51 protein-coding genes and 1 riboswitch (2 of these 52 cut by a window edge) are annotated in these 57671 nt (G+C 41.6%); of the genes, 7 read left to right on the top strand and 44 right to left on the bottom strand.

What is annotated here, in order from left to right; all coding sequences use genetic code 11:
- The 18 genes from HMPREF9624_RS00655 to HMPREF9624_RS00570 all read right to left on the bottom strand — a co-directional run.
- Positions 1 to 650: the 5' portion of a metal ABC transporter permease gene (locus HMPREF9624_RS00655; protein WP_009536072.1), read on the bottom strand. It extends 175 nt beyond the left edge of the window; only the first 650 of its 825 coding nucleotides appear in the window; it begins with the start codon at positions 648 to 650; its stop codon lies off the left edge, out of view.
- Positions 643 to 1353, bottom strand: coding sequence for a metal ABC transporter ATP-binding protein (locus tag HMPREF9624_RS00650; protein WP_009536071.1), 711 nt, complete (start codon positions 1351 to 1353; stop codon positions 643 to 645). The genes HMPREF9624_RS00655 and HMPREF9624_RS00650 overlap by 8 nt, the downstream gene beginning before the upstream one ends.
- Positions 1354 to 2457, bottom strand: a complete 1104-nt coding sequence (locus HMPREF9624_RS00645; protein ID WP_009536070.1) for a metal ABC transporter substrate-binding protein — start codon at positions 2455 to 2457, stop codon at positions 1354 to 1356.
- A gap of 24 nt (positions 2458 to 2481) precedes the next feature.
- The gene (locus HMPREF9624_RS00640) at positions 2482 to 2922 is read right to left on the bottom strand and encodes a Fur family transcriptional regulator (protein WP_009536069.1); all 441 of its coding nucleotides are present in this window, start codon (positions 2920 to 2922) and stop codon (positions 2482 to 2484) included.
- A 198-nt stretch (positions 2923 to 3120) separates the two neighbouring features.
- On the bottom strand, positions 3121 to 3843 hold the full coding sequence (locus HMPREF9624_RS00635; RefSeq protein WP_009536068.1) for a TIGR00266 family protein: 723 nt from the start codon (positions 3841 to 3843) through the stop codon (positions 3121 to 3123).
- Between the two features lie 166 nt (positions 3844 to 4009).
- The gene (locus HMPREF9624_RS00630; protein ID WP_009536067.1) at positions 4010 to 5860 is read right to left on the bottom strand and encodes a histidine kinase; all 1851 of its coding nucleotides are present in this window, start codon (positions 5858 to 5860) and stop codon (positions 4010 to 4012) included.
- Positions 5841 to 6581: a response regulator transcription factor gene (locus HMPREF9624_RS00625; protein ID WP_009536066.1), complete on the bottom strand. Its 741-nt coding sequence runs from the start codon at positions 6579 to 6581 to the stop codon at positions 5841 to 5843. Before HMPREF9624_RS00625 ends, HMPREF9624_RS00630 begins: the two co-directional genes overlap by 20 nt.
- A 10-nt stretch (positions 6582 to 6591) precedes the next feature.
- A complete protein-coding gene (locus HMPREF9624_RS00620; RefSeq protein ID WP_408637217.1) occupies positions 6592 to 7131 on the bottom strand; it encodes a Csac_0668 family 2Fe-2S cluster-binding (seleno)protein in 540 nt (179 codons plus the stop codon).
- Between the two features lie 54 nt (positions 7132 to 7185).
- Positions 7186 to 7398 (bottom strand): helix-turn-helix domain-containing protein, encoded by a 213-nt coding sequence (locus HMPREF9624_RS00615; RefSeq protein WP_008902116.1) that lies wholly within the window; start codon positions 7396 to 7398, stop codon positions 7186 to 7188.
- A gap of 92 nt (positions 7399 to 7490) precedes the next feature.
- Positions 7491 to 8510, bottom strand: coding sequence for an ROK family protein (locus HMPREF9624_RS00610; protein ID WP_009536064.1), 1020 nt, complete (start codon positions 8508 to 8510; stop codon positions 7491 to 7493).
- 85 nt (positions 8511 to 8595) lie between these two features.
- The gene (locus HMPREF9624_RS00605; protein ID WP_009536063.1) at positions 8596 to 9618 is read right to left on the bottom strand and encodes an ABC transporter substrate-binding protein; all 1023 of its coding nucleotides are present in this window, start codon (positions 9616 to 9618) and stop codon (positions 8596 to 8598) included.
- Positions 9619 to 9656: 38 nt separating this feature from the next.
- On the bottom strand, positions 9657 to 10664 hold the full coding sequence (locus HMPREF9624_RS00600; RefSeq protein ID WP_009536062.1) for an ABC transporter permease: 1008 nt from the start codon (positions 10662 to 10664) through the stop codon (positions 9657 to 9659).
- 88 nt (positions 10665 to 10752) lie between these two features.
- Entirely contained in the window at positions 10753 to 12252 is a 1500-nt protein-coding gene (locus HMPREF9624_RS00595) for a sugar ABC transporter ATP-binding protein (RefSeq protein ID WP_009536061.1), read from the bottom strand.
- Between the two features lie 102 nt (positions 12253 to 12354).
- Positions 12355 to 13551 carry an ATP-binding protein gene (locus HMPREF9624_RS00590; protein WP_036594650.1) on the bottom strand — a complete coding sequence of 399 codons (1197 nt, stop codon included), beginning with the start codon at positions 13549 to 13551 and terminating at the stop codon, positions 12355 to 12357.
- 147 nt (positions 13552 to 13698) lie between these two features.
- Positions 13699 to 14124 (bottom strand): Rrf2 family transcriptional regulator, encoded by a 426-nt coding sequence (locus tag HMPREF9624_RS00585; protein WP_009536059.1) that lies wholly within the window; start codon positions 14122 to 14124, stop codon positions 13699 to 13701.
- Positions 14125 to 14378: 254 nt separating this feature from the next.
- Positions 14379 to 15167, bottom strand: coding sequence for a protein-ADP-ribose hydrolase (locus HMPREF9624_RS00580; RefSeq protein ID WP_009536058.1), 789 nt, complete (start codon positions 15165 to 15167; stop codon positions 14379 to 14381).
- Positions 15168 to 15276: 109 nt separating this feature from the next.
- Complete coding sequence (locus HMPREF9624_RS00575; protein ID WP_009536057.1) at positions 15277 to 16224, bottom strand: SIR2 family NAD-dependent protein deacylase; 948 nt, start codon at positions 16222 to 16224, stop codon at positions 15277 to 15279.
- Between the two features lie 34 nt (positions 16225 to 16258).
- The gene (locus HMPREF9624_RS00570; RefSeq protein ID WP_009536056.1) at positions 16259 to 16894 is read right to left on the bottom strand and encodes an NAD(P)-dependent oxidoreductase; all 636 of its coding nucleotides are present in this window, start codon (positions 16892 to 16894) and stop codon (positions 16259 to 16261) included.
- A 421-nt stretch (positions 16895 to 17315) separates the two neighbouring features.
- Between HMPREF9624_RS00570 and HMPREF9624_RS00565 the strand changes: the two genes are divergently transcribed.
- The gene (locus tag HMPREF9624_RS00565) at positions 17316 to 17948 is read left to right on the top strand and encodes a DJ-1/PfpI family protein (protein ID WP_009536055.1); all 633 of its coding nucleotides are present in this window, start codon (positions 17316 to 17318) and stop codon (positions 17946 to 17948) included.
- A gap of 60 nt (positions 17949 to 18008) precedes the next feature.
- Here HMPREF9624_RS00565 and HMPREF9624_RS00560 read toward each other — a convergent pair whose 3' ends face one another.
- The 12 genes from HMPREF9624_RS00560 to HMPREF9624_RS00505 all read right to left on the bottom strand — a co-directional run bounded on the left by HMPREF9624_RS00560 (position 18009) and on the right by HMPREF9624_RS00505 (position 34098).
- A complete protein-coding gene (locus tag HMPREF9624_RS00560) occupies positions 18009 to 18284 on the bottom strand; it encodes a hypothetical protein (RefSeq protein ID WP_009536054.1) in 276 nt (91 codons plus the stop codon).
- Positions 18285 to 18340: 56 nt separating this feature from the next.
- On the bottom strand, positions 18341 to 19561 hold the full coding sequence (locus HMPREF9624_RS00555) for an Mbeg1-like protein (protein ID WP_009536053.1): 1221 nt from the start codon (positions 19559 to 19561) through the stop codon (positions 18341 to 18343).
- A 284-nt stretch (positions 19562 to 19845) separates the two neighbouring features.
- Entirely contained in the window at positions 19846 to 21708 is a 1863-nt protein-coding gene (locus HMPREF9624_RS00550; RefSeq protein WP_009536052.1) for an AbiA family abortive infection protein, read from the bottom strand.
- A gap of 21 nt (positions 21709 to 21729) precedes the next feature.
- Positions 21730 to 25164 carry a type I restriction endonuclease subunit R gene (locus tag HMPREF9624_RS00545; RefSeq protein WP_009536051.1) on the bottom strand — a complete coding sequence of 1145 codons (3435 nt, stop codon included), beginning with the start codon at positions 25162 to 25164 and terminating at the stop codon, positions 21730 to 21732.
- A gap of 3 nt (positions 25165 to 25167) precedes the next feature.
- Positions 25168 to 26310: a restriction endonuclease subunit S gene (locus HMPREF9624_RS00540; RefSeq protein ID WP_009536050.1), complete on the bottom strand. Its 1143-nt coding sequence runs from the start codon at positions 26308 to 26310 to the stop codon at positions 25168 to 25170.
- The gene (locus HMPREF9624_RS00535; protein ID WP_009536049.1) at positions 26297 to 27904 is read right to left on the bottom strand and encodes a class I SAM-dependent DNA methyltransferase; all 1608 of its coding nucleotides are present in this window, start codon (positions 27902 to 27904) and stop codon (positions 26297 to 26299) included. Before HMPREF9624_RS00535 ends, HMPREF9624_RS00540 begins: the two co-directional genes overlap by 14 nt.
- A gap of 340 nt (positions 27905 to 28244) precedes the next feature.
- Positions 28245 to 29003: a LamB/YcsF family protein gene (locus tag HMPREF9624_RS00530; protein WP_009536048.1), complete on the bottom strand. Its 759-nt coding sequence runs from the start codon at positions 29001 to 29003 to the stop codon at positions 28245 to 28247.
- 6 nt (positions 29004 to 29009) lie between these two features.
- Positions 29010 to 30359, bottom strand: a complete 1350-nt coding sequence (accC, locus tag HMPREF9624_RS00525) for an acetyl-CoA carboxylase biotin carboxylase subunit (RefSeq protein WP_009536047.1) — start codon at positions 30357 to 30359, stop codon at positions 29010 to 29012.
- A 54-nt stretch (positions 30360 to 30413) separates the two neighbouring features.
- Complete coding sequence (accB, locus tag HMPREF9624_RS00520) at positions 30414 to 30869, bottom strand: acetyl-CoA carboxylase biotin carboxyl carrier protein (RefSeq protein ID WP_009536046.1); 456 nt, start codon at positions 30867 to 30869, stop codon at positions 30414 to 30416.
- A gap of 26 nt (positions 30870 to 30895) precedes the next feature.
- Positions 30896 to 31903, bottom strand: a complete 1008-nt coding sequence (locus HMPREF9624_RS00515; protein WP_009536045.1) for a 5-oxoprolinase subunit C family protein — start codon at positions 31901 to 31903, stop codon at positions 30896 to 30898.
- A gap of 1 nt (position 31904) precedes the next feature.
- A complete protein-coding gene (pxpB, locus tag HMPREF9624_RS00510) occupies positions 31905 to 32630 on the bottom strand; it encodes a 5-oxoprolinase subunit PxpB (RefSeq protein WP_009536044.1) in 726 nt (241 codons plus the stop codon).
- 274 nt (positions 32631 to 32904) lie between these two features.
- Complete coding sequence (locus tag HMPREF9624_RS00505; protein WP_009536043.1) at positions 32905 to 34098, bottom strand: NRAMP family divalent metal transporter; 1194 nt, start codon at positions 34096 to 34098, stop codon at positions 32905 to 32907.
- A gap of 193 nt (positions 34099 to 34291) precedes the next feature.
- Between HMPREF9624_RS00505 and HMPREF9624_RS00500 the strand changes: the two genes are divergently transcribed.
- Positions 34292 to 35083: a hypothetical protein gene (locus HMPREF9624_RS00500; protein ID WP_009536042.1), complete on the top strand. Its 792-nt coding sequence runs from the start codon at positions 34292 to 34294 to the stop codon at positions 35081 to 35083.
- A gap of 157 nt (positions 35084 to 35240) precedes the next feature.
- Here the strand turns inward: HMPREF9624_RS00500 and HMPREF9624_RS00495 are convergent, their stop codons facing one another.
- From HMPREF9624_RS00495 to HMPREF9624_RS00470, 6 genes are all read right to left on the bottom strand, one after another.
- Positions 35241 to 37184, bottom strand: coding sequence for an SseB family protein (locus HMPREF9624_RS00495; protein ID WP_009536041.1), 1944 nt, complete (start codon positions 37182 to 37184; stop codon positions 35241 to 35243).
- 85 nt (positions 37185 to 37269) lie between these two features.
- The gene (locus HMPREF9624_RS00490) at positions 37270 to 38130 is read right to left on the bottom strand and encodes a mechanosensitive ion channel family protein (RefSeq protein ID WP_009536040.1); all 861 of its coding nucleotides are present in this window, start codon (positions 38128 to 38130) and stop codon (positions 37270 to 37272) included.
- A gap of 193 nt (positions 38131 to 38323) precedes the next feature.
- A complete protein-coding gene (locus tag HMPREF9624_RS00485) occupies positions 38324 to 38806 on the bottom strand; it encodes a hypothetical protein (RefSeq protein WP_009536039.1) in 483 nt (160 codons plus the stop codon).
- A gap of 269 nt (positions 38807 to 39075) precedes the next feature.
- On the bottom strand, positions 39076 to 40104 hold the full coding sequence (locus HMPREF9624_RS00480; RefSeq protein ID WP_009536038.1) for a TIGR03943 family putative permease subunit: 1029 nt from the start codon (positions 40102 to 40104) through the stop codon (positions 39076 to 39078).
- 10 nt (positions 40105 to 40114) lie between these two features.
- Positions 40115 to 41353: a CobW family GTP-binding protein gene (locus tag HMPREF9624_RS00475; protein ID WP_009536037.1), complete on the bottom strand. Its 1239-nt coding sequence runs from the start codon at positions 41351 to 41353 to the stop codon at positions 40115 to 40117.
- Between the two features lie 130 nt (positions 41354 to 41483).
- Positions 41484 to 42239: an HAD family hydrolase gene (locus tag HMPREF9624_RS00470; RefSeq protein WP_009536036.1), complete on the bottom strand. Its 756-nt coding sequence runs from the start codon at positions 42237 to 42239 to the stop codon at positions 41484 to 41486.
- Between the two features lie 134 nt (positions 42240 to 42373).
- Here HMPREF9624_RS00470 and HMPREF9624_RS00465 point away from each other — a divergent pair, with 134 nt between their 5' ends.
- The gene (locus HMPREF9624_RS00465) at positions 42374 to 43096 is read left to right on the top strand and encodes a ribonuclease H1 domain-containing protein (protein ID WP_009536035.1); all 723 of its coding nucleotides are present in this window, start codon (positions 42374 to 42376) and stop codon (positions 43094 to 43096) included.
- 139 nt (positions 43097 to 43235) lie between these two features.
- Here the strand turns inward: HMPREF9624_RS00465 and asnA are convergent, their stop codons facing one another.
- From asnA to HMPREF9624_RS00450, 3 genes are all read right to left on the bottom strand, one after another.
- Positions 43236 to 44243 (bottom strand): aspartate--ammonia ligase, encoded by a 1008-nt coding sequence (gene asnA / locus HMPREF9624_RS00460; protein ID WP_009536034.1) that lies wholly within the window; start codon positions 44241 to 44243, stop codon positions 43236 to 43238.
- A gap of 204 nt (positions 44244 to 44447) precedes the next feature.
- Complete coding sequence (locus HMPREF9624_RS00455; RefSeq protein ID WP_009428432.1) at positions 44448 to 44753, bottom strand: hypothetical protein; 306 nt, start codon at positions 44751 to 44753, stop codon at positions 44448 to 44450.
- A 153-nt stretch (positions 44754 to 44906) separates the two neighbouring features.
- Positions 44907 to 46163 (bottom strand): SPFH domain-containing protein, encoded by a 1257-nt coding sequence (locus HMPREF9624_RS00450; protein WP_009536033.1) that lies wholly within the window; start codon positions 46161 to 46163, stop codon positions 44907 to 44909.
- A 284-nt stretch (positions 46164 to 46447) separates the two neighbouring features.
- Between HMPREF9624_RS00450 and HMPREF9624_RS00445 the strand changes: the two genes are divergently transcribed.
- The 3 genes from HMPREF9624_RS00445 (at position 46448) to metK (ending at position 49852) form a co-directional block, all read left to right on the top strand.
- Entirely contained in the window at positions 46448 to 47770 is a 1323-nt protein-coding gene (locus HMPREF9624_RS00445; protein WP_009536032.1) for a TrkH family potassium uptake protein, read from the top strand.
- Between the two features lie 70 nt (positions 47771 to 47840).
- On the top strand, positions 47841 to 48494 hold the full coding sequence (locus HMPREF9624_RS00440) for a potassium channel family protein (protein WP_009536031.1): 654 nt from the start codon (positions 47841 to 47843) through the stop codon (positions 48492 to 48494).
- A 91-nt stretch (positions 48495 to 48585) separates the two neighbouring features.
- A riboswitch (SAM riboswitch) is annotated at positions 48586 to 48691 on the top strand.
- A gap of 102 nt (positions 48692 to 48793) precedes the next feature.
- Complete coding sequence (gene metK, locus HMPREF9624_RS00435; RefSeq protein WP_009536030.1) at positions 48794 to 49852, top strand: methionine adenosyltransferase; 1059 nt, start codon at positions 48794 to 48796, stop codon at positions 49850 to 49852.
- Positions 49853 to 49992: 140 nt separating this feature from the next.
- Here the strand turns inward: metK and HMPREF9624_RS00430 are convergent, their stop codons facing one another.
- Complete coding sequence (locus tag HMPREF9624_RS00430) at positions 49993 to 50679, bottom strand: GNAT family N-acetyltransferase (protein WP_009536029.1); 687 nt, start codon at positions 50677 to 50679, stop codon at positions 49993 to 49995.
- A gap of 252 nt (positions 50680 to 50931) precedes the next feature.
- Between HMPREF9624_RS00430 and HMPREF9624_RS00425 the strand changes: the two genes are divergently transcribed.
- Entirely contained in the window at positions 50932 to 53055 is a 2124-nt protein-coding gene (locus HMPREF9624_RS00425) for a methyl-accepting chemotaxis protein (protein ID WP_009536028.1), read from the top strand.
- A gap of 129 nt (positions 53056 to 53184) precedes the next feature.
- On the opposite strand, the gene tpiA is transcribed toward HMPREF9624_RS00425, so the two are convergent.
- The 4 genes from tpiA to HMPREF9624_RS00405 all read right to left on the bottom strand — a co-directional run.
- Positions 53185 to 53934 carry a triose-phosphate isomerase gene (tpiA, locus tag HMPREF9624_RS00420; RefSeq protein WP_009536027.1) on the bottom strand — a complete coding sequence of 250 codons (750 nt, stop codon included), beginning with the start codon at positions 53932 to 53934 and terminating at the stop codon, positions 53185 to 53187.
- Between the two features lie 88 nt (positions 53935 to 54022).
- Positions 54023 to 55240, bottom strand: coding sequence for a phosphoglycerate kinase (locus HMPREF9624_RS00415; RefSeq protein WP_009536026.1), 1218 nt, complete (start codon positions 55238 to 55240; stop codon positions 54023 to 54025).
- A gap of 135 nt (positions 55241 to 55375) precedes the next feature.
- A complete protein-coding gene (gap, locus tag HMPREF9624_RS00410; RefSeq protein WP_009536025.1) occupies positions 55376 to 56401 on the bottom strand; it encodes a type I glyceraldehyde-3-phosphate dehydrogenase in 1026 nt (341 codons plus the stop codon).
- Positions 56402 to 56648: 247 nt separating this feature from the next.
- Positions 56649 to 57671 carry the 3' portion of a Na/Pi cotransporter family protein gene (locus HMPREF9624_RS00405; RefSeq protein ID WP_009536024.1) on the bottom strand. 663 nt of this gene lie beyond the right edge of the window, so the window shows 1023 of its 1686 coding nt (coding positions 664–1686); its start codon lies off the right edge, out of view; its stop codon occupies positions 56649 to 56651.

Genomic DNA, 57671 nt, shown 5'->3' with positions numbered 1-57671 from the left:
TTGCATACCCGCATCGCCGTAATGGAAGGGAATACGATCAAGCTGGAAATCAGCAAGGTTCCCATCATGCGCATTCCGAGCACAATGGTAATGGAGGTAAGAAGTGCCAAAACCATATTGTAAAAGCGTGTATTGGTACCGCTGGCCTTCGCAAAACTCTCATCAAAAGTAACCGCAAAAATCCGCGGATAAAACACAATATATAAGAATAAAACCACTATGGAAAGGACGACGGAAAGCCTAAGATCCGAAGGGCTGATGGCCAAAATGGATCCGAACATATAGTTGCACACATCCGTATTCATTCCGGAGGTTAGGGATATCGTCATAACACCGACAGCCAAAGCCCCGCTGCAGAGCAGTGCCGTAGCCGCGTCCCCCTTTATTTTGGAGCTCTCTTCCAGCTGCAGGAGGAAAAATGCCGCCACTACACAGACCGGAATGGATACCGACATCGGTGCGAAATTAAGGGCATAAGCTATGGCCAATGACGCAAAGCCCACATGGGAAAGACCGTCTCCAATCATGGAATACCGTTTTAAAACAAGGCTTGTTCCAAGAAGGGCGGAACACAAAGAAACCAGACCTCCGACCACAAGAGCACGAATCATAAAGTCGTACTGGAACATTTTCAGTAAAGAATTAAGCATTTTCTTCCTCCTTTACCAAAAGTTTCCCCCACTTCGAGGAAAGATAGTCCTCTGCACTTCCGAAAAAGCGCTGTGTACGGTCAAGGTGCAGAATGGTTTTTGCACGCTGCACCACTTCCTTCACATCATGAGAAACCATGATAATGGTCATCCCCTTTTCTTTATTTAACTTATCGAGCATTTCATAGAGCTCTTTCTGTGCGAGAGGATCCAGTCCGGCAACCGGCTCATCCACCACGAGGAGTTTTTCGCTGGCACAGAGGGCTCTTGCTAAAAGAACCCTCTGCCGTTGTCCGCCGGACAGGTCTCTGAAGCAAGACTTCTTAAGACCTGTCACCTTTAAGTACTCCATAGCGTCTTCCACGCTCTTCTTATCTTCCTTTCGAATAAAAAGGAAAAACGAAAGTTTATTTAATCTACCCGACTCTACTACCTCATAACAGCTGGCGGGAAAATCCTTTTGGCTTTCGGTTTGCTGGGGAAGGTAGCCGATTTCATTTGCCTTCAAACCGTCTCCGAAGACAATGCTCCCCTCACTCGCTTTCTTTAAGCCCAAAAGTCCCTTCAAAAGGGTACTTTTTCCTGCGCCGTTTTCCCCAACAATACAAAGGTAGTCGCCTTTTTCTACGGAGAAATGAATATCGGACAATACCGTCTTTCCCTCGTAGGAAAATCCAACATTGTTAAGGGATATATAGGACATCTAGTTTAACGCCTCCTTTAAAGCTTCCACATTCGGCTTCATCAGATCCACATAGGTCTTTCCTGCCTTAAAATCGCTGTCTGTCACATTGTGCACGGAATTAAGCAGCAGCTTCTTTGCCCCGGTATCTTTACTGATGGCATTGACCATATCCTCATTTCCCATTTCGATATGGAAAACAACCGGAATCTTATCTTCCTTAACCTTATCCGTTAAGAAAGCAATGGTTGCTGCAGACGGCTGGGTATCGGTTGAGCATCCCGGAAAAGCGGCAAAGTAGCTTAAGCCGTATTCCTTACAGAAATAAGCAAAGGGGAAACGATCCGCCACAATGATTTCTTTTCTCTTTCCGCTGTCCACTACTTCCTTAAAACTCTTATCCAGCTCCTCAAGTTCCTTGACATAGGAGTCACTGTTTGCCTTGAAGTTCTCTTTATGGCTCTCATCAAGTCCGGAAAGAGTCTCTTCCAGCTTTTCTACAATGGTAATGGCATTTTTCGGGGAAGTCCAAACATGCTCATCCATTTCCGGACCTTCCTCTTCATGCTCTTCAGCCTGATCCGCTTTTTCATGGTCATGGTCTGCTTCCTCATTCGCATGGTCTGCATCCGCATGGTCATGCTCATGCTCTTCTTCCTGCATGCCTTCTACCGTCTCTTCTTCGATGAGATTTACGGCATCCATCATCTTAAACACATGGAAATTTTTATTCTGCACGGATTCCAGAATTCCGTCTACCCATTCGTCGCTGTCTCCCCCGGTATAGATAAAGAGATCCGCATTCTGAATGGTGATAATGTCCTGCGGACTCGGTTCAAAACTGTGCGTTTCCGCACCCGGCTTAACCAGCATGGTAACATCCGCATCTTCTTTGGTAATGGCACGGGCAAAATCATAGGAGGGGAAATTTGTGGTCACAATCTGTAACTTTTTTCCTTCTGTGGGCTTATCCGTACTTTTTTCGGTTTCCATACTCTTTTCCGCATCGGTTGTTACAGCAGCGGCTGTTGTCTCCGCTTCTTTACCGCTCTTGTTTCCACAGGCAAACAGTACGGCAGTGGAAAGCAAGATTCCTCCCGCCAAAATGCATTTTTTCAGTCTCATCTTGAGGCTCCTTTCTTGAAAATACTATAGTTTGTTCTGCTCCTCTTTCTTGGCACAGTCTGCACATAATCCGTAGAAGACCGTTTTCTTGGAATCCCAGTGAAAACCGTGGTGCGTAAGGAGGTGTTGCATCATCCCCTCAAGGTCATGGCAGTGTAAGTGAATGAGTTTCCCGCAGACATTGCACTTGCAATGAAAACAGGAATGGGCTTCCTCCGCCTTTTCCCCTTCTCCGACATACTCAAAGCAAGCCGGACTGTTCTGGTCGATGATGTATTTGTTTACCACTCCTTTTTCGCACAGTCGCTCCAACTGTCGATAAACCGTGGTTGTGCCGATTGGTTTTCCCTCCTCCCGAAAATGAGAAACCAGATCCGACACCGTAAAGTGCATACCGGGACAAGTAGAAAGGTAGGATAAAAGCTCCTCTTTATGTTGGGTTTTATAAATGGTTTTTTCAGCCATACTTCCTCCGTCATTTTCACATTTTCTTTGCCTTAAAATGAAAACCGTTTTCATATTTTAACACTCTGCGCTCCTTTGTCAATAAGCACAGTCCTTATAATAATCTAAGAAATTCATAAAATGGATTTGTAAAAAAGAGAATCGGCTTTACCGATTCTCTTTTGCTATGCCGGGCGTTCTCTGACAGGAAAAATCAAGCTAGAACGAAAATCCGCCTTTTCCGCTATTTTTATTCATTCTGGCAAGAGGCAAAGCGGAAGCCAGACTGCTTAAGTTTCTAGTCTGAATATACACCTTTCCTTCTCCTACAAAACGGTTTACGAGACCCTCTCCGGTGGTAAAGCCAAAGGTTCCGGAAGCCACGGAAATATGATAGTCCAGATTTCTATCCCACGCTACCACATGGTCATTGTCAATGGTCATCGGACAATCCGGATGCACTTCCAGCTCTAAAAGGTCTCCGAAAGCATTGACAAAAACATCGCCCTGCCCTTCCGTTTCCATCACGAAAAGTCCTCCTGTACCGCCAAAAAAAGCTTTCCCGATATCCTGCATCTTCATGGCATATCCTACAGAATAATCTCCTGCCAAAAAGGCCCCCGTATTTAAGCGATACTGCTTTTCTCCAATCGGTAAGCAAACAATTTTCCCGGGAATGGCGGGAGCCACACCGATTCTTCCGCCGTTCATCACGCCTCTTGCTTCGGTAATAAACATACTTTCTCCGCTAGCAATACTTCTTCCCACGGCACTAAGTAGACCTCCAAGACCGCCTCCGTTTGAGCCGGAATTCATTTTCCCCTGTAATTCCACACCGCACATATAGGCCATGGAACCGCGTTCGATTTTCACCGCTTCCCCTGCATTTAAGTAGATTTCCAAGATGGGACAATCGTTATCTCCTATAATTTGATACTGCATAATTCCTCCAATCTTTACCCTCTTTACATTTTCAAAAATGGATAGCCGAAAAGGACTCCTGCAAGAAAGAGTGAAGCCCCAATCCCCGTATAAAATACCGCAATACTCCGGACTCAGCAAGCGAAGAGTATCAATGTGTTTCGTTTTGCCAAAGTAAAAGACTCCTTTACTGTGAGTTAGTAATTATCTTCAATATTCTCCCCTCCTTCCAGATCCCCAATCGCTCACAGGGCTTTTCAGCATCCGAAGGCTTAGAAGAGAAAAACAAAAAGGCATGGCCTTCTTTCTTCCATTTTTCTATATAGGCATAAAGCTCTGTCTCCTCCTCTTTCCCCAGATGGACTTCCCATAAAGCAAAGACTCTGGCGCCGGCAATCATTCCTTTCATGATTTCCACTAAGATTCTCTGTTTTTCTTCCAAATTTTCTACCTGCTCTTGATAAGGAATTTCTTTGGAAAGTTCCGGAAACAAGTCTTTATATCCTGTAATCAATTCTTTATTTCGAAGGAGAAAATGTGGATATTCCGGCTGATAGACAAAAAGATTAGAAAGCACATTCTGCCCCTCTATTAAAGAGCTACCATCACCTACCATCCAGACCTTCGGAACAGTTTTCATCATGCTCTCATAGGACTTTACACAACCGTAATACAACTCTTTCTCAGCGTTCAAGGCTACGACCAAGTCCTTGGGAATAGGTTTGTCCAAAGACAAAAGCATCAGGCTTTCTCCGGAAAAAAGCTGAAAGGATAGATTTTCTACAGAAAATTGAGTTCCCTCGGACAGATACAGCTCTAAAGCAAAGAGAAGTTCTTCTTTTTCCGGCTCTTTAGTACTGATTGTGTTAATAATCAAAGCATTTTCTTCCTCGGACAAAAGATTCAGACTTTCACTGATAAAACTTTCCTCTTCTTGCTTTACGGAAAGTTTTCGGGGAAGTACCATGCACACATCCGTTCCGGCATTTTCTAAGGACTGCAAATATAAACCGTATTCCCGTCCGTAGAGCAAATGGATTCTTTCCTGAATATTCAGGAGAGAAACTCCCATTCCGGCCTTCCCCATATCCCTTTTTCCCACTACACCTCCTTGAAATCCTCTACGGATATTCCGAAGATCTTCATTTATCTGTCTTAGCTTCTCCTCCTCTATGCCGATGCCATCATCAGAGACTTGAATATAAACATGCCGATTACTGCGGCTAATGGAAATCCCTACCTTTCCTCCGGTTTCTCTTCCCTCTAAACCATGCACAATACTATTTTCCACGATAGGTTGCAATAAGATTCTTGGTACTTTTAGCGATAACAAATCCTCTTGCACCTTCACTTCCAGTTCCAGTTTTTTAGAAAAACGAAATCGTTGAATTTGAAAATATACTTCCGTATTGTCCAGTTCCTCTTTTAAAGAAACAAAGTTCTCCTCCTGGGAAATGGTATAACGATAGAAATCACCCAAAAGCTCTGCCATGTTTGCTACTGACTCCAATCCGTTTAAAAGACTTTCCGAGCGAATATTTTCCAGAATATTATAGAGAAAATGAGGATTCATCTGGTTTTGCAGGTTTTGTATATAGGCCAGTTTTTCCCCTTCTTCTATAATTTTATTGGCACTGAGGATTTCTGAAATATAATGGTATTCTTCATGACTTTCCTCTGTCAGATAAACCGGAAGCTCCTGCAATTCCTGCACTTCGCTATAACCCTCCAGGACTCTTCGCAGTGTGGACTGATACCTTTTATAAGGTCTGAGAACGTCATAATAAAAATAAGCAAGTGTCAATATACAAAGACATAGAAGCCCCAGAAGAAGCAGTTTCATTCCCGTCTGAAAGAAGCTGCCTCCTGTTGCGAGCAGTAGGTAAATAATAAAAATAGATAACAAAAATAAAGCCAGCGTTAGAGCATACAGTCGAAGAAGGCGAGAGGATAAGGAACTCAGACCATTCTTCTCTGCTCTTACTAAGCCTTGTCCCGATTTCGATTTATGTTCTGTCTTACTCACTCCGATTTTCATGTAAGGAATTCCTATAGTCCTTGGGATTCATTCCCATTTTCTCAAAAAAACATTTGGAAAAATATTTTGTATCATAATAAAACAGTTGGGAGGCAATTTCCGTAATACTCAAATTGGTCTCTGCCAAAAGCAGCTTGGCTCTTTCCATTCGAAGCCCTGAAATATACTTATTGACACCAAGCGACAATTCCTTCTTAAACTGTGTGCTTAAATAAGAGGCGCTGACCTTACAATACTCTGCCACTTCCTCCAAACCGATATTCTCCTCAAAATGTCGGTCAATATACTTTTTAGACAAAGAAACCAAATGAGAGCAAGGCATATCTTTCATCATGGTTTCCAGACTTGGCCCAGTCAATTCTTCCTTAATCTTCCGAACGCTTTCCTGCAGTTCCTTTTTCTTAATCGGTTTTAACAGATAGTCCGACACCCCTGCCTGTATTCCCTCCTTGGCATAGGAAAAGTCTGAATAGGCGGAAATAATAATAACCTTGGTAGGAAGTTTCTTTCTGGCAATTTCTTTGGCTATATCCAGTCCTGAAAAAACGGGCATCTTAATATCCGTAATCAAAAGCTCCGGAAGTTCTTTCTCCACCCTTTCCAAAGCCTCTTTTCCCGTCTTTGCAAAGGGGAGACATTCCATGCCTTCCTCCTGAAAATCACCCAAAAACTGAATCAACTCGCAAATTCGTTCTTCATCATCCGCTATCAAGACTCTCATTCCTGTTTCCTTAACTTTCATCTTCTACGTCAAGCCTTTTCATACTATAAGTTTGCTCTTCTATATTACATTTATAGCCTTTTAATGCCTTATTGATGGTTTCTTGAATAAAAGGACTACAGCATTTTCCCAAAGGATTGTTAATTTCGCACTTTCCATTTTTCATTGCCCCTGTAAGTCTAATAATATCTTTAATATTCTTTGCACCATCATCTAAAACAGCGTTTATAATTTGTTGCTCTGTAACTTGGTTGCAATAGCATATATATTTGGGATTTGCATCCTTTTTAAACCATATAGGAACTTTTACATCTTCCTTATAAAAAACTCTTTCATTGTTTAAGTTATAATACACGACATCACAATCTTCATTCATACATAAATAGTAAGTTTCTTCATCTACAACCTTTCCCATAAGGTTTTCTGATACCATATGCTTTACAGTTATATTCTTAACCTTTTCTCCTATTTTGTGACATTTGGGGCAATTTGCTTTTTCTTCCACTGTACCAGTGGTTTTTTGTATTGAACCTCAGCAAGATTGATTTATCTTATTTTCTTGACTCACTTTATTTCCTCCTTTCTAAAAAATATTTTCTTCATTTTATTCCACCTCATTTCTATGAATTTCTATAACATCTTCAATTCTGCAATCCAATGCCAGGCAAATCTTTTCTAATGATTCTAAGTTCACATAAGAGTTTTTGCTCATTCTAGAAACTATGTTACTTGTTATGTTTGCAGCTCTTTTTAAGTCTTCTTTGTTCATTTCTCTTTCTACCAATAAGTGCCATAATGGTTTATAAGAAATTGCCATATTATTACCCCTTATCCGTTTTATTGTTAAGATATATTATATCATAAATAGGCTGATAAGTCACTTTAGCCTATTTTATACTTGTGCTTGCGTTAGTATTTATTGAGATAGTCCTTGTTTTTTTTCCTTGTCCCACTTGGAACTGCTCCAAATCCTTGGACTTCCATAGCAACAGAAAGAGCCGCATAATCTCCGATATTATCACTAAGTTTTGATTTTTCTATTTTACATAAGTTTACACTTTCTGTAAAACATTCTTCCCGAATTACTGCCTCTACTTTTTCTTTAAATAAAGCTTCGCATCTCTCATAAATACTGCCTATCACGATACATTCCGGATTTAGAATATCAATAAGTAAGGCAAGGCCTCTTCCCAAATAATAGGCAGAACGATCAAATACCGACCTGGCAAAGGGAGAACCGCCTTTTACTAAAGAAGCCAGGTTTTTTACGGTAAAGTCTGTGATGCCTTTGTCCTGTTCTTCCAAACTGCCCTCTTCTCTTTCTTTATACATCCTCCTTGCCATCTCTTTAATGCCATTTCCGGAGCAAAATCCTTCAAAAGAGCCTTCTTTCCCGTAACCGAAGGAACCACCCTTGGAAAGACGGATATGTCCTACTTCTCCTGCCATTCCGGAACTTCCCCGATATAAACTTCCATTCAAAATCAGTCCGGCCCCCATCCCTGTTCCAAAAGTCAAAAAAATCATGTTCTTTGTTCCCTGACCTGCTCCAAATCTCCACTCACAAAGGGCGCAGGCATTGGCATCATTTTCCAAAAAAGAAGGAACTTGAAATCTATCTTCTAAAATACGCTTTATAGGAATCTCATCATAGCCGGGAAGATTTGGTGGCGATAGAATCAGTCCTTTTTCTTCATCTAATGGCCCACCGCAGCTGGCTCCTGTGGATTGAAGTTGGATATTTTTTTCTAAAAGGAAGGCTTCTCCTATCTTGCAGAGGCATTCTATCGTTTCCAAAGGACTTCTGTTTCCCTGAAAAGTTGGAATTGCCTCCCTTTTCAAAATTTCTATGGGGCCTCCAGCATCTCTTCCCAAAATGACAGCAGATTTTGTTCCTCCTAAATCAAAGCCTAAATAATATTTCTCCATGCGTCCCTCTTTTTTCTTCAATTCATGCAAGAAAAGCGGCTTCAGATTATTCTAAAAGCCGCCTTCCTGTTTCTTTTGTTAAAGCTTACTTAAGGTTATCCTTATTTAAAACAGATACTCCGGTATCTACGGTCTCACCCTTTAAATCTTTTCCATTCAGAGATTCTACTAATGCATCCACACCCATCTTACCCATGACATCCGGGTTCTGTGCCATGGTGCAAAGAAGATATCCATCCTGAATTAAGCTCTTAATATTATCGGACTTATCAAAACCTACACCAACAATCTTATTGTCGCCGGAAGCCTTAATAGCATTTCCGATTCCTACAGTTGAACCTTCATTTCCTCCAAAAATCCCCACAACTCCTTTGGTAATATAGTTTTCCGCAATAGTCTGTGCCTTCGCAGCATCTCCGTCACAATACTGCGTTTCTTCAATGGTAAAATCCGATCCTTCAAAAGCCTCACGGAATCCGTTATCACGGTCTACTGTAGACTGAGTAGAAGCATTGGTACTGATTACACCGATATTTCCCTTGGTAATCCCTTGTGCTTCCAAAGCTTTTTTCATCTCTTCTCCGGCAGTCTTTCCACCTTGTTTGTTATTTGTTGCAAAACTAGCTTCAGCATCTACATTGGCAGGAGAATCCACATAAACAATTTTGATTCCCTGTGCTTGTGCTTCCTTTAAAGAAGCAGAAATCGCATCCGGTCCGTTTGCTGCAATCATAATTCCGTCTACGCCGCCTGCAACGGCATTGTTTACACACTCAATCTGCTTGGAGTCATCCTTGGTATCCGGAGACATAAACTTTACTTCCACGCCAACGAGCTTTGCTTCCGCCTGAGCGCCTTCATTTAAGGTAACCCAATGCTGGTCAAGAGAATCCATAGTAATAAGAGCCAGTTTATAAGGCTTATCAGCCTTTACTGTTGTCTCTCCACTGTTCTCCGCCTTTTCCTCCGTAGCCTTTTCCTCTCCTGCTGCTGTAGTTCCTTCCGTCACTGCCGCAGTAGTGTCCTTAGCATCCTGCTTATCCGAAGTACAGCCGAAGAGCATTGCAGCGGATAAAAGTGCAGCAAGCAAAATCAGTTTCTTTTTCATAATGTTTTCCTCTCTTTCTATATTATAGCAATCCTCACTTACTGCTTATTCTTCTTGGAAAACAAATTTCCGTTTCGAACCAAGACATCCATGAGTACTGCCAGTACCACAATTACACCGATTACAATTCGCTGAATACCTACCTGCGCTCCCACCATGTTCAAACCATTTTCCAAGGTCTGCCAAAGCAGTGCTCCCTGGAAGGTTCCCAGTAAGAGACCGGAGCCTCCAAGAGGAGATACTCCTCCGATTACACCTGCTGCAACACCGTACATTTCGTACATATTTCCGGCTTCCATATTTCCCATTCCGGCCTGTGCGCAGAGGATATATCCTACAATCACAGAGCAAAATGCGGAAATCAGGTAAGTTTTCTTGATTACGGAAACAATATCCACACCGGATAATCTGGAAGCTTCTTTATTGGAGCCAACAGCATAGATATGCCTTCCCAGTTTGGTTTTCCCTAAGATAAAACTGAAAATCAGGAAAATCAAAAAGGCAATCCAGAAGGTCGTGTAGATGCCCAGAATCTTTCCGTAGTAAAAGGCATCCTGAAAAAGTTTACCTTGATCCTTTCCTAAGATGCTGGCAATGTTATCCGTGTTTCGGTTTCCGTTGACCAGATAAGCAATGCCTCTTGCCACAAACATGGTTCCCAGGGTGGCAATAAAAGGAGGCATCTGGAACTTTCCTACCAATTCTCCGTTCACATATCCGATAATAAGGCCAATCAGGAGGCTGACCAACAGGGCTACCATAATAGGCACTCCTCTTGTCATCAAGCTTGCGGTCACCATGGCACTCATGCCCACCACGGAACCGATGGATAAGTCAATATTTCCGGTAATCATGACAAAGCTTTGTCCGATTCCGATGAGTAAATACTTTGCCATGGAACGAAGAAGATTTAAGTTGTTTTGTAAAGAAAAGACCTTGTCATTGATACATCCGAAAACAACGTAAATGATTACTAGCCCCACAAAGGCAGTAATTGCTCCTCTCATTCCTCTGATTCTCAGTATTTCTTTTACTTTGTTTTTCATTTTCACTCCCCGCAAAACAGATATTTTTCAAGCCTGATACTCCCGCTTTTCTTAGCTAAGCCCTTTTCTCCGTAACTGATTACCTCGCTTATACCTTTTCTTCATACCTTGTTGCAAACTTCAAAATATTTTCCTGATTTGCCTCTTCCCGACTTAATTCCCCTGTGATTCTCCCATCACAGAATATCAAGATTCGATCGGACATTCCCAGCACTTCTTCCATTTCCGAAGAAATAAAGAGAACACCTACTCCCTTCTTCTTCAGTTCATTCATAATTTGATAAATTTCCACTTTGGCTCCGATATCGATTCCTCTAGTGGGTTCATCAAAAAGGATTACCTTAGGATTTCTTACCAACCATTTGCCTAAAACCACCTTCTGTTGATTTCCTCCGGAAAGATTCTTGGAAATCATTTCCCGGTCCTTAGCTTTAACATTCAAGCTTTTTATGGTATCCTCACTAATTTTCAACTCTAATTCCTTAGATAGAACTCCTAAAGAATTTTTCATGCTGTCCAGATTAGGAAGGGATATATTCTCTCGTATGCTTAAATCCGTACAAAGTCCGTCTTTTCTTCTGTCTTCCGGAATCAAAGCCATACCGAGCTCTATGCTATCTTTAGGTGTATTTGTCTTGACTTCCTCTCCAAAAAGGTAGATTTTCCCGGAAGTCTTTTCATCCACCCCGAAAAGCGCTCTGGTCATCTCCGTTCTTCCCGCTCCCATCAGCCCCGCAATTCCAAGGATTTCTCCTTCATAAAGGCTAAAAGAAATATCTCTTACCTTTGGGCCGGCATTTAAATTCTCTACCCTAAGGATTTCTTTTCCCTTTTCGCAAAGAATTCGAGGAAATTTGTCCTGAATTTCTCTTCCCACCATGTGGCGGATAATGTCATCAATGGAAAAATCCTTTAAATCTCCGGAGATAACATTTTCTCCGTCTCGTAATATACTGACCTTGTCCGCAATCGCCCGAAGCTCATCCAACCTATGAGAAATATAGATAATTCCTCTCCCCTCATCCCTTAGCTTTCGAATTACCCGGAAAAGGTCCTCAATTTCCTTTCTGCTCAAGGCGGATGTGGGCTCGTCCATAATGAGAACTTTGGCATTTTGAGAAAGAGCCTTAGCAATCTCCACCATCTGTTGTTCCGATACCTTCAGATCCCCCGCTAACTCCGTAGACTTCATGCTGATGCCCAAATCATCCAAAATCTTCTGGGCTTCCTCATCCATCTTTTTATGATTTAGACTTAAGCCTTCCATTACTTCTCTACCCAGGAAGATATTTTCACTTACACTTAAATCATTACACAGGTTCATCTCCTGATGAATGATGGCAACGCCCTTATTCTGAGCCTCCTTAGGATTTTGAAAATGGCAAAGCTCTCCATCTAAATAGATTTCTCCGCTGTCTTTACTGTAGATTCCACTGAGAATCTTCATTAAAGTGGATTTTCCTGCACCGTTCTCTCCTAAGAGCGCCAAAATCTCTCCATGACCTAATTCCAGATTCACGCCCTTCAAAACCTTGGTACCGGAAAAAGACTTGGCTATATTCTTCATTTGAACCAAACTGTTCCCCATATTCGCCTCTTTTGCACAATCTAAAATATCCCTTTTCTTTCATTCTAAAAGATTTAAAAAGAAAGAAAAGGGAGAATATTTTTAGATTCCGGGGGAAAATTTTTATGCTTTAAGCATCCAGTCACTAAGGTTCAATATTTTTATACCATCAATGTCATACTCTTCATGTCCTGTATTCGCTATAAGAATTTTAGGATAAGAATCTTTAATTGACTTTAGCGGAGCTAACTCTCTTGCTAAGGTTATCTGTTCAGAAATATTGTCTGAAACTTGAATATATATTTTTTCGCTTTGCTTCATCGCAACAAAATCAATTTCCTTTTGATATAATTTTCCTACATAAATATCATATCCTCTTCGCATTAATTCTAACGCAACAAGGTTCTCATAAGCCCTTCCATAATCCATATTTCTACTACCTAGTATGGCATAACGAAATCCTAAATCACTAAGATAGTATTTATCGGATGTTTCCAGATATTTCTTTCCACGAATATCATATCGCTTTACTTTGTAAAACATATACGCACTACATAAGTACTTTAAATAATTTCCAATTGTAATGTGATTTGTTTCATACCCATTTTGCTTGAAAAAAGTACTTATTTTGCTGGCAGAGGTAAGATTGGAAACATTATCCATCAAATAATCCGTTAAAGAGTCTAAAAGAGCTTCTTCTTTTATGCCATACTTATCCAACAAATCCCTCTTAATAACACTTTGATATACATCTTTTATATAAGATACTTGATCTTCTTTGTCCCTGTAAATGTATGCTCCTGCCAATCCTCCTTCCACGAGATAGTTTTGAAGAATTTGCGTATCAGTTCTCTTGAAATCATAGTATGTACAATACTCCGACAGACTAAAAGGAAATATAGGAATCTCTATAAATCTACCTGTAAATAGTGTAGACAAATCAGAGCTTAGTAAAAATGCATTAGAGCCGGTAAGATAAATATCATATTTTCGACTATTGTATAAGCTGTTGATAGCTAGTTCAAACTGCTTACAAAACTGAACCTCGTCCACCATAACAACATTCAAAGTCTCCGTTTGATAAGCCTCTTCAATATAATCATATAAAGACTTATAGCTTTTTAATCCTTCGTATTTTAAATCCGCAAAGTCTATATAAATGATATTCAAGCTTTTCACATTTTTTCTAAGCCACTGCATATAGCTTCTCAAAAGCTCTGATTTTCCTGATCTTCTTAATCCTGTAATAATTTTAATATCCGGAGTGCCTTGCAGGCGAATAAGTCTCTTTAAATAAGTTGATCTTTCTATAATCTTCATCATTCACCCACTTTCAAAACTATAATTTTTTTCATCTTTTGAAAGTATTCTATCATTCCTTTACGAAGCAAACAACGAAAAAATATACGCTTTACGTATGAATCTCCGGAATAAATACAGATAGTTTCTATTGACGCGATGACTTAATTATTTTCTATCCATCCTCTCATACACCTCTGCCACGGAATGCTTTTTCAGTTCTTCTTCAAACTTTTTCTGCACTTCCAAAAGACTCTCATCTAAGATCCTATGAATATTTTTTCCTACGGGGCAGTTGGGGTTTGGCTTCTCATGAAAGTTGAAAAGCTCTCCCTGCCCGCTGGTTTCCACCGCCTGATAGATGTCTAAAAAAGAAATATCCTTTAAATCTCTTGTAATATGCATTCCTCCAGGACCACGTTTAATTTCGATGATTCCCGCTTCCCGAAGCTGAGACATAATGTTTCGAATAATTACCGGGTTACTGCCGATACTGGCGGAGAGAAAATCGCTGGTTAGTTTATATTCTTCTTCAAAGTATTTCACCGCAATTAATATGTGTAAGGCAATGGTAAATTTGGTTGAAACCTGCATAAATCCTCCTAAAAAAATTATATCTAATCTCCATTATGCTCCCGATGAAAGTCCAGCAGCAGACGGATTTGAATTTGTATCCTTATCACAGACTTTGTCTACATATTACAAGCTTTGTCTACATCACCTTCCAATGAGCAAAAAGCCATGATGTAATTTTACATTTTACATCATGGCTTTGCAAGCTTATTTGGGATAGATTTAATCTTCTTTTTCCCTCGCTTATTCTTCCCTTATATTTCTCCTTCGCACCCCTATCCTTTTAACAACTCTTCATAAATCCCTTTGTCCTCATCAGTAAAGACATTGAAAATAACCCTTTCCACGGTACTTTCAGGATGCGCATCCAGCCATTCCCTTACCGTACTTACCGCAATCTCTGCCGCCTTGTCCTTGGGAAACATAAATACGCCGGTGGAAATACAGCAGAAAGCAACAGACTTACATTTTGCTTCCGTAGCCTTCGTAAGGCACGCCCGATAGCAGGATTTAAGCTCTTCCATTTCTTTCTCTGTCAGTTCTCCCTGCACGATCGGTCCAACGGTATGAAGTACATATTTTGCCGGAAGATTATAGCCCGGCGTAATCTTACATTGGCCGGTGGCTTCCTCATGGCCCTGCTCCTGCATTTGCCGAAAACAGGCATAGCGCATCTGCACCCCTGCCATGCTGTGCTCCACATTGTCAATGCAGTTGTGGTTCGGAATAAAGCAGCCCAGCAAAGCACTGTTACAGGCATTGACAATGGCATCCACCTTCAATGTACTGATATCTCCTTGCCAAAGCACGAGTCTCCGGTCCAGGGCTGTGGCTTCCAAACTATCCCCATCCACTATCCCCTTTTCACGGGTAATTTCCTGTAAAAAAGTATCCTGCATTTTCAGAAAGTCCTCTGAAGCTTCCTTAGGGCTTCTCACGTTGAAAAGTCCACGGAGGAGTCTCCACTGTTCTTCCGAAGTTTTCGGAATCGGATAATGGGCATACTCCGGCATTTCCTTTTGCAATTCTTGAATCAGCCATATCCTTCTTTCACTTTGATTCATTGTGCTCCTCCTTTCAAAGCTTCCCTATGGAAAAAATTCTCAATGACAGCATTGCAGTTCTGCTAGATATAATACCTTAAAGCAAGCCTTTGCTATAAACTCTCTCTAGCTATACCGAATCCATCTTCAACAGATCTCTAAGTACCTGACCAATGTCTGCATTCAGGCAAATGCTTCTATCCGAAATTTCCCTACTGCATCCCGCCTCTCCCAGATTCAGACAGGCGTAGTAAGCATTGGGATTCTCATCGGTATATCGCCAAAAGGGGAATTTTATAATCACAGGGGTATTCATCCCTACTCCAAGCTCCCAGTATAAGACATGCTTTCCCTTATGACTATGCAGAAAATCCTGATAGCGTTTTGCCGCCATTTTCCAGCCTGCATCCTCCACAAAGTTTTCATCCACCCGTAGATTCATAGCCATGGGGAGTCCATCATCCGGGCAAATGGGAATAAGATCCGTGGGAATAGACATTTTCAGCTTCTTATCCTCCGGCAGCTGAAAAATCCCCGCATTATCCCGGACAAAGCCCTGGGCTTCCAACATTTTCTCCACAATTTCCTGATTATCATAAGTCTTCGCCAATGTAGGGCGGGAGCTTTGAAAAAGTCCGTAATCTCCCTGAGTGTAAAAGAGTCTTTCCTTTTCAAATCCTGCTCTTTGAAACTGATGATCCACATTGGTGGTTAAGACAAAGTAATCCTTTCCCTCTACAATCTTTTTGAGATTTCCGTAAACATCCGAGGGGGCATCAACGTATCGATTAAAGTAAATATGACGACTCCACCAAGCCCAAAATCCCTCAGGACTTTCAAAGGGAAAGAAACCCCCGGAGTAGATATCTTGAATAGGATATTTTTTAGCAAAGTCAAAGAAATATTTGTGAAAACGCTCTCCGCTATAGGTTAAACCCGCTGCCGTAGATAGTCCGGAGCCGGCACCCAGTACAATAGCCTCCGCATTTTGAATTTTTTCCTTTAATTTACGAACTTGCTCTTCGTAGGGAATATTTTCCCTGGGATGCTGTATGGTATTTCTATTAAAGAAAAACATGGGTACCGCTCCTTTCTATGATTTAACTTTAGAACTACGCTCCTACTACGGAAATTCTTTCCTGAATATGCTTTCCGGATTCGATTTCATCTACCATAGCAATGGCATAGTCTGCATAAGAAATCACAGACTCTCCGGCGGGATTTAATGTAAACTCTTCTCCGGCAAGGATATACTTTCCGCTTCTCTCTCCCTCTGCCTGGAAATCCGCCGCAGGACTGATGTAGGTCCACTTTACATCCTTTCTCTTTCTAAGCTCGGAAAGCGCTGCTGCCATGGCCTGCGCAAGAGGCTTAAATGCTTCCGGGAAGTTCTCCCCGTCTGCTACTTGAATCGTATGCTCCGGATTTACATAAAGAGATCCGGCTCCTCCTACCACCAAAAGTCTTACATCTGTGCCGGAGAGAATGTCCGCCAAGTGCTGTGTTGTCTTGCTATGAAGAGGAAGGGTTTCAGCTGTCCATGCGCCAAAAGCATCTACCACTGCATCATATCCCTTTAAGTCCTCTCTTGTAAGATCAAAAATATCTTTTTGGATATAGTTCTTGGCATCCGTATCATTTTCCGCCCTTCTTCCAAATGCTGTTACTTCAAAACCTCTGTTTACTGCCTCTGTAATGATTTTCTTTGCTGCTTTTCCGTTTGCTGCTACAACCGCGATCTTTGCCATGATTCTTTCCTTTCCGAGGATGCTTTCCTCTATACACTATTTTTCTTTGGTTTCTTAGACTGTGATTTTCTAAACTTTACTTTTTCAGTCTTGTCAAAGCTTTGTAATAGTTTTGGATCAGTCTTTGTTGTAATTTTATTTATTATATCTTTGACATGCTCAATATAGTACGTTCGAATTTTGTTGTCAATTATTTTATTACATCTTTTTCAAAAAAAAATCAAAGCCTATTCGACCGTGTCTATGAAGACACTATCAAACAGGCTTTCCGAAAATAACGCATAATAAAACTTTGCTTCTTTTTTATGGGAGGCAAGCTTTGCCAGCGTATCCAAATATTACGAAAAGGATGCTGATTGACTGCAGGTCAATAAGGTGAGAAGATTATGAAATACAAATTAGAAGTTAGAGGAGGACATAAATGAAAAAGTTTGCAGTAATCTTATATCCTGATTTTTCTTTACAAGAAATAACTTGTCTAACATCTGCATTAACAGTGTGGTTTGGTGAAAAACTTGATTTTATTGCAAGCGAAGATCAGGAATATTTAAGCGAGGAAGGCTTTGTCATTAGACCGACTAAAATTATTGGAAATATAAAAGCAAAAAATTACGATTGTTTAATTTTGCCCGGAACCATGAATCCATTACCCGCATTGTATGATGAAAAACTGATTGATTTTCTGAGAGAAGGCATTGATTTTGGAACTGTGTTTGCAGCAATTTCATCTTCTCCAATCTTGTTATCTAAATCAGGAGTTCTCAAAGATAAAAAATTTACTGCGGGATATTTTATGCAGATGACAGATACTTTTGATTTTATAGAGAAGGAAAACTTTATTCACAAAGGAATTGTTGAAGATAAAAATGTTATAACAGGAATTGGCATGTTTTTTAGGGAATTTGCAGAGGCAGTTCTAAGAAGGTTTGATTATGATATAGGAGACCATTTTATGACTGAAAAAGCTGACGATTTTACCGAAGAAGAATTAACATTTTATTGGTCTGATGAGGATTACAAGGAATTTTTAGACGAATTGAAATCTTATGAGTAAGCGGTAAAATAATCTGTCCTTTCAAAAAAATCCGCCATCATTCAGCCTGGCGGATTTTCTTTACCTTGTTTTTTTCATACTCTCGCAGGTGCACGGTAAAACTTCTTGCTTTGCAGTAACCTCCTCCAAATACATTTCCGCTATATAGGAGGGGCCGGTCCACCAAAGTTTTGTTGTATCATCATACAAGGCTTTTCCCGTCTTGGAAGCAAGGAAGTCTGCTAAGACTTCTTTGCTATCTTTTCCGGTGAATACCGATATTTCTTCTACCGCCATAGTAATAAGGAGATCAATTGTATAATGTAGTCTTTCTTTTGATATACTCAACTCAGCCATATCTTCTCACTTTCTATAAATTTTAGGCAAGATATTGTGGATTATATATAAATCCTCTACACCTTCCCTCCTTCCTCCTTTGTCTTTCCCATCACCTGACTAATGGCCGCATGACCGCCGGTTTGCACCTGACTTAGTAGCGCCTGCCCGCTGCTCTGTAGTTGACTGATCACCGTCTGCCCGCCGCTTTTGATCTGGGAAACGGCGGCTTGTTTACTGCTTTCCATCAAATTGCTTAAAGCATTCATGATTTCTTTTTTCTTCTCTTCCGGAAGCTTTCCCATCTCCTTCCAGATGGTTTCCATGTTTTTCATTAAATTTCCGGAAAACTCTATAAAGGTCTCCGACTTTGTACTTTCAATCAGGGAAAATGCTGTAGTACAAAGGGATTCTCTGCTTTCATCGTCCATGCTTTCCAGCCAGCTTCCCAAGGTGGTTTTCGTGTACTCACTAAGCTCATCCAGTTCAGAAGAGACAAGAGCATCCTTTTCCGCTTCCCAGGTCATGGCATCATGTTGTAAAATGCCCTTTGCCGTACTATGAATCACATGTTGCTTTGCCGGATTGGACAGAAGTTGCCCTATAATGGAGCTTTGCGGCGCAATGGTACTAATTTTCGGTAAAATCTCCTGAAATTCCGGAGTCTGAATCACTTCCTCTCGAAAGCCGGGGCCGTCATTATTATAAACTTGCACAATACGCTCCTTGTACTCAGCCTCGCAAAAAGCAGCTGCATACATGGCAAAGTTTCCACCTTTCGAGTGTCCCCCCAAGATAAGCTCTCCCTCCAAAACGGGAGCAATCTTGTTAAAATACGCTACTGCCTCTTTAGCGCCTGCAGTTTCCGATTGGCAGCTCATGAGAAAATCTTCTTTCCAGCCGGTAATCGTCTTATCCGTTCCGCGGAAAGAAATATAATTTCTGCCGTCGGGTAAGAGAAACACAAGGGCTGCAAATTGCTTCACCTTGTCCTTGTCAAAATCTTCCGCATAATAGCCGACCTTAGTATCAGAAAAGCGTTCCCCTTCCATCATTTCTTTCAGTAAGAGGGGCGCCCGCTCTGTAAACTCTCCTGTGGTCTCGATTTCTTCCAAGGAATGCTTTTCACAAAAATCCCGGAACAAATCTCTTAAATCAAAAAATCCATTCCAGTCCTCCTTCAAATCCCGAAAATCAATATAGGAAAGATAGGAAAAGATGACATTGTCCACCTCATTAAAGGGGGAAATGGACAAAGGTACATCGTTTCTCCATTGTAAGTAATCCAGTAATTCCATGCTTTACACTCCTTCTTTTACCCCTATTTTATTCTTTTGTCTCTGTTTATTCCTTTTTCAATCCGTATCAAATCTATATTCATGCTATACTCTTCGCATCCTCCTAGACTATTTAGAAATTCATTCAAAATGAAATATATAAATAATAAAAATATATTTTTAAAATAAATTGTCACTGTGGATTCGAAATAGACGATTTGGTCGACATATGAACTTAAGTACACAATCAGAATTACCCCTGTGTGGTTAACGTGCATGCTCAAGTATTATAGTAATAGTTTTGTTTATGAACTATGTTTTATTTTAAAATCTATTAATGACTGTAAATCTTCAATACTTGTTTTTATGTCTTTTGTTTTAAAATTATTAAGTAACTCTGCTGACGCATGAGCTAATGGATTAGCATTTCGAAAAGAATGTGCCTGCTTTATTATCATATCAGCTTTATCTATTTCCTTATAAAATTCCTTCAATGCTTGTTCTTTATAAAACGATTTATAATTTGGTTTTTTACTATTTGGGTCGTATTTATAAAAAAACGCCATATCAGCAGTGAATCTATCAAAGAAATTTTTATAAAAGGCATATTCTGCCAACGTATTATGTCGTTTTCTTTCTACCCAATACATGAAATACAGAAAGAAAGCTATCCAATCGTCGTCTAAAATTCTTAGATACTTATTTATTCTATCATTACGAATTATGGGTAAAAAGCTATTTTCACAACAATAAAAATAATAGTTTTTAAGCTTAGGACTATTCTTATTTAAAACCTCAAGTAAATCAATATGTCTAAATTCACTTTGAATTAAATAAGAAATAGCAATGGATGTGTCATACGAATTCCAGAGTCCACTCCGATTACGCTTAAACAACTGATTAAGTAAAGTTTTAATGGCCTTTTCACTCTTAGTCTTCATTATCATAATAGTTAGTCGCTTCGGATCCAAGCTAAGAAAAGAAACATCTGTCTTGATTATTTCACATATCGTAGATATGACTTTTTCATCTTGAAGTACATCCTCGCATTCATAAATATAATGATTATATATTTCTATAGGAGTAAACTCTATTTCATCTCTACTAAAATTTTGATTAAGCAAATCATTATAACTCTCAACATCTATACAGCCCTTTTTAAGTTCCAGCAAAAGACTATCTAAAAAAGCTTGAAAACCACCGTCAAACAACTCTTCAACATCATGATAAATTTCATAAAAAGATTCATCATACTTAGATTTTATTAATTCATGTTTGATTTCCATAGTAGATTTCAAACAACACTTCTTAGTATTAAGTGATAATCCGTACTCTTTCAAGATAGAAGAATACTCATTTCTAATCTGATTATATATGTCACGCAAGTTATCTATGCTATATTTAGAATCTATCAATATATACATATCATCAACATATCTAATAATTTTGAACGATGTAATTACTTTTATTTTATCTTTAATAAATTGATATATTCGATTATCAATGTCATCCATATATATAACTGTTGCCAAGTATGATGAAGCAATACTATTTTCTATCGTTGGAAATTTCCCATCTCCACAATATAAAAATAATTCTTTTATCATTTTAAACTGAGTGGCTGTAAAATGCGTTTCTCCTACATTGCTTCTCTTATCAATTTGCTTGATAAGAATATCCAAATTAATATTGGAAAAAAAGTTTGTTATATCAGTCTTAATAAAATATTGACATCCAGAAATATAAGTATTTATTGATTTATAGAATTCATCATAATCTTTTTTATATTTTGCACGCATATACTCGAAATTCCCTGCATAATAAACATTAATGCTCACATTCCTTGCAGGTTGATAATACTTCGATATTTCTTTCCCAATAGATTGGATTACTAAATAAAGTATAGGGGACAAAAGACTAGAATCTCTAAAGCTTCCGTCTCCTTTTTGCAGAAAGTTTTCTGATTGGTGCATTGCTTCAGGAAATAATACAAATGCAGCATTTTCTATATACTTTTTAAAAAATTCTTCACTTGATATATACTCTTCATCTTTTTTTGTAATCTTTGAAAAAGGAAACCACTGTAAATATGCTTTTTTACTACCATGACTTAATTTAAAATACATTTGACAAATCTGATTCCAAGTATCATATGTAAAGCCAAACATACTACATTCCCCTTCCTTAATCTAATCAGCTATCTTCTTATCATGAGAAGAAACAGTACTCTCTGCTACTCTTGTATGTTTTTGTTCTTCAAGCGGATAAGCAAAGGGCAAAACATTATTTTCAGATTTAGCCTCTGAATGCTCCTCAAAGTTTTCCACCTGCTCCATCACCTTATTAAAAACTTCCGGGCTGTACTGTGGCGGATAGCCATTCTTAATCAAACAAATTTTTATATCAAGCTTTAATTGATTACGAACATTCTGGTTATTAAGCCAGTCTGCAAATGAGGACTTCGTATCTATAATTTCCTTAACTTTTTTGGCAAGAGACTTACACTTATCATTAATCAAAATTCCATCAATCTCTTTATCTTCGCCATATTCAAAATTATGTTGGTCACGAAGAGCAATCAAAATGTCATAGAATGCCTTTTCTTCAAAAGTTAATCCTATCTTACGGAAACTCTCTCTATCTTCATTCATTTGACGAAGGATTTCTAAAGCTTGCTCAGTTGCAGCCTTGATAATATCTTCTGAAGCTGTTTCCTGAGTTGCTCCGGCTTCTTCGGCAGTAAGGTGCTTTCTTCTTTCATGATATTCAGCAATGGTCTTTTCCAGCATCTCTTGAAAAGACTTTGCTGCCAACTGATTAACTTTGCTATACTCCTTAATCTGCTTTCGAAGCATTTTGACAAGCAATTCCAGCTTTGTTGCCGGCATTTTCACATCAGATAACTTCTCAAAATATTCCGGAGAGAAGATATCTTCTTCCTCACCGCTTTCAAGAACACTTTCTACCTGATTGTATTTCAATGCTTCTTCCACCATTTTTGAAACTACACGATTCATGGTATCCGCATCGACATCGCTTGTCCCACTCATTTTACGCACAAAGCCTGCTATAGCAATAAAGCACTGAGCAAGAGCAGATTCTTCTTCTCCAAGATTACCTGACGGTTGACAAATATCAAAGGCACCTCTCATTCTCTTGACCGTTTTCAAAAAATACGTCATAAAAGAAACCTGATTGTTTTTTACAGCGCCTTCCGTATGCAAAACCTCTGTGGAAGCAAAAATATACTCAGCCGCTTTGGCAAGTAATTTATATCTTTCAAAGGGATTACACTCAGGGTTCAAGAAGGGAGCCAAATTATAATCACTAAACAACGATTTAAGTACTTCAAGTTCTTCTCTAAAGACAGAGGTAGCTTGTTCAACATCATCTGATGTAGGTGCAACAGAAGTATCTCCACCATAAATCTTCATGGCTTCACGCATATTATTACGAATACCTATGTAGTCGATAATCATGCCATAATCCTTGCCGGGATATTTTCTATTTACGCGGCTAATGGTCTGGATCAGCAAATGTTTCTTTAAAGGTTTATCATTGTATAAATAGGTAAGTGACGGAACATCAAACCCTGTAATCCACATATCCACTACAATTACAATATGAAAGTTAGATTTTTCCTGCTTAAAAGCTATATCCATTTCTTCAGAACGTTTATCATTTTTCACTCCTCCAAGGTAGTTATACATCTCAGATTCATCGTTGCTTCCTACACTGGACACCATAGCTATAAACGGCATAGGTTTTAATGCTTTCAATTCCTCCTCTGTTACCTTAACTCCTTCCGGCGTTTTCTTTTCTTCAAGCCATTCAGGATATTTTTCCTTGAATTTCAAAAGAAGGGAATACGCAATCTTTCTGCTTGAGCATACAATCATTGCTTTTTGAACCCTATCCGGATCAGCATCACAGGATGCCGTATAATGGTCATAAATATCAGTAGCAAGTCTTTCCAGTCGTGACGGTTCTGCGAGTATTACTTCAATAGAACTCATAGCACGTTTACTTGCTTCAATATCATCATATGTTGCGCCATCATCAGCACATAGTTTATAGTAATCTTCAATTTCCTTAGCTTTTTTCGTATCCAACAATACCTTTGCAATGCGAGGATGATACTTAATGGAAACGGTAAGACCGTCAGCAACAGCTTGATCCATTGTGTATCTATCAATTTCATCACCAAAGGTCTGATAAGTTTCAGCAATAGGTGTTCCTGTGAAACCTACAAATGTTGCCTGTGGAAACGCCTCTTTCAATACCTTTGCGTAGGGTTTTGATAGCATTGCCTTCATGTTTTCATCGGTATCTTTGCTAAACTGTATCTTTTTAGAATGTTCCAATTGTGTTCTATGGGCTTCATCAGAAAAGCACACAATATTTTTACGATCATTAATCAGACCGATTTTATCCTCTTCTCTGTCGCAGAACTTCTGAATAGTACAAATATAAAATCCACCGCTCTGTCTTGCGCCAAGCTCCTGTCTTAACTGTGCTCGGTTTTTCACAACAGATACTTCTCCAAGATTTAAAAACTCTTTACTCTTGGTAAATAACTTTGCTCCTTGTTTTTGTAATTCCTCTCGATCCACAATTAGAATAATTGTGGGTGAACCGATTTCCGGAATATTAGAGCATCTAAGAGCAAGCTGACGGGCAAGGAATGCCATGGTATATGTTTTACCGCATCCTGTGGCGCCAAAGTATGTTCCGCCTTTACCACTTTTAGTAACGACAGAATTGACTATGCTCTGTTTTAGAAGCTTGGACGCAAAAAACTGGGGATATCTACATACTATTTCCACTTCCGCACTATCATAAATGCTGTCTTGAAAATAAATATAATCTCTGAAAATTTCTAAAAATCTTACCGGTGAATACACTCCCTTGATCATTGTTTCTGTTTCTGCAAATGGCAAGGTCGAAACTTGGTCACCGTCATTCACACGCCTCCAAGCATAAAAATGCTCATAAGGCGTACGCACCGTGCCAAGTCTTGTTTTAACTCCGTCTGAGATACAAGCTAATGGGCAGTAGTGTAATAAATGTGGAATATCTCTCCAATAACGAATAGTAATCTGTTCCCATGCATCATAGACTGTTGCATGAGCATCGGCAGGATTTTTCAGTTCTATGACACACAAGGGCATACCATTCACAAATAACAGCACATCCGGTCTACGGTTTTCCTTTTGTCCGTTATTTGTATACTCAACCGTAAACTGATTAACAACATGGAAGATATTATTACCGGGATTCTCAAAATCTATAAGAGATACCATTTTTACCGTACCGTCTTGCAATGTAAACTGAATACCGTCAACAATCCAGCCATAAACCTTATGTAAGGTAGCAAAATCACTCTCTGCACCGACAAGACGAACATTATCAAAAATCTGTATAACCTCATCCTCTGTAAGTTCAGGATTTGTATCAGAGATAAACTTTTGGAAATCGTCAGCAATCAATACATCTCTTTTATTGATACGTTGTATATTATTGCCTGAGATATACTCCCAGCCTTCTGCTTCCAAAAATCCGATAAAGGCATACTCATATTCAGACTCACAGTAATGACCGCAATATTCCTTTAGCTTTGCCATAGACTACCCCTTTGTTGTTCTTCCTTCCTCGATAGAACCCTTAATTAAAATAGGGCACATATTTTTTATTTGTTCTTTAAGCTTTTCATTAATTTCTTTTCTTTCAATATAGCAATTGAAAATGCTGATGATTGATTCTTGTATGTCAATGCTAGGAATAGGAATTTCCACATTCTCTATATCACTATAATTAAATGTTTCTCTTGCAGATCCCCATGAATTAAATCTAACATATCTATCAAATTGGTCTCTTCCAAAAAACATCATTAAATATTCTGGAATTAATTTGTTGACATTTGAAACACAAAAAACTGGATATATTGCTGAAACAAGTATATCATCCATTTTTTTGTTTAATGCAATACAAAACTGATCTCCCATACGCGCTGTATTTGGATTAAAAGCAAAACAGTATTCTGGTACAATGTTATATTTTTTAGTTGATAGATCGCTAGTATTAGCCTTTGTCTCAATAAATTCCTTCTTATTTGAAATTCCTTTGATCCTATCTACTCCATATTTTTCATTCTCATTTTTAATCTCTACGGACTTGATATACGGACCGATAGCCTCGATAGGTATCTCTCTTCTCAAATCCTCTATGTAAGCGTCGCATACAAGTTTTAAATTCTCTAAACCACATTCATAGCTTTGATGATTTGAAAGCATCGCGTCATAAACATCAACATATTTTTGCTGAACCTCAAGGGGAGGGAGTTTAATTTCTATGTCACAGAATTCATCCCAATCGAATGTCTCTCTAGCCGACCCCCATGAATTAAATCTTGAAAATCTGTCAAATTCAGGACGTTTGAAATACATGAAGAGATATTCGGATAATATCAAATCTTTTCTTTTTACATAAAACACAGTGTATATTGAGGAGATTAGAATTCTATCCGTAGTACTATTATATGCAAGTGCAATTTTTTCTCCACGTCTGGAAGTATCTGCCACATAAGCAAATTCATCTTCATGCACTATTTTATAAGATAGAGTACTTACCCCGTCCATATTTGCCTTTGTTTCTATGAACTCTTTTCCTGTCGAGATACCTCTTACATCATTAACTGACAATTCATTAGCTGAATTACGAATATCAGACTGCTCGATCAATTCTCCAAGTTTATATTTAGTCAATCCCATAACCAATCCTCCTAAATGCATCTTCCAGCATCTGCTGGGATTTCTTTTCCTGTTTCATAATTTCCTGCATTTCGGATTGAATTCTTGCCATTTCCTTTTCATAGTCAATCTCTAAGTCATGGTCAATGAACTCGATATATTTACTTGGTGTAAGTGCCCATCCCTTTTCTTCAAGCTCATTGATTCCGACACTGCGGTAAAGTTCAGGCTCTTCGTATTTTGTACCATTTGTACCTTCACACTGCCAGGTATGATAGATATCAGCTGCACGCTCGATTTGTTCACTAACCAAGCGAACCTTCTTTTTATTCTCCCCCTTAACAGCATTTTCACTCCACTGGCGTAAATCCATAAACAGGATTTCATGCTCACGATTACGGAGATTCCTGCCATGATATTTACCACCTTTTTTGTTCTGATTTAAAATCCATAATGTTACACTGATGTCTGTTGTAATAAATAATTCTCTGGGAAGAACTACAATAGCTTCAATCTTATCCTTTTGTATCAATCTTTTACGAATTTCTAATGTATCGCTATCATTCAATGCGCCATTCGCAAGCAGAAAACCTGCCACACCATCGGAAGTCTTTAAGTGAGAAAGAATATGTAAAATCCAAGCATAGTTTGCATTACTTTCAGGAGGAGTAACATAATCTGCCCATCTCGGATCAGTCTTTAAATTTTCATCATACCAGCCCTTCAGGTTGAAAGGCGGATTTGCCATGATGTAATTGAAAGACAATCCTTTATGTAAATCATGCGTAAAGGATGAGTCACTTTCTCCACCAAGATTATGACTGATACCACGTAGTGCCAGATTCATTTTAGCAAGACGATATGTTGCAGGTTCCTTTTCTTGTCCATAGATATTAATGCTGTTAAGGTTTCCTTGTTTTGATTTTACCAGTTCTGCACTCTGAATGAACATACCACCGGAACCGCAAGCAGGGTCATAAAGAGTACCTTCAAAAGGCTCAATCATAGCTGCTATAAGTTGAACTACGTCATGAGGGGTATAGAACTCACCTTCTTCCTTCGTTGCATTTACTGCAAACTCCTTAAGGAAATATTCGTATACGTATCCAATCAAATCCTTTTCAGCTCCAAATTCCTTATGACTGATTTTATTTACCTCATCAACAATCTTTTTAATATCATTAGGCGCTAAATTTCTGGTAGTAAATGTACCCTTGATAAAGCAGCCTTTAAGCTGAGGATCCTCCTCTTCAAGTCTTGACAGCGCCGTATCCAGTGCAACATTAAGTTTTGGTGCAGGTGTATTAATGATTGTTGACCATCTCGCTTCCAAGGGAAGGTTATATGTTCCATCTGCAAAAGTAGCATCATCAAAAAAGGCAGCCCTGATATTTTCATCATCAGGGTCAAGTCCTTGCTCAATCAGAGTTTTACGAAGAGCTTCTATACCATCTTCATATTTTTCTCCTATAAATCTCAAGAATACAAGAGTGAGCATCATGTCTCTCTTTTCAAAAAACGAACCTGAATTACGTGCAGCACGCAAATAATCTCTACAATTAAAAAGAATACTATCTATATTAAGTGCCTTTTCAGTAGTTTTATTTTTAGCCATGGTTTTAATCATCCTTTCCGTTATTGTGCCATTCTTTTCTAAAGTATTGAAATCAATCTCCTGTTTCTCACAGAACTCTTTTCAAAATTAATTTGTTTAAATCCTTCCTTATTCCTTGAATAGATATTTTAGTACCTCTCTATTTTTTTCATCAGCCACATTTTACTCCTATTTTATCGGTTATAATTCCTTATCGTCAATGTGGAATTCCTGCTTTTTGCGACAAGCCGCATTTTTTTGTCTACTCAACTTTTTTCATCTACTTAGCTTGTAAACTTACAGCATAAAAAAAGCACCCTTACGGATGCCTTTTCCTCTAAATGCATTTAAATCTTCGCTTTTACTCACAAAGCTTCCTTATCTCCACCCCGTTTTCCATAAGGGCTGCCCTAAGCTTCTTCACAAAAAGGAGGGCTTTCTCTCCGTCCCCGTGAACGCAGACGGAATCCGCCTGTATGGGGATTTCCTTTCCGCTGATAGCCTGCACTTTCCCTTTTAAAATCATGGAAAGCACACGCTCAATGGCAAGGTTTTCATCGGTAATCATCGCCCCTTCCTTGCTTCTTGCCACAAGGCTGCCGTCCTCTTCGTAGGCTCTATCCATAAAGACCTCCGCACGAACAGGAAGACCTAGCTTTACAGCCTCTTTATAAAGGGCGCCGGAGCTTTGTGCAAGAATAATGAGGCTCTTATCGTATTCCAGAACCGCTTCACAAATGGCTTTTGCGAGACTTTCCTCCTTTGCCGCCATATTGTAGAGGGCGCCGTGCGGTTTTACATGCTGAAGCTTTCCGCCATTTTTATGCAAAAAAGCATCTACCGCCCCAATCTGGTAAAGCATCATCGCCTTCACTTCTTTTACGCTTAAATTCATATTTCTTCTGCCGAAGCCCTGCAAATCCGGAAAACCCGGGTGTGCACCGATTGCGGTTCCCGCCTTTTCACAGATTCCAACCGTCTTTTCCAGCACAACGGGATCTCCCGCATGAAAGCCGCAGGCAATATTTGCCGAAGAAATCAGCGGAATCAGCTCTTCATCGAGTCCCAAGGTATATCTTCCGTAGGACTCTCCTACATCTGCATTTAAGTCAACCTTCATCTTCTCCTACTTTCCCGAAAGCATAAAACGCTCTACGAAACCGGTATCGACCTTTCCCTCCCGGAAAGCCTCAGACTGCATAATCTTATATTGAAAATCGAGATTCGTCTCCACACCGAGGACCAGCATTTCCTCGAGAGCAACCTTCATTTTCCGAATCGCCTCATCCCGATTTCGTCCCAGCACCAGCACCTTGGCAATCATGGAGTCGTACTCCATCGGAATGTTGTAGCCGGTGTACAGCGCGGTATCGACACGCACCCCGTTTCCGCCCGGAAGGTGTAACGCCGTGATTTTACCGGGACTGGGCATAAAGTTTTTCTCCGGAATTTCCGCATTGATTCTGCACTCTATGCTGTGTCCAAGGAAGGGAATCTCTTCCTGTTTAAGGCTCAAGGGCTCTCCTGCCGCAACTCTAATCTGCTCCATGACAAGGTCTGTGTTCGTGAGCAGCTCCGTAACGCCGTGCTCCACCTGGATACGGGTATTCATTTCCATAAAATAGAACTCCCCGCTCTTATCCATGATAAATTCAATGGTGCCTGCTCCGGTGTACTGCACGGACTTTGCCGCCTTGACGGCTGCCTCCATCATCTTCTTTCTCGTTTCCTGACTGACAATCGGCGAGGGAGATTCCTCGACAAGCTTCTGGTGATTTCTCTGTATGGAGCAGTCTCTTTCCCCGAGAGCAACAACATTTCCGAAATTGTCCCCCATAATCTGCACTTCGACATGACGAGGCTCTAAAATCAGCTTTTCCAAATACATCGCATCATCCGAAAAGGCATTTGCAGACTCTCTTTGCGCAGTGAGAAAGTCCTTTTCAAAGTCCTCCTCTCCGAAGCACTCCCGCATTCCCTTTCCACCGCCGCCCGAGCTTGCCTTAATCATGACCGGAAAGCCCATTTTCTTGGCTTCCCCTAAGGCCTCCTTCACATCATAAAGAACGGATAAGGAACCGGGAACCACCGGCACACCGGCTTCCCGCATCTTCGCTCTCGCCTGTGATTTATTCCCCATAGAATCAATCACTTCCGCAGTCGGCCCGATAAAGACTATGCCGTTTTCTTCACATTTTTTAGCAAAGCCTGCATTTTCCGAAAGAAAACCGTAGCCGGGATGAATGGCATCACAGCCCATATTCTTCGCCACGGTTAAAATCGTATCCATATTTAAATAGGAGTTTCTTGCCGAGCCCTCTCCGATACACACTCTTTCGTCCGCAAGACGACTGTGAAGCGCGTCCTGGTCCTCCTTGGAATAAACCGCAACGGAGGACACGGAAAGAGCGCGAAGCGCCCGGATGACCCGAACCGCAATCTCTCCTCGATTTGCCACTAAAACTCGTTTAAACACCTTTTCCTCCTTTAAAGCTGTAGTACAAGTCTAAAGCTGTTCCTTTCAGCGCTCTTACAGCTTTCTCACACGGAATAAAGGCTGTCCGTATTCCACCTTCTGCTCGTTGGAAACCAGTACCGCTTCGATTTCACAATCGAAATCCGCCGTGATTTCATTCATCATTTTCATAGCTTCCAAGATACAGACGGTATCGCCCGCCTTTACGGTGTCGCCTACCTTAACAAAGGCCGGGATGGTCGGGCCCTTAGCGGAGTAAAAGGTTCCCACAATTGGACTTGTGATATGCACTTCATTTTCCTCCTCGGCATTCTCCGTAGAAGAATTGCTTGCACTGCTGTCGCTGCTGACTGCGCTGATGCTGCTCACCACTCCGCTTCCCGCAATAACAGGAGGATTATCCAGCTTACTCATCATAATCTTAAAATCGCCGTCTTTAATGGACATGGTGTTTAAGGTGGAGCCCTCCATAATCTTAACCAGTCCTTCTAACTTTTCTAAATCCAACATTCTACTCTCCTTATCGTAAAGCTATCCTATCCGAACAGCATGGATAATCTCTTTGCAGCCAATCTGCATTCGAGCACTTCCTTACAGGGCTTATGGATTGCCTTTCGCATCTCCTGCAGCTCCCGTTCCTCCTGTAGCATAAGCTTCTGTGCTTCCTGCACACTCACCGCCTCAAAACGAATCTTATCGTCCATTCTTCTCTGCACAAGCTTCGGTAAATCCACAGAAATGACTGTCGCTATCTTTCCGTAGCCTCCGGTTGTCTGCCGATCCGCAAGAAGGATAATCGGTTTTCCGTGGGAAGGCACCTGTATGGAGCCAAGGGCAATACCGTCGGAGATAATATCCGAACCGCGCTTTGTTTCGATAAAGCTTCCCTCCAGACGCATCCCCATACGGTCAAATTCCGCACCGACCGTAAACTCTGTTTCGAGGAAGCTCCGGATTCCCTTTTTGGAAAATACCTCTTCCTCCGGTCCCATGACCACGCGAATCTTTACCTTATCTTCCTCATATTCTTTGAGCGGAAGCGTTCTTGAGAGAAAACTTGGGAGGTAAATTCTTCTGTTGATACGGGTTTCAATAAAGTCGCCGTCTTCCAGCTTTCTTCCCTTAAATCCCCCTATTTGGCATTTCAAGTTTGTGGAACGGGAACCCATCACAACGGGCACCTTCAGATAATTGGAAAAGGCGATATAGCAGGTTCTCCCGGTTCTTGCGGAGCCGATTTTTAAGACATCCCCTTCCGCAACATAAATTGCGGTATACATAGGGATCTTCTCGTCATTTAACTCGGGACGGAAGTCCCCTCCCGTTATGGAAATAATCATGGGAGCCGTAAACTCCAGTGTAGGCCCGATTAAAGTACACTCTAAAACTGCCTCATTTTCCGGATTGTCCAGTAGGAGGTTTGCAATACGGAAGGCTCTTCTATCCATGACGCCGTTTACATTAAAGCCCTGCGCCTGAAATCCGGTTCGCCCTAAGTCCTGCACCGTGGTAAGAAGTCCTCCTTTAATTACTCGAAATCCCATTTTACTCCCCCTTATACCACTTTACTTCATACTCATCCTTCGCCACTGCCTCTTCAATCTCCCGATATTCCTTAAGGGAAATGGGGCAGAAACGAATGTATTCTCCCGCTCTTGTGAGGATCGGATCCTGTTTTGCCGGATTATACATCTTTACCGGCGTCTTTCCAATTAAGCGCCAGCCTCCGGGAGAATCCACGGGATATACCCCGGTCTGAGAGCCTCCAATCCCGACAGATCCCGCCGGAATACAGAGTCTCGGATTATCGAGTCGCTTGGTGTGAAGCTTTTCCTCCAAGCCCCCGAGGTAGGTAAAGCCCGGCAGAAAACCGAGCATATAAATTAGATACGCATCCCGGGAATGTCTTTCAATCACTTCTTCCACGGAATAGCCGGAATTTTCCGCAACAAAGCTAAGATCCGGTCCGAATTCCCCGCCGTAGCAGACAGGAATCTCCCAAATCTTCTTTTCTAGGCTCTCGACCTGTGTGTCCATTTTCACAATGGAGTGCAGTCTCTTATATAGCTCCTCATAGCGAATTACCAAGGGATTATACTCCACAAGAAGGGACGCATATGCCGGAATCATATCCACAATGCCTTCAATCTGTTGCATCTTTATCAGTTGTACCGTAGCACTGATAGCACGATTCACTTCTTCACTGATTTCCTGTTTAAAAAGAATCAGAATTGCGGAATCCCCTGCCGCTACCACTCTTACCTTTTCCATATATTTTCCTTCTTAATCCATATCCATCTTCATACTGTAAAAACACCGATCTATTTTCGTTTTTTGGGGAAAATAAACTTCTATGCACAATCGTATTGCCGCGCGCTTCTTGCTTTCGCTTTACATTAAGTATATTTCCCCTACAAGCGAGCTGCCGTACGATTTCGTACGGCACTCATTATAAACCAAATTTGTCTGCAAAATACAGTTCAATCTTTTGTATTATTTAATCTTTTAGATTATTTTCAATGCTTTTAGAATAATTTCAATGCTTTTAGAATAATTTCAATGCCGAAAGAGAACGAATGCCTACATAGGCTGCAAGTACAACAACCACAATACCTAAGATAAAAAGCAGTTTCGGATGCTTATAGTTCTCTCCCACAATCTTCTTATTCTGTGAAGCCACAAGACATACACCAAGGGTTACCGGTAAGATAAGTCCGTTTAAAGCTCCCGCCAAAACAAGGAGAGTTGCCGGCTTTCCGAGGAAGGCCATAACTAAAGTGGAAATCACAATAAAGACGATAGTCCAAAGATTTTCCTTCTCCGCTATCTTCGGAGAGAAAGTCTTTAAGAAACTGACGGAAGTATAGGCCGCACCGATGATGGACGTAATAGCCGCACAGGTAAGCACCAGTCCGGAGAAGCGTCTTCCGATTTCTCCTGCCCCCTGGAAGAAAGCATCCGCTGCAGGATTTCCCGCGTCTAAAGTCACTCCTTTTACCACTACACCGAGCACCGCAAGAAATAAAAGAATACGAACAATCGCTGCCACAATCATGCCCATAACTGCGGAATACTGAATGTCCTTCAGTTTTCCCTCTCCGGTAACCCCTGCATCAATCAGTCTGTGTGCACCGGCAAAAGTGATATATCCGCCAACCGTGCCGCCAAGGAGTGTCAGTATTGCCGGCACCAAAGTACCGAGCTTCGCATCCGGAACAAAGCTGTTCTTTACCGCTGTCGCAATAGGAGGCTTTACAATGAAAATGACTACAAGGATAACCACTATCATGATACCGCCCAGAATCTTTACGAGCTTATCCATAATCCCCTTAGCATCTTTGGAGAGGAAAACAAGTACGGCCAGTCCTCCAGCAATAAAGTAGGAAATCTGCACCGGAATTCCCAAGGTAGTTTGAATACCGAGAGCCCCTCCGCCAACATTTCCAATATTAAAGACCAGACCGCCAAGAACAATCAGAAAGGAAATGAAGTATCCCAGTCCCGGAAGCAAACGGTTTCCGACATCCTGCCCTCTCATCCCGCTTACGCAAAGCACTCGCCAGATATTTAACTGGGCAATAGCGGAAAGAATAACGGAAATCAGGATAACGAAGCCGAAACTCCCTTTAAAATCACCTGTAAACTTTGCCGTCTGTGTTAAAAAGCCCGGCCCGATAGCCGATGTTGCCATGAGGAATGCCGCCCCGAGTAACGCTCCGCTCTTTGCTTTTGCCTTCATATTTCCCCCTCCTTATATTAGGACTTATTTATCTATGTCCTATATTCAAGTCTTGTATGGTAGTATAATCTATTTTTCTCATTCGTCAAGCAAAACTTTTCCTCTTTGTAGAAACAATTATTTTTGACTTTAATAAGAAATTCTTACTTTGCCGATATACTTTATAAAATGGATGTTTATAAAGGAGACTAAGATGGGCATTCAAGGAGTAAACAGAGGACAAGGTTCTCTCTACAAGCAGATTGATAAGAAGGTTATCGGATATAGCCAAAATGGAGAGTATAAAACGGCAGAATTCCGCATCCTGCAAAAGAAAGATACTTTCACACTAAGTGAAGGGTATAAAAGCCATGTAGAGAAAGCAAAAACACCGGAGATTACGGGTGAGGGAGAATCCGTATCGGTGAACAGCTCTTTCTCAGCAGTGCTGAAAGAGGATAAAAACCAAAGAAATTGGAAAATCACATTTGAAAGTCCCGACGATTTAACGAGTATCGCCGAAGACGGTTATGTTGAGGTAAATGGCAAAAAGATTATTCTCACAGAACAGGAAAAAAAGGATTTTAAAAAAATAGCCGAAGATGTTAAAAAATTTAATGAGTTAAAGTCCAAGTTCAGTGATGCTTTAAAGCAAGCTTCAGAAGGAAAGGAACAGGCTGAAGCGGCAAATGAAGCATTTAAGGTACAAATGAACGTCCTAAAAATCACTCTTCTCTATGGTAGCGGAAAGGCTGTCAGTCCAAAGGACCTGAACTTCTTAAGGGAAAAGGACCCCAAGATGTACTCTTTAGCCGTAAACATGCGCGCTATGCAAATGAAGATTGAGGAGGACAAGAAAAAGAAGTCCGTCATCGAAGAGGAAAACGATAGTTCCGACGAGCATATTGACGCAATAGAATATGATGAAGATAAAATTGAACTCAATATAGACACGAACGAGAATAAAGTCAGCGTAAAAACCGTAAGCGAAAAGGTCATGTCTTAAACGAGATACCACACACTCCGCGAGTGATATTCGTTATGAACAAGATACCGACTGCTTCGCTAACGATACTCATTATGAATCTAAAACCGTGCAGAACCTTGCTCAATCAGCAAAGCCTGCACGGTTTTTTACTCCTATTTTTTCAATCCGGGCTATTCTAATTCAGCCATCTTTGTTGCCATTCCATGGCAAGTTCATAAGCCTCTTCTCTTCCGGACAAGTTCTCTAGCCAGTCCTTCGGAATGGCCGTAAAACCGTAATGCGCTGCAGCCAGGGTGGACACCAGAATCGGCAAATTCTTCCCGCCGGAAAGCTCCACAGCCTTCTCTACAGCCTCCTGATAAGATGCCGTATGTAGCAACACCCAAAGTGCCGCATATAAACTATGCTCCGCACTGCCGTCTAAAACCAATTCCTCTTCCTTCTTGGCTTTTATTTCTTCTACATTCATAAAAGGAAGAAGACGATCATATTCAGCAACAAGCAAATCGTAGTCCTTGACATCCTCTCTATGCTGTTCTTTTGCCTCTTCATTCATTCTTGCTTCTTCTTCGTCTTCCGCTTCCGCCTCTTCATAGAAAAGTCCCACATAAGACGCCGCTGCAGAAAGCTCTTCTTCCAAACTTTCACCGCCGATATGAAGCACCAGATTCCGTAAAATGTAGGAGTAAAGCTCTGCCATGAGAAGTGCTACCGGGTTATTATGAGTCAGTTTTGCATTATCATGCAGCATAGCCCTGTCTAAATCGCTAAACTGGTGAAGTCTCCTGCAAAGGAGGAGAGAAAACGGTAAGATTCGGCAAAGCACGGAATCATCGGCAAGATCCGATCCCAGTTCTCCCGGTTTCTTTCCGGTTGCATAGTGCATGATAGCCGCTTCAATCGCCTCTACACTGTCTTCTACCCGTCCGTCCAAAAGATAGCTTCCTTTGGACTTCCAATCATACATCTTTTCCATGATATCCTGCAGAGAAAGACGCTTCTCCGTATTCAAACTGTGGAATTCCGAAAGAACAATACTGTTTATGGTCGGTCTGAAAGAAAAAGCTTCTTTTCCAAAAGGCGGTTTCTCTATCAATGCTCTTTCTTTTGCCAGTCCGAGACTTCCTCCGATTAAAGAAGAGAAAATCATATTTTGAGAAAGATCTTTGGTCAAGCTCTTCTTTTCTTCATTTTCCTTACTCAGCTTGTCTCTTCTTTCCCTTGCATCCACAAGCCACTTAATGAGATTCAGACTCAAAAAGAAGGATTGAGACCAGGGATTAATAATCATGCCGTCCATCTTTCCCAGTTCGGAAATATGGACAGCCGCTTTCAAGACTTCTATAACGGGCATTGCAATAGCCGCTGTTGCTTCCTTATTTTTTCGTACCTCTTCCCCAGAGGTAAAGACTGCAATAGCGTCTCTTCCATCGCTTGTACTCAGGTGATTAAAAAGCACCTGCCCATCCATAACTTCCCCTTCTTTTTTCTCCGGTGGAACAATGGCAACCAAGAGCTGTGCATTTTTCTCCATTCCCTGTAAGAACGCTTGAAGAACCTTTTCAATCCCGGCTCTTCTCATCTCCTCCGGCATTTCCGATTCCGTATATTTCTGTTGTTCTTCGTAATATTGGGAAATCGCCTGACTGATTCCAACGCTGTCTTTCAATTTTTCCTCAACACTGTCGGTACGAATCTTGTTGTATAAAGCTTGAATCGCTTCCTTCTGCATAATAAAACTGTTGCTGAACGGGTTGATAACCAGACCATCCGCTGTAGGATGATTTGCTACAATATTTAAGAGTTCTCCTGCAGGGAGAAGTAGCGCATTGGCATTCTCCGCATCATCCCCTCTCTTCTCCTCCTCATCCGTAAATACCGCAGCAAAACTCTTCCCATCTTCCGATTTCAGAAACTTAAGCGTAATCTGCTGCTGTCCCTCTTTCTCTCCGGCAGGATCCGCTGCAAGGAGTAAACCGCCTGCTTTTAAAACCAGCTCCTCCATCGCTTGAAACACCAGATTCAAATGTTCCTGATCTCTGTGATCGGAAAATGCCAGGATACTATTTCGAAGCCCCTCAGCCATTTTCAAACGGGCCTTAATTTCCTTTTCGTCCATCTCTACCTCCTAATTCATAAGAAAACCCTCTCGGATTCTCTGTATAAAGGACAGTATAACAGAGAAAGAGAGAAGGGAAAACATTTTATTCCGTTTCAGGGGAAACTGTTTTCAGCTTTGTGTTCGGCATAGCAATATTTTCCCGATAAAAGGCAATCATTACCCGCTTATTCAAAGTATTATAGACATCCCAATATCGCTTGGTATCCACCCATACACGAATGGCAAAGTTCAAGGAATCACTCTTCACCTCGGCAATTCCGAAGAAAGGCTCCGGTTTATGCAAAATACGAGCATCGCCTTCAATCGCAGACTTGAGAACTTTCTCAACACGTTCAACATCCTCTTCTCTTGCCACCGAAAAAATAAGATCCACCCTGCGCTGGGCTTCAGAGCTATAGTTAATGATGTTGCTGTTCATCAAATTTCCGTTTGGAATCGATATTTTTTTATTATCCGGTGAAAGAATGATGGTGTAGAAAACACTGACTTCCTGTACAGTCCCTTCATCCGTACCACTCTTAATATAATCATTTACCTGAAAAGGTCGGAACAGAAGTAACATGATTCCCCCTGCAAGATTGGATAGGGAGCCCTGCATGGCCAAGCCGACTGCAACTCCGGCGGAAGCCAGTAAAGTAATCACGGAAGCCATTGGAATACCCAAGATTCCGATGCAACTGATGCCCAAGAAAAAGTACAGGATAAAACGAATCGATTTCAGAAAAAAAGGCCTGATTGTTGGATTGACTCTTTCCAAAAATCTTAGCTTGGGAAGGAATTTCATGACTTTTCTGATACAATATCTTCCAATCATAAAAATCAGGAGCGCGAATAAAAGCTTCCCCATAAAACGGCCTAGACCTAAGGCAATGCCATTCCCGAAATTCTGAAAACTCCATACACGAAGTTCATTTTCAATTTGACTTACCGTTTCCGAAACCATACTTCCTCCAGCTCATGTCCGCATTTCCGGACTTTCATAAAAAAAAACACCGGGCTTTTTGTATCTTATCGCCCTCTCCCATCGGATTCAAGGACAAAACAGCCTCAGTGTCTTTTTTAAAACTATTTTCGAATAAATACATGCCCTCTTAAAAAGCGACATGCAACAGATTTAGAGAAAAAGCTCTAAAAGCTTAGCCTACTACTTCTCCCTCTTCGGTTAAAGTATCATTTCTATGAACGAAAACATAGATAATACGAACCGGCGGAAGAATTGCGGAAACAACAGCCATAACTGTAGGATCACCGGAGTTGTTCAATTTCTTATACAGACCGAGCAAAGTAAAATAAGCTACCGCAATACCGCAAAGCGCTACAACGTAGAACAAAAAGCCATTTAATCTGGAAGTGAGAATCGGGAAAACAATCATCAAAATACCCAAGATGGTTCCCTGTACCGTCGTTCCGAAGATATTCTGATCTCCTGCCAAAAATCCGTAAAATCCCTGGTTGATAAAGGGAATCCAAGCAAGAACCGCCTTATCCTGCTGTCCGTTATTCTTTGCAATAGTATATAAAGCCATAGACTCCAATACATAAAAAGCAATCAAGATTGCAAAGACGAGTACAAGAATGATTACTCCACCTGCCAAAATCATCGAAAAAGCATTATCCATATTTCAATCCTCCAAAATGATAAAATAGCGGAATATCTCCATTCCCTTCTGAAGATAAATCCAATGTCCTAAACGAGATGCCACACGCTTTGCGAGCGATGCTCGTTATGAATGAAAGCTGTCCTCGCACAATCCGTTATGCTCCAACAAACCCCCATGAATTATACATAAATCACTTTAAATTAACAATAGTTTCTTTACTTATTCTTAAAATTACTTGGGAATTCGGAAGAATTACAAAATAATCATTTCCTCTTTACTCGCTGTTTCTAGAAATTTACCGGTTCCGAAATCTCCCCTGTTCGAACGATATCCACCAGTTTCAATACAGGTCCGACACCATGGTATTCTTCCCTTTCTTCCAAAGCGACCTTCACCGTCACTTTCACCCAATCTCTTGTAGAAAAGGCGGAAAGCATATCCTTATTTCCCTTACAAATGAAGCCCAGAAAACTCATATCCTGTGCACAGCAGGTCATGGCCATTCTTCCCGGTATAAACTCATCCTCAGGCATATTTTTCCGCTTTAAAACCATAGCGGTAAAGGAAAGCTCTTTTCCGAGATAACGTTCCGGATTGTCCATACAATCCAAAAACCAGGTTCCGTAATCGGTGTCCGCAATCGCTATCTTTTCCTGATTCAGATCGTAGGGCAGCTCTTCCGGCAGAGCGGACTGCGGAATTTCACCATTTTTATCCTCCAACATAATCATGGCATTCTGTCCCATGGCTCGAAGTTTTCTTCTATAGTCGATCATTTCCTCATTCGATAAATTATCACAACGATTCACAATGCAAAGTTCTGCATTGCGAAGCATCTGCCCCAGGAAAGAGCGCATGTTGGAAAGGTACATTTTTAAAGTACTGCCGTCCACAATGGTAATCACCTGATAAAGAAACCATTCCTTAGGCATCGAGACGGTATATTTCGGCTCTCTGTTTTGCTGTTCCGAAAGCACTGCCTCGCTCATCGGTCCGCCATACAGGTCATCTTGATTCCACATCCCGTTCCACTCAATCAGGATTCGCTCAGGCTTATAGGTATCCGTAAGCTTTCTCAGCTTCTCCTCTTGAAAGTCCGTGATATCCTTCATATAGATTGGAGTGGTGTGGAGTTTTGCAAGTTCTATCGGGTCATATTCCTTTTCCCCCTCTTCACAGATCAGAAGCAAAGTATTTCCGTTGGTTTGAAAATACTCCTGATTCATAGTGTATTGAATAAAGCTGGTTTTTCCGCTCTCCAGAAATCCGTTAATCAAAAATACCGGAATTCCGTCTCCTTGATAATTTTCCCCCATATTACTCCTTTTATGCTGTAAACAGTGCCTTAATCTTTTCCTTTTCCAGCTCCGTTCCGATAACTACAAACTTTCCGATATTCTCCGGCTCTCCGTCACGAATTTCGACCTGTTCCGGTACCATATCGAAGTTCACCCACTTCCCGTCTTCCAGCTGCAACATCCCTTTTGCACGAACAATGCCGCCGTAAGATGAACCTTCCGCCATCTCTTCCAAAATCTCCTCCAGCCTTGCACGAGAAACTTTCTTAAATACTTCTACCCCGATGCTGTCAAAGATTTCATCGGCATCATGGTCATGCCCGCAAGAACAATGCTCTCCGTGATGATGATGATGTTCATGGTCATGATGGTCATGATGGTCATGGCTGCAAGAACAATGATCGTCATGATGCTCATGCTCATGATCGTGACTGCAAGCGCAGTGCTCGTCATGATGCTCATGTTCTAAGGACTCTTCCTCATCCTCGTCATCATAAGCTCCGCCACAACAGCAGCAATGTTCCTCTTCATTTCCAAAGTGGTGCTCGTGATGATGCTCATGTTCCTCATGTTCGTGGTGGCAACCGCAATCGCCATCATGGTGATGGTGATGATGCTCATGATGATGTGCTTTTTCCTTCACTTCCTGAAGAAGAGCTTCTTCCAAGTTTTCTTCCTGCCCAATGATTTCGAGGAGTTTCTCGCCGGAAAGCTCTTTAATGGCGGTAGTAATCAGATTGGCCTTCGGATTCAAAGCGCGAACAATCCGAATAGCTTCTTCCACTTTTTCCTCCGTCGCAATATCCGTTCTGGACAAAACAATGCTGGTTGCATAGCGAATCTGATCATCAAAGAACTCTCCAAAGTTCTTGTTATAGAGTTTTGCCTTGGTAGAATCCACAACGGTTACCGCCCCATCCAAGTGCACGGGAAGATTTGCCGATACGGTCTTTACTGCAGAAAGAATATCGGAGAGCTTCCCCACTCCGGACGGCTCAATAAGGATTCTGTCCGGCTTATAGGTCTCAATTACCTCCTTTAAGGAAGTCTCAAAATCTCCCACTAAAGAGCAACAGATGCATCCTTGATTCATCTCCCGTATTTCAATTCCGGAATTCTTTAAAAAGCCGCTGTCAATTCCGATCTCTCCGAATTCATTTTCAATCAGAACAACATTCTCTCCCTTTAAGGATTCCTGTAAAAGCTTCTGTATAAATGTAGTTTTTCCTGCTCCCAAAAAGCCGGAAATAATATCTATCTGTGTCATAACTCCTCCTTTTCCATCACCCAAAAAACAACATTGCATAAAGCAAACTTTCGGTATTATAGCACGATAAGTAAGCAATCGCTAACCCCATGTCCTAAACTTCATTTTTCTTTCACAATTTTCCCGAGACTTATCCCGGTTCAAATTCCTCCTCCAATACACGAAGCAAGGCAAAACCATCCTCTACCAAATACTCCGCTCCGTGTTCTACTAATTCTTTCTTGTCACGGAAACCGTAGAGACAACCGATTCTGCTCATTTCCGCATTCTTTGCCGCATCGAGGTCCGTTTTTGTATCTCCCACCATGACTGCTTCATCCTTCGTGATTCCAAGTTCCTCACAAGCTTTCAGGAGTGGAGCTTTATCCGGTTTTAAAGGCATTTTTCCGTCATCCCCTATGATGAGAGAAAAGAAATTTTTCGGGAAGACGGCGGAAAGTACCTGCTCCGCCACTTCCTTGGATTTATTGGTAATACAGGCAATCTGAATCCCCTTCTCTTTTAAAGCCGCTATGCATTCTTTCACTCCGGGATAGGCTTCTGCCCGGTAGGTGGAATTTTCCGGGAAAATGGAGGCATAGTATTCACATACCTCATCGTAGAGTCCCATAATCTCATCCCCTTCCATATCGAGATCCATGGCCTTCTCTTCGTCCTTCTCTTCCCACTTTTCCGCTTCTCGGTATTTTTTATCGGCATTCTTAGCCAATGCTTTTTCTACAAATTTTCTATAGCCTGTTCCGACAAAAAAACGGGTCTCCTGAAGGCTCACCCCTTCTAATGCAAAATGTTCCATGCTTAAATCCATCGTTTTCTTTAAACTGGCTAAAGTATTCACCAATGTCCCGTCCAGATCAAAAAAAACAGCTTTTATCTTTTTCTTCATCTCAGGCCTCCGCTCTTTTTCCCTTTTATAACAGCTTATAGTATAATGCAGTATGACATCTTCCACAACCGAAGCTACAAAGCGGTAGCTTGCAAGGCTAAAGGATTTCAGCATGTCCAGTGAGGAGGTATTTTTTGGGAGCTTATTATGCAGTTAAAATCGGAAAAAATCCGGGAATCTATCTAAATTGGGAGGACTGCAAAAACCAGGTGCACGGCTTTCCCGGTGCAATATACAAAAAGTGGAAAACAAGGGAAGAGGCGGAACAATATCTGCGCGGAGGATCCGAAATCCCACTTTCTCCTTCCGTGTCTTTTTCAATTTCTAAAACCTCCTCCTGCTCGGATAAAAATGCAGAGCTTCTTTCCATCCTTTCGGGAGAGAAGCAAGTTCCGGAGGAAGAACAGGCGGAATGTTTACTCCGGAAATTCAATACGGATGCACTGGCCTTTGTAGACGGGAGCTTCCAAAAAGAACCCGGAGTTTATGGCTATGGTGTAGTTTTGATAGAAAAAAACGGTATTCTTTCTAAACATAGGGGAAGCGGAAGTGATGACGCCTTTCTGGAAATGCGCAACGTTTCCGGAGAAATCCTCGGAGCAATGCGCGCTGTGGAACTCACTTTGGAAAAGGGACTTTCCTCCCTGACCATTTTTCATGACTACCGAGGGATTTCCGCTTGGGCAAAAGAAGAATGGAAATGCAATAAAGAAAAAACAAGAGAGTATCGTGACTATATGAAAACTGCAGAAAAAAAAATAAGGCTGGAATTTTTTAAGGTTCCTGCCCATAGCGGAATATATTTTAATGAAATGGCCGATGGCCTGGCAAAAGAAGCGGTAGGCATCAAAAATTGATTATGACAGCACACAGCCTGTTCTGTCTCGTGTCTAAACGAGACAGAACAGGCTGTAATTCTTAACAAGTGGCGCAGGCGTAGCCTGAGACATCTTGTGCATAACGAGTATCGTGCGTAAAGCCTGCGATATCTCTTTTTTACAACAGAATCATATTGTGCCTTTCGCACTCTTCCCGCATCTCTTCCGGCCAAATAGAAGCTTGCACCTCTCCGATATGTGCACGTTCGAGAAGTAACATACAAAGTCTGCTCTGCCCGATACCTCCTCCAATAGTAAGGGGAAGTTTTCCTTCTAAAAGCATCCTGTGATAGGGAAGCGCCGCCCTTTCCTCTTTGTGGGAGAGTGCAAGCTGTCTCCGTAGAGACTCTTCATCCACACGAATTCCCATGGAAGAAATCTCCAAAGCACAATTTAGCGGCTCAAACCAGAATAGAATATCTCCGTTTAAGTTCCAGTCATCATAGTCCGGTGCTCTTCCGTCATGCGGCTCTCCGTTACTTAACTTATCTCCGATTTTCTGAATAAAGACACAGCCATGCTCTTTTGTGATGGCATTCTCTCTTTCCTTTGCACTCAAAGTCGGATATTTCTGTAAAAGTTCTTCAGAGTCTATAAAATAGATATCTTCCGGCAGTTTTTTTACCGCCTGCGGATATTTATACCAGACTTCATGCTCCATATGCTTTATAATCCGGAAAATATTGCGAACCGTTTCCCGCAGCATTTCTTCATTTCTCTCTTCTTTGGAGATTACTCTTTCCCAATCCCACTGATCCACATAAACGCTGTGAAGATTATCCAAGTCCTCATCTCTACGAATAGCATTCATATTGGTGTAGAGCCCTTCTCCCACTTCGAAATGATAGCGCTTTAAGGCAAGCCTTTTCCATTTTGCCAAAGAATGAACGACCTCTATCGTCTCTTCCGGATTCCAAGGTACGTCAAACGACACCGGTCTTTCCACTCCGTTTAAGTTGTCATTTAAACCGGAACTCTTTTCCACAAATAAGGGTGCGGAAATACGAGACAGATTCATCTCTTTCCCGAATTCCTTTTGGAAAGTATCACGAATATACTTTATTGCTTCCTGCGTCTCTCTCACAGAGAGACGAGGATCATAATGCTCAGGAATAATTAATGCCATCCTTCTCCTCCTCTGTTCATGTGTTCTTTCCGTTTCCAAGTAAAAAGTCTCCCAAAAATGGGAGATTACAAGCTCGGCAAACGGCAAATTCTTAAGCGGATATCACTTGCTTTTCCTATGATATTCGTTATGAATTAATAAAGGCAGATTTTACTCCACTTTTACATCGGCGTAAAGCAATATTTCCTTAATCCAAGTAATTCTTTAATCCAAATATTTTTCCGCTTCCGCCTTTTCTCCCAAATCATAAAAATAGCCGTATAAAAAGTCCCTTTGTTTATCACTCAAAGGGCAAAGATGAGTAATCATCAGTTTTTTTCTGCTGGGATTATGTAAGAGTAAGTATCCTCTTCCACTCAAATAATCCCCCGCATTCAGAACCGTTTGTTTTGAAAAAGAGGCATACAAACCGATTTTTTGCAAGATACACTCCGCTTCCTCACCGTGCTTTCCCCAGTCCGTTTCATAAAAATCCCCGAGAGGGGAAAGCCATCCCAATCTTTCTCCCATATTGTTCTCCCGTTTTTTCGCCCTGCATCGTGAACAGTTTTATTCTAAACCGGTATCACTCGCGGAGCATTAGGTATCTCGTTTAAGATTTTACTTACAGCGTTCGTCTTACGAAAAATGCCCGGCAAAATCACTTCTGCAGGGCATTAGACTCTATTCTTTTTTATGTCCGCATTCGGAACAGAACTTTCCGAGATTTCCGGCATGTCCGCACTCGGGGCAAATCCACTCCTCTTCCTTTGCGGTACCGCACTCGGAGCAGAACTTTCCAAGGTTGTGTTCATGCCCGCACTTTGTACAAGTCCATCCAACAGCAGCCTGAGATGCCTCTGCCTGTGCAGAAGGATTTCCTGCCGATGCAGCGCCGTTCCCCGCAGAACTTCCCTGCGCTCCGTTTTGATTGGCTCCCATGGCATAGAGATTTCCCGCATTAAAGCCGCCGGCTTGGTTCGCAATATTCATCCCTGCAAAGGCCATCATAGGACCTGCATTTTCATTACTTGCCGCCGCACGCATAGCATCTGCCTGTGCGGAGGTAAGGTTTGCAGCCGCCATGGTCGGATTCCGGAATACGGCATTTTTCTGCAGTTCCTTAATCTTCTCCACATCTTCTTCCGGAGCGGTAACGGAACTCATACCGAATGCAGTGATTTCCAAGCCGTAATGTTTTCCCCAGCTCTTGGAAAGCATTTCATTTAAAATCTGTCCAAGCTCATCCGTATGTGCGGTAATCTGATAATAGCGCACACCGGTCTCGGCAATGCGAGCAAAAGCGGGCTGCAATTTGGTCAGGAGCTCTGAACGAAGCTGAGACTCTATCTCCGATTTCTTGTAAGAATTCTCCACATTTCCCGCAATATTTTTATAGAAAAGAATGGGATCCATCATACGGAAGCTAAACTCTCCATGTGCACGAAGGGCAATTTCCATATCGAGATCAATATTCTTATCGTATACACGGAACGGAATAGGATTCGTTGTACCGTACTTATTTCCCAATATCTCTTTAGTATTAAAATAGTAGATTCTCTGATCCTTTGCCGTATCTCCGCCAAAAGAAAAACGCTTCACGAAGGTTTTAAAACTGTTTACAAGATTTTCTCCCAAATTTCCGTAAAAAATACTGGGCTCCGTTGAGCTGTCAAATACAAATTCACCGGGTTCCGCACAAACTTCTACGATAGCCCCCTGTTCCACGATAATCATACACTGACCGTCATTTACCGCAATAAGGGCTCCATTGGAAATAATGTTCTCCGCCCCCTTTGTATTGGAACTCTTTTCGCCGACTCTCTTCTCTCCCTTTACAATCAAAGTATCATTATCTAACGAATTACAATAAAAGTACTCTCTCCACTGATCTCCCAACAGGGTCTTGAAGGATGTCTCCGCAGCTCTTAATAATCCCATAGAATCTCTCCTTTACTTGTTTCATCCGGTTTGTATCATGTCCTGCATGATTACCGATTTAGAGTATCATATTTTCAGCAATATGAAAAGAATTGCGCATAATTCTTCCCTGATTTTTCATGAAATTAATTCTACTGCACAGGACTTCCCATTTACCCGGGAAAAGACTATAATTCTCAATATTATACCTATAAACAGTTCTATCCCATTTCCAAAATAAACCGGAATGTTTTTTAAAATATGATAAGAATCGAAATGAGTTAAAAGAACGGAGTCATAAAGGGATGAGATTTTTTCGATTAAATTATTTTCAAAAAATTATATTGGGCTTTGCCGCTTTAATTCTCTTCGGCGCCTTCTTATTGATGTTGCCGATTTCAAGCAATGAGAGTGTTTATACCCCTTTTTTAAATGCACTCTTTACCTCTACCTCCGCCTCCTGTGTCACCGGTTTAATTGTATACGATACCGCCGTGCACTGGTCTTTCTTCGGGCAGGTGGTCATTCTTATCCTCATTCAAATTGGCGGACTCGGCGTAGCGGTAGCTGTAAGCTCCCTCATCCTTTTATCCGGAAAAAGAATCGGATATTCTCAAAGAAATACGCTGGCCAATTCCATTTCCATAAGTTCCCAGGGCGGAATTATGAAAATGTTGATTTTTCTCCTGAAATGGACCGGAGTGATAGAGTTCTTCTTCGCTATCCTTCTTGCAACGCAATTCATTCCCGAATTCGGATGGAGAAGAGGTCTTTGGTATAGTATTTTCCATTCCGTATCCGCTTTTTGTAATGCGGGTTTCGATCTAATGGGCATCAAATCCCCCTATTCCTCCCTCACCGACTATGCGGAAAACCCTATTGTGAACCTCAGCATTATGGCCTTAATTCTCCTCGGAGGCTTAGGCTTTATGACCTGGCAGGATATTGCCAAAAATAAAGGGAACCTTCATCGCTATCGCTTGCAAAGTAAAATCATACTTTCTACTACAATCTTTCTTGTCCTTCTCCCTGCACTGTTCTACTTCTTTGTCGAGTTCGGGGGGATGCCCATGGAAAGTCGAATTCTCGCCTCTTTCTTTACTGCCGTAACTCCCAGAACCGCAGGTTTTAACACGGTGGATTTCAGTAAATTCTCCGACAGCGGTATATTTTTACAAACTCTGCTGATGCTTGTGGGGGCAGCACCGGGAAGCACCGGAGGCGGCATGAAAATTACCACAATGACTGTTCTATTTTTAACTTCGGTAGCTATCTTTAGAAACAATTCCCGCACAGAAGCCTTTGGAAGGACTATTCCCGGAGAGGTCATCCGAAATGCCACAACGATTGCCTTTATGTACATTTGTTTATGCGTTCTTTCGGGAATATTTATCAGCCTTCATGAAAACTTGCCTTTACTCACCACCAGCTTTGAAACCGCCAGTGCTATTGCCACCGTTGGACTCACTCTGGGAATTACTCCCAAGCTCAGTCCTGTTTCCCATGTGGTGCTCATTTCCCTGATGTATATAGGGCGAGTCGGCGGGCTCTGCCTGATTTATGCCGTCTTTCCCAATGCCAATCCAAACAAGGGAAAACTTGTAGAAGAAAATGTAATTGTCGGATAAGAAAGTCTTTTGAAGAAAATGGAATTATCGGATTAATCAATAAAATAGCATTGTCGTTAAAGGAGAAAGTATGAAACAAATTTTGATTATCGGCTTAGGGCGTTTCGGTTTACACGTGGCAAAAAAGTTGAATGAAATGCATATTCAGGTTCTCGGAGTGGACAGCAGTGAGGAACGGGTAAAAGCCGCCCTCCCCCATGTTACCAATGCGGAAATCGGAGATGCAAGTAATCAGGAATTCTTAAAGTCTCTGGGTGTTTCCAATTTCGATGTCTGCATTGTAGCGATTGGAACTGACTTTTTAGCATCTTTGGAAGTCACCTCCCATTTAAAGGAACTGGGGGCAAACAAAGTAGTTTCCCGTGCCGCCAGAGATTTACAGGAAAAATTTCTCTTGAGAAACGGAGCCGATGCCGTCGTTTATCCGGAAAAGCTCGTCGGAAACCTCACCGCTGTTCAATGCAGTTCGGAAAACGTCCTGGATTACATTCAGGTCAGCAAAGACTTTGCCGTTTTTGAAATTGCTTTACCAAAGGATTGGACGGGAAAGTCCATCGGAGAAATCGATGTTCGAAAAAAATTCAAAGTCAATATTATTGCTGTGAAAAGCAATGATGAAGTCAATGTCACTCTGGGTCCGGACTATCGTTTCCGAGAAGGGGAGAGTCTTTTCATTATAGGAAAAGATAAAGACATCCAACAGTGCTTCCACATATTGCTATAGAAGAGAAAAAACGATTTATATATTTCTAAAATATGTCGAAAGTTTATTGACAAGAAACTTTGTTTTAGCTACTATACCATCACAATTTAATACCTTATTCAGAGACGGTGGAGCTACATAGGAGCGATGAAACCGCAGCAACCCCTTGTAAAGGAAGGTGCTAACCTGAGCGAAGCAGTTGTTTCGATCAATAAGATTTGATATGAACCATTGGCGTCGCCCAATGGCTTTTTTATTGCCAGGATTCCTGTGCAAAAAGTGTTCATTATGCTATTGCCCTAAGGCAAGAAAGGAAAAATATGTTATTTTCATCAGAACAAGTATCTAACGGACATCCCGATAAAATCTGTGACCAGATTAGTGATGCCATTGTGACCGATATTCTTTCCCACGATAAAAAGGCAAGAATTGCCGCAGAAGTCTGTATTAAGGATTACGACATCATTATCCTTGGAGAAATTACATCCACCTATATTCCGGATTATCAGAAACTGGTAATGGATGTTCTTCGTAAAATCGGACTGAAAGAATTGGAGAATTACAAAGTACAAGAACTGATTTCCGCTCAATCTCCCGACATTGCCATGGGCGTAGATCACGACGGCGCCGGCGATCAGGGGATGATGTTCGGCTATGCTACAAAAGAAAGTGAAGAAATGCTTCCGCTTCCCTATGTGCTTTCCACGCGAGCTTTACAGAAGCTGCAGAGCTTTAATCTGTCCAATGATTTTGCTATCTTAAAGCCGGATGCCAAAGCGCAGGTCAGCTTTGACTATAAGGAGCACAGAATTGATACCTTCCTCATTTCCAGCCAGCACAGCGAGTCGGTCAGCTTAAAAGAAGTGCGTGCCATCATCGAAAAAATCATGCAGGAAACCGCCGAGGAAATGAGCCTGAACACCGATTTCCATGTTTTGGTGAACCCAACCGGTCGCTTTGTTTTGGGCTCTTCTTTTGCCGATTCCGGTTTAACGGGAAGAAAAATCATTGCCGATACCTACGGCGGAGCAGCCCACCACGGCGGCGGCGCTTTCTCCGGAAAGGATCCCTCCAAAGTAGACCGTTCCGCAGCTTATATGGCAAGAAAGGTTGCCAGGGACATTGTCTCTTCCGGAAGAGCCAATCGCTGTGAAGTACAGCTTGCCTACGCCATCGGGGTAGCCGAGCCGGTATCTCTTTATCTGGATTGCTTCGGCACGGAAAAAGAGCCCGCAGGAAATATCTGGCGTTCCGTTTTGGACAGCTACGACCTGACACCGAAGGGAATTATTTCTCGTTTAGACCTGTTAAATGTTGACTATAATTTGGTTTCCTCCTACGGCCATTTCGGAAAGCCCGAACTTCCTTGGGAAAAATAAATTCAATACTTGTCAAGACTAAAAAGGGACACTTCATCTGAGGTGTCCCTTTTCTTCTTTATTCTTAACAAGTGGCGTAGACGAAATCTGAGATACCTTTTTCATAACGAGTATCGCTCGCAAAGCGTGTGATATCTCGTTTAAGCAACGATTCCTCTTTCAGTTCGTACATCCATACAATAACTCCAATTCCCCATTCGTTTTTTCGGAGTTTGGAGTTCTTCATAGGAAAGCAGAGAAAATCCTGCTTTTTCATAAAAGCGGGCATTGCTTTCCGTATTGGTCAGCAGAGTAAACTGCTCTCCACCTTCCCCGGCCACATAAGGGATAACTCCTTCTTTTAAGAATCTTCCTCCGATGCCTTCTCCTCTTCGGTTATTTTTCACCGCCAATGAACCTAAATACCAATACGGCTTCCGTTGGCTATGAATCACCTTCTCCGCTTTTTCCGTCATGGAAATCCAGGCTAAGGTTTTGAAAATCCCACCAATCAGAAAGGTTTGCAATGCCTTCTTGGAAACATAGTCTTTCCACTCCACGCCCTTGTCTCGAGGGCTTTGAATAGCTGCAACGGCAAGGATTTCCCCGTTCTCCTCCGCAAGCATCATCCTTTGCTTTCCATAGTAAATTCCAACAGCAATGCTTTGAATAGAACGCACGAAGTCTCTTCGTTTTTCATTTTCTTCAATAAAATTGGAAAAATACGGATAGTCAAAAAAAGAATCCGTGAGCAATTCTACGCAGTCCTGTAAATCTTTTTCTTCCGCAAATCGATAATGCAACATGGAATCCCTCCCGTAAATAATCTTCTTTTTATCCGCAAGCATCCTGTTTTCCTTTCCGAGTATTTTCGACTTTTTCTCGAATAAATATAATTTTGAAGGCAAATTTTGTCACGGAGGATTTTCCGATGCAGGAGAAAAACACCCAACGCCCTTTTCTCCACTCTCTTCAAAAAGCAAGAAAAAAACTGCAAAATAGATAAATCTATTAAATTATTGGACCATCTTTTTTTGCCGATATAAATAAATCAAAATGGTAAGAAAAATGGAATTTTCTACAGAAGAGGTGAAGGAACAATGAAAAAACACGATGCACAAACAACAGGGCTTAGACAAGAAAAGAGAAAGAAACGAAGTCATTCCTTAAGCGGAAGAATCTCTTTAAGCTTAGGTATTATCATGCTTTTCTTATTTGCGATGATGACCGCTTTTATTTTGTCGGTAGCCAGTGCAGCATTTAATAAGAAGAATGAGCAAAATATGAATGCTCTTTCTAACCTGAATGCCGGCAGAGTAAATAAAATCACGGTAAACACCAGTACCACCATGCAATCTTTGGCGGACAGCTTTGTCAACTTTCAAAAAGAAGATAGCGGAGATTCATCCCTTAGCGGAAAAAGTGCAGTGGACGGAGTCAGTGCCCCTCTCACGATTCCCGAAGCGGAGGAAGAGTATTATTTAATGAATACCATGCGGTGGTTCTCGAAAAATAACCTGGGAATTGTCAGTCAGGCTTTACTGTTGGAGCCGGGAGCATTTTCCAAGGAAAATGTTAATTACTCTCTTCGCTATGATACGGATGGAGATAAATTCTCTATGGTTCCCTATGAGGTCTACGGTACACAAGATTTTTATAAGGAGACACAGAATAGCAAAGCGGCTTCCGCAACGCTTCCCATTGAAAATCCGGATACCGGAAAAAGCAGCTTCTATATGACTGTTCCAATTCTGGACGGAGATCGATTCTTAGGAATCGTAACCACGGAAATTTCCACTGAAGTTTTTAACGAGTTGGATATGAGTACTCTTGGCTATGAAAATGTGTTCTTTGATGTTTTAGACAATCACAACAACTTTGTCTACAGCAATAACCCGGATGCCAAGGGAAAGAACTTAGGAAACCTTATTGGTCAGAAATATAGTGATATGTTGGTGGAGAAGATGCAAAGTAAAGAAGCATTTTTCCAAAGAGACAGCCAGGTTCGCTACTATGTGCCGTTGGAAATTGAAGGGGTTAATTGGTGGGTGCAGACCGCTATGACTATCCCCCATTTTGACCAGGAGAAAAATCAACTATTATTCGCACTGATTTTATCGGAAGTCATAATTTTTATGCTGGTTCAGATTATCAATTTTGTCCGGATTTCCAAAGCCTTAAAGCCATTGCGAAAGATCAGTGACGCGGGGAAAGAAGTGGCTAACGGAAATTTTGATGTGGAAATTCATTATCCTAATCAGGATGAAATCGGAGAACTTTCTTACAGCATTTCTGAGGTTATCGGAAGAAGCAAAAAGATTGTATTTGATCTGAGAGACCGCTTAGAAGCCATGGCAGGCGGAAACTTTACCGAAAATCTGGAAAGCGAAGACTATATCGGAGATTATGCACCGCTCTTGGAAAGTTTGAAAAATATCCAAAGCGATATGAATAAAACCTTGCAGGAAGTACATTCCTCTTCCGTGCAGGTATTAAGAAGTGCGGAGCAGGTAAACACCGGAGCGCAAAGCTTATCACAAGGCGCAACGGAACAGGCTTCTTCTATCGAAGAGTTATCCGCCAATATGCAGGATATTTCTCACTCTATTCAAGCCTCTACAAAAACCGCAGGAGAGGCATTTAAATTGCAGGGAGAAGCCGGTACGGCTGTACTGCAGTCCAATGAGAAGATGGAAGAAATGCGGAAGGCCATGAATGATATTACCGCAAAGTCCAATGAAATCAGTAAAATCATCAAGACCATCGATGATATTGCCTTCCAAACGAATATCCTTTCCTTGAATGCCGCTATTGAGGCGGCAAGAGCAGGCGCTGCCGGAAAGGGCTTTGCCGTAGTTGCGGATGAGGTAGGAAATCTTGCTCAGAAATCCGCAAAAGCTGCTCAAAATACAGGCTTGCTGATTGAAGAAACCATTGAAGCAGTGGAAAAGGGAGCAAGAATTACCGAAGAAACAGCGGAATCCTTACATTCCGTTTCGAAGAGTACGGAAGAGGTCAATACCTTAATTGAACAGATTTCTTCCGCTTCCGATAAAGATTTGAAAGGAATTACTTCTTTGAATCAAGGCTTACAGCAGATTTCTTCCGTGGTACAGGCAAATTCCGCCACAGCGGAGCAGAGTGCAGCAGCCTCTGAAGAACTGACCGGTCAGGCCAATAAGATGAATGTGTTGGTAGAACGTTTCCGGCTGAAAGAAGAATAAAAGGAAAAAATTATTTTAAATATCGCTGTTTCAAAACTCATGAGAGAAAGGAAAAGGGACTGTGGAATGCCACAGTCCCTTTTCCTTTCTTCTTTTCGAACGTATATTGCTTACTATGCGTTGTGCTTCCTACGCGTTATAATGCACAATCTTCGCAAACTCTTCCTTTAGGGAAGCGCCGCCGATCAAACCGCCGTCTATATTCGGCTTGGAAAGAAGTTCTTTGCAGTTTCCACTGTTCATGGATCCGCCGTACTGAATTCGAATCTTCTCTGCAGTTTCTTTGTTGTAAACCTCTTCTATTACCTTACGGATATAACCGCAAACCTCTTCCGCCTGCTCTGCCGTTGCCGTCTTGCCTGTTCCGATAGCCCAAATCGGCTCGTAAGCAATCACACACTTAGCCGCATCCGCTGCGGAAATCCCCTGGAATGCCGCCTTAATCTGCATTGCAATCCACTCGAAATAGATTCCCATTTCTCTCTGCTCAAGACTCTCTCCGCAACAAATAATCGGAGTAAGTCCTTTTTCCAGAGCTTTCTTCGCCTTCTTATTGATATCGGCATCGGTCTCATGGAAATAGCCTCTTCTCTCGGAATGTCCCATGATAACATATTTCACTCCGGCATCCACCAGCATATCAGCGGAGATTTCTCCGGTATAGGCTCCCTTATCCTCAAAGTAGAGGTTCTCCGCTCCAACAGAGATATCTGTGCCCTTTACCTTCTCCACTACAGTAGAAATGTCAATGGACGGAACGCAGAAGACCACGTCCACCTCATCCGTATTGGAAATCGGAATCAAGGTATCACAGAGAGCTTTCGCCTCCGTAATTGTCATATTCATCTTCCAGTTTCCGGCAATAATTTTTTTTCTCATTTTTTTCTCCAAACTATACTTAAATTACTTGGACTCCGTTTTCAAACTGCTCACGATAATTTATACGCTGTCTCTTATCAGCTAAGACCTACTTATTGTTTGCAGCTGCTACCCCCGGAAGCTCCTTACCTTCCAAGAATTCCAGAGAAGCACCGCCGCCCGTGGAAATGTGTGTCATCTTGTCTCCGAATCCCAAAGTATTCACTGCCGCAGCACTGTCTCCACCACCAATAATAGTTGTTGCATCCGTCTCAGCAAGGGCCTTTGCAACCGCGATGGTTCCCTGTGCAAGAATCGGGTTCTCAAATACACCCATAGGTCCGTTCCAAACCACAGTCTTTGCAGTCTTTACAGCATTCGCAAAAAGCTCCTGTGTCTTCGGTCCGATATCGAGTCCCAACATATCTGCAGGAATGGCATTGATATCCACGGTCTTAACCGGAAGATTCTTGTCATCAATCGGATCCGGGAATGCGGAAGCGCAAACCGCGTCTACAGGAAGTAAAATCTCGCAGCCCTTTTCCTTTGCCTTTGCAAGCATATCCTTACAGTACTGAAGCTTCTCGTCGTCCACTAAAGACTTTCCGATTTCATAGCCCTGTGCCTTTACAAAAGTGAATGCCATACCGCCGCCAATAATCAAAGTATCGCACTTCTCTAAGAGATTGTCGATTACCGCAAGCTTATCGGAAACCTTTGCACCGCCGAGGATAGCCACGAAGGGACGAACCGGGTTCTCTACCGCCTGACCGAGGAAACGAATCTCCTTCTCCATCAGGTAGCCAACCACAGCGGGTCCGTCAATAAACTCGGTTACACCCACATTGGAGCAGTGTGCTCTATGCGCGGTACCGAAAGCATCATTTACGAAAACATCTGCAAGAGAAGCCAGTTCTTTGGAGAATGCTTCCCCATTCTTGGTCTCCTCCGCTCTGTAACGGGTATTCTCTAAAAGAATAACGTCTCCATCCTTCATTTCGGAAACAGCCTTCTTCGCATTCTCTCCTACTACATTGTCGTCCTTTGCAAAAAGAACGGGCTGTCCCAAAAGCTCGGAAAGACGCTTTGCTACGGGAGCCAGAGATAATTCCGGCTTCGGCTCACCCTTCGGCTTTCCTAAGTGAGAACAAAGAATGACCTTGCCACCATCGGAAATAAGCTTCTTAATTGTGGGAAGCGCTGCTACAAGTCTATTTTCATCGGTAATCTTCCCATCCTTTAAAGGAACATTGAAGTCACAACGACAAAGCACTCTTTTTCCTTTTACAGAAATATCATCTACCGACTTTTTGTTTAATTCTGCCATATCATTCCCCTTTCCTATTGGCGGGAGCCTGTAACCTCTCGTATAGCCCCCGTAATAAAGGGAAAACCGCCGGAGCACACACTCCGGCGGCTTCCCCGCATAGCTTTACAATATAATTTTTAATTTATAACTCAATTACTTTACAAACTTCTCGAAGTACTTAATGGTGCGAACCATCTGAGAAGTATAGGAATTCTCATTGTCATACCATGAAACTACCTGAACCTCATAGAGATCGTCTCCAACCTTGGAAACCATGGTCTGGGTCGCATCAAAGAGAGAACCGTAGGTCATTCCAACGATATCGCTGGAAACAACTTCATCCTCTGTGTATCCGTAGGTCTCAGGATCGGAAGCAGCCTTCATAGCAGCGTTGATGCTCTCCTTCGTTACTTCCTTGGAGGACTTTACCACTGCAAAAAGCATAGTCGTGGAACCTGTCGGAACCGGAACTCTCTGTGCGGATCCGATCAGCTTTCCGTTTAACTCCGGAATAACAAGGCCGATAGCCTTAGCTGCACCGGTAGAGTTCGGAACGATATTTACAGCGCCGGCTCTTGCTCTTCTTAAATCACCCTTTCTGTGCGGGCCGTCAAGAAGCATCTGGTCACCTGTATAAGCATGAATGGTTGCCATGATTCCAGACTGAATCGGAGCAAAATCATTTAAAGCCTTAGCCATAGGAGCTAAGCAGTTGGTTGTGCAGGATGCAGCAGAGATGATGTTGTCCTCTGCCTTTAAGATTTCATGGTTAACATTGTAAACGATAGTCGGGAGATCATTTCCTGCCGGAGCGGAAATAACAACCTTCTTAGCACCTGCCTTAATGTGTGCCTCGGACTTCTCTTTGGAAGTATAGAAACCGGTACACTCTAAAACTACGTCTACGGAAAGCTGTCCCCAAGGTAACTTGGAAGCATCAGCCTCCTTGTAAATCTTAATTTTCTTTCCCTTAACCTCGATGTAGTCCTCGCCGGCCACAACACTATCGCAATACTTATATCTTCCCTGAGAAGAATCATATTTCAAAAGGTGAGCAAGCATCTTAGGATCGGTTAAATCATTGATAGCAACAATCTCTGTCCCCTCATGATCAAACATCTGACGGAATGCCAAACGTCCAATACGACCAAATCCATTAATCGCTACTTTAACTGCCATATTCCTTTTCCTCCTAATTATTTGTGAATTTTCCTCTTATAATGAGAAAATCCGTTCTTCGAATCCTCTCTCACATAACAGCGTCTATTCTATTGCACGAAGCTTATTTTTTCAAGGGAAATTATTGCATTTGTTAAAAATTTCACCCTTTTTTCATAAAAAGAAATGCAGAATCTCCTATAGAAAGATTCTGCACATAAAAATACTTACTTTTTAAAAATATTTAATCACAAAAGCGGGAAACACTTTAAATCATCGCCTTTACATAGCCGGCGATATTGTCCGCATGGTCGGAGATGCGTTCCAAATCGGAGATGACATCCAAGAACACCACTCCTGCCTGTGGGGCGCAGGCTCCAGAATTCAGACGCTCGATATGCGTTTCCCTCATATCCTCTTCCATCTCGTCCACCTGATCTTCCAAGTGTGCTGTCTTCACAACCATATCCAAATCATTTTTCTCAAAGGCCTCTATACTGGCATGGAAAGATTCTACAACCGTCTTCGAAATCTTACGAATATCGTCCTGTCCGATTTCCGAGAAGGAAATGGCATGCTCCTCCGCGAACTTTGCCTGCTCCGCAATATTTTCAGCATGGTCTCCCGCACGTTCTATATCCGTAATGGTATTGAACATATTGTTCACTTCCAATTTCTGCATTTCATTTAAGGATAAATTTCCGATATGAATCAAGTACTCGGTCAGGAGCTTTTGCATATTGTCAATTACCTTTTCCTGTTTAAAAATCTCCGGGATTTCTTCTGTTTTCTCTTCTAAAAGAATATCTGTGGCATGATGAATATTTTCTTCCGTAATCCGTGCCATATTGACAACTTCCGACTTTGCGGCCGCAATGGCAATTGCCGGAGATTCCAAAATACGTAGGTCAAGATGCTGAATAAGGCTTTTCTCCACTTCCGTATAATGATTCGGATTTTCAGCCTCTTCCTTATCCTTCTTTGTCTCCAAAACAAGCTTGCCGGAAAGAGCCACCAAAAGATCGGCAAAAGGATAGAGCACGATTGTGCAGCTGATATTAAAAATGGTGTGAAACATGGAAATCTCGACCGGACTTAAGCGTCCCTGAAAAAAGCTTGCAAAAGGCAAACTCATTAAAAAGATGAGGATTCCAAAGAGTACTGCACCGGTCACGTTGAAAAGTAAGTGAATCATAGCCGCCCTCTTCGCGGTCCTGGAGGCTCCGGCAGAGGAAATCATTGCGGTAACACAGGTACCGATATTCTGTCCCAGAGTAATGTAAAAGCCTGC

The organism is Oribacterium asaccharolyticum ACB7 (assembly GCF_000238075.1).
Classification (GTDB): domain Bacteria; phylum Bacillota; class Clostridia; order Lachnospirales; family Lachnospiraceae; genus Oribacterium; species Oribacterium asaccharolyticum.
The sequence above is the reverse complement of the archived record's forward strand: the minus strand, read 5'-3'. Positions and strand labels throughout refer to the sequence as shown.

Excerpts from the sequence above, each read along its gene's own strand:
- HMPREF9624_RS00650 (WP_009536071.1), bottom strand. The coding sequence starts at position 1,353 with ATGTCCTATATATCCCTTAACAATGTTGGATTTTCCTACGAGGGAAAG.
- HMPREF9624_RS00645 (WP_009536070.1), bottom strand. The coding sequence starts at position 2,457 with ATGAGACTGAAAAAATGCATTTTGGCGGGAGGAATCTTGCTTTCCACT.
- HMPREF9624_RS00640 (WP_009536069.1), bottom strand. The coding sequence starts at position 2,922 with ATGGCTGAAAAAACCATTTATAAAACCCAACATAAAGAGGAGCTTTTA.
- HMPREF9624_RS00635 (WP_009536068.1), bottom strand. The coding sequence starts at position 3,843 with ATGCAGTATCAAATTATAGGAGATAACGATTGTCCCATCTTGGAAATC.
- HMPREF9624_RS00630 (WP_009536067.1), bottom strand. The coding sequence starts at position 5,860 with ATGAAAATCGGAGTGAGTAAGACAGAACATAAATCGAAATCGGGACAA.
- HMPREF9624_RS00625 (WP_009536066.1), bottom strand. The coding sequence starts at position 6,581 with ATGAGAGTCTTGATAGCGGATGATGAAGAACGAATTTGCGAGTTGATT.
- HMPREF9624_RS00615 (WP_008902116.1), bottom strand. The coding sequence starts at position 7,398 with ATGGCAATTTCTTATAAACCATTATGGCACTTATTGGTAGAAAGAGAA.
- HMPREF9624_RS00610 (WP_009536064.1), bottom strand. The coding sequence starts at position 8,510 with ATGGAGAAATATTATTTAGGCTTTGATTTAGGAGGAACAAAATCTGCT.
- HMPREF9624_RS00605 (WP_009536063.1), bottom strand. The coding sequence starts at position 9,618 with ATGAAAAAGAAACTGATTTTGCTTGCTGCACTTTTATCCGCTGCAATG.
- HMPREF9624_RS00600 (WP_009536062.1), bottom strand. The coding sequence starts at position 10,664 with ATGAAAAACAAAGTAAAAGAAATACTGAGAATCAGAGGAATGAGAGGA.
- HMPREF9624_RS00595 (WP_009536061.1), bottom strand. The coding sequence starts at position 12,252 with ATGGGGAACAGTTTGGTTCAAATGAAGAATATAGCCAAGTCTTTTTCC.
- HMPREF9624_RS00590 (WP_036594650.1), bottom strand. The coding sequence starts at position 13,551 with ATGAAGATTATAGAAAGATCAACTTATTTAAAGAGACTTATTCGCCTG.
- HMPREF9624_RS00585 (WP_009536059.1), bottom strand. The coding sequence starts at position 14,124 with ATGCAGGTTTCAACCAAATTTACCATTGCCTTACACATATTAATTGCG.
- HMPREF9624_RS00580 (WP_009536058.1), bottom strand. The coding sequence starts at position 15,167 with ATGAATCAAAGTGAAAGAAGGATATGGCTGATTCAAGAATTGCAAAAG.
- HMPREF9624_RS00575 (WP_009536057.1), bottom strand. The coding sequence starts at position 16,224 with ATGTTTTTCTTTAATAGAAATACCATACAGCATCCCAGGGAAAATATT.
- HMPREF9624_RS00570 (WP_009536056.1), bottom strand. The coding sequence starts at position 16,894 with ATGGCAAAGATCGCGGTTGTAGCAGCAAACGGAAAAGCAGCAAAGAAA.
- HMPREF9624_RS00565 (WP_009536055.1), top strand. The coding sequence starts at position 17,316 with ATGAAAAAGTTTGCAGTAATCTTATATCCTGATTTTTCTTTACAAGAA.
- HMPREF9624_RS00560 (WP_009536054.1), bottom strand. The coding sequence starts at position 18,284 with ATGGCTGAGTTGAGTATATCAAAAGAAAGACTACATTATACAATTGAT.
- HMPREF9624_RS00555 (WP_009536053.1), bottom strand. The coding sequence starts at position 19,561 with ATGGAATTACTGGATTACTTACAATGGAGAAACGATGTACCTTTGTCC.
- HMPREF9624_RS00550 (WP_009536052.1), bottom strand. The coding sequence starts at position 21,708 with ATGTTTGGCTTTACATATGATACTTGGAATCAGATTTGTCAAATGTAT.
- HMPREF9624_RS00545 (WP_009536051.1), bottom strand. The coding sequence starts at position 25,164 with ATGGCAAAGCTAAAGGAATATTGCGGTCATTACTGTGAGTCTGAATAT.
- HMPREF9624_RS00540 (WP_009536050.1), bottom strand. The coding sequence starts at position 26,310 with ATGGGATTGACTAAATATAAACTTGGAGAATTGATCGAGCAGTCTGAT.
- HMPREF9624_RS00535 (WP_009536049.1), bottom strand. The coding sequence starts at position 27,904 with ATGGCTAAAAATAAAACTACTGAAAAGGCACTTAATATAGATAGTATT.
- HMPREF9624_RS00530 (WP_009536048.1), bottom strand. The coding sequence starts at position 29,003 with ATGAAGGTTGACTTAAATGCAGATGTAGGAGAGTCCTACGGAAGATAT.
- accB (WP_009536046.1), bottom strand. The coding sequence starts at position 30,869 with ATGTTGGATTTAGAAAAGTTAGAAGGACTGGTTAAGATTATGGAGGGC.
- HMPREF9624_RS00515 (WP_009536045.1), bottom strand. The coding sequence starts at position 31,903 with ATGGGATTTCGAGTAATTAAAGGAGGACTTCTTACCACGGTGCAGGAC.
- pxpB (WP_009536044.1), bottom strand. The coding sequence starts at position 32,630 with ATGGAAAAGGTAAGAGTGGTAGCGGCAGGGGATTCCGCAATTCTGATT.
- HMPREF9624_RS00505 (WP_009536043.1), bottom strand. The coding sequence starts at position 34,098 with ATGAAGGCAAAAGCAAAGAGCGGAGCGTTACTCGGGGCGGCATTCCTC.
- HMPREF9624_RS00500 (WP_009536042.1), top strand. The coding sequence starts at position 34,292 with ATGGGCATTCAAGGAGTAAACAGAGGACAAGGTTCTCTCTACAAGCAG.
- HMPREF9624_RS00495 (WP_009536041.1), bottom strand. The coding sequence starts at position 37,184 with ATGGACGAAAAGGAAATTAAGGCCCGTTTGAAAATGGCTGAGGGGCTT.
- HMPREF9624_RS00490 (WP_009536040.1), bottom strand. The coding sequence starts at position 38,130 with ATGGTTTCGGAAACGGTAAGTCAAATTGAAAATGAACTTCGTGTATGG.
- HMPREF9624_RS00485 (WP_009536039.1), bottom strand. The coding sequence starts at position 38,806 with ATGGATAATGCTTTTTCGATGATTTTGGCAGGTGGAGTAATCATTCTT.
- HMPREF9624_RS00480 (WP_009536038.1), bottom strand. The coding sequence starts at position 40,104 with ATGGGGGAAAATTATCAAGGAGACGGAATTCCGGTATTTTTGATTAAC.
- HMPREF9624_RS00475 (WP_009536037.1), bottom strand. The coding sequence starts at position 41,353 with ATGACACAGATAGATATTATTTCCGGCTTTTTGGGAGCAGGAAAAACT.
- HMPREF9624_RS00470 (WP_009536036.1), bottom strand. The coding sequence starts at position 42,239 with ATGAAGAAAAAGATAAAAGCTGTTTTTTTTGATCTGGACGGGACATTG.
- asnA (WP_009536034.1), bottom strand. The coding sequence starts at position 44,243 with ATGGCATTAATTATTCCTGAGCATTATGATCCTCGTCTCTCTGTGAGA.
- HMPREF9624_RS00455 (WP_009428432.1), bottom strand. The coding sequence starts at position 44,753 with ATGGGAGAAAGATTGGGATGGCTTTCCCCTCTCGGGGATTTTTATGAA.
- HMPREF9624_RS00450 (WP_009536033.1), bottom strand. The coding sequence starts at position 46,163 with ATGGGATTATTAAGAGCTGCGGAGACATCCTTCAAGACCCTGTTGGGA.
- HMPREF9624_RS00445 (WP_009536032.1), top strand. The coding sequence starts at position 46,448 with ATGAGATTTTTTCGATTAAATTATTTTCAAAAAATTATATTGGGCTTT.
- HMPREF9624_RS00440 (WP_009536031.1), top strand. The coding sequence starts at position 47,841 with ATGAAACAAATTTTGATTATCGGCTTAGGGCGTTTCGGTTTACACGTG.
- metK (WP_009536030.1), top strand. The coding sequence starts at position 48,794 with ATGTTATTTTCATCAGAACAAGTATCTAACGGACATCCCGATAAAATC.
- HMPREF9624_RS00430 (WP_009536029.1), bottom strand. The coding sequence starts at position 50,679 with ATGCTTGCGGATAAAAAGAAGATTATTTACGGGAGGGATTCCATGTTG.
- HMPREF9624_RS00425 (WP_009536028.1), top strand. The coding sequence starts at position 50,932 with ATGAAAAAACACGATGCACAAACAACAGGGCTTAGACAAGAAAAGAGA.
- tpiA (WP_009536027.1), bottom strand. The coding sequence starts at position 53,934 with ATGAGAAAAAAAATTATTGCCGGAAACTGGAAGATGAATATGACAATT.
- HMPREF9624_RS00415 (WP_009536026.1), bottom strand. The coding sequence starts at position 55,240 with ATGGCAGAATTAAACAAAAAGTCGGTAGATGATATTTCTGTAAAAGGA.
- gap (WP_009536025.1), bottom strand. The coding sequence starts at position 56,401 with ATGGCAGTTAAAGTAGCGATTAATGGATTTGGTCGTATTGGACGTTTG.